We start from the raw sequence: 55,557 nt of genomic DNA on the forward strand, positions 1-55,557 counted from the left end.
CGCTTCGCGCGGGCTCGTGGAGATCAGCCTGCGCTACGGCACGACGGGCCGCCCTGAGCACCGCTTCCGCCTGGCGGATGCCGCGGGCTAAGGTGACACCACGCCACGACGGCCGTGTCGGGCAGGAACCGATCGGGGGAACGGACTCCACCATGAAGAACACCAGCAGGATCACACTCGCGACCGCTCTGATGGTCGCATCGGGTCTCGCACTGACCATCGGAGCCGCGGCACTCGCGACCTACCTGCTGACGGCGGACGGCACCTTCGCCGAGCTCGTCGTGGTCGCCGGCGCCGCCGGCACCGCCATCGTCACCGGCATCGTCGGAGTCTGGCTGCACCGGTTGCGCACCGTCGTCTCCGCCTTCGCGACGGTGGGATACCTGGTCGTGGGGGCGACGATTTTCCTCGGCGCCGTGACGACCCTCCAGGATGCTGCGGCGGGAGGTTTCGCGAACATCGGAGCGGGACTGCTCCTGCTCGTCGGCTCGGTCCTCGCCGTGCCGGCAACCGCTCTCGCCGTGACGCTCGCCGTCTTCTACCTGCGGTCCCGCCGGTACGCCGTGGCCTGACAACGCGGGCTCAGGCGTAGCGGCGGCACCATTCGTACATGACGACCGCCGCGGCGGCCGAGGCGTTGATCGACCGGGTCGACCCGTACTGGGTGATCTCGACGACGCCGGATGCCGCGGCCAGCGCCTCGGGCGACAGCCCGGGACCTTCCTGCCCGAAAAGCAGGACGCACCGCTCGGGCACGTCCGCCCGATCCACGGGCACCGATCCGTCGACGTTGTCGATCGCGAGGACGGGGAGGCCAGCGGCATCCGCCCACGCGGTGAAGGCCGCGACGTCCTCGTGGTGGCGGACGTGCTGGTAGCGATCGGTGACCATCGCGCCGCGGCGGTTCCAGCGGCGCTTGCCGATGATGTGCACCTCGGCCGCGCCGAACGCGTTGGCGCTGCGCACGATCGAGCCGATGTTCATGTCGTGCTGCCAGTTCTCGATCGCGACGTGGAACGGATGCCGCTTCTCGTCGAGGTCCGCCACGATCGCCGTCATCGTCCAGTAGCGGTACCGGTCGACGACGTTGCGGCGATCACCGTTCTCCAGGAGCTCACGGTCGTAGCGCGGATCGTCCGGCCAGGCGTCCGGGCCGCCGGGCCACGGGCCGACGCCGACGGGGAGCTGCGGCTCGGCGTCGCCGGCGGCGGGATCGGTCGGGTCTGGCACCGGTCCAGGTTAGTCGGGTGACCCCGGCAGGAAGACGGTGAAGCGGGAGCCGGCACCCACCTCGCTCGTGACCTCGACCGAGCCGCCGAGCGCCTGGCTGAGCCCTTGCACGATCGACAGCCCGAGTCCGGAGCTCTCGCCCGACCGCGTGCGCGCCGGGTCTCCCCGCCACAGCCGGTCGAACACGAACGGCACGTCGTCGGCGGCGATGCCCTCGCCGTCGTCGATCACCTCGAAGCGGACGGTTCCGCCCGTCGCACCCGCGCCGACCCGCACTGACCCGCCCGCGGCGGTGTGGCGGAGAGCATTGCCCACCAGGTTGCTCAGGATCTGCCCGAGACGCGCGGCATCGGTGCGCATCAGCAGAGGGCCATCGACCTCCGCGACCAGCGCGACGTCGGCGGCCGCAGCCCGAGCGAGGTGGGCCGCAACGACGCTCCGGACGACCTCGGCGGCATCCACCGGTGCGAGGTCGACGGCGAGGTCGCCCGTCTCGGCGAGCGCGAGCAACTGCAGGTCGCGCGTGATGGTCTCCATGCGTCCCGCTTCGGTGAGCACAAGGCTCCGCAATTCGGCATCGCTCATTCCGAGCCCGTCGTCAGCGGCCTCGACCCAGCCGCGGATGTTGGTCAGGGGGCTCCGCAGTTCGTGTGCCACGTCACCGAGAAGACGGCGGCGGGCGGTCTCGTGACTGGCGATCTCCGCCGACATCCGGTCGAACGCCGCACCCACGTGGGCGAGGTCGTCCGTCGCACCGACTCCGCTCCGACCCGCACGCTCTCCGGCGGCGAAGCGGTCGGCGGCGGCTTCGAGCTTGCGCGCGCTCCGAAGGGTCGGCGCGAGGATGATGGCGGCTGCGGCCGCGAGAAGAGCCAGGAGCACGACCACGACGATCGCGAGTCGTGCGATCGTCCCCGGGCTCGCGTCGAAGGGCCCGCGGACGTTCCCCCGGAGGTTCGTGAGGACGATCTGGACGGTCGGCGCCGTGACGGCGGAGGCCTGCTCGACCTGTGCGCTGAGGAGGCATCCCGCGGTGATCTCCGACCCGGGGGGATCGGTGCGGAACGCGAGTTCCGTTCTCGTCGCCGCGGCCGAGAGGTCGAGGTCGACCCGGTCGATCGGAGGAGCACTGGCGTCGAGCAGGCACCGGTTCGTGAGTTCGCGCAGTTCGTCGAGAGCGTCCTGTTCGGACGGCAGCGGGGTGTCGAGTCGGGTCCGCCCGCAATCCGGGGCGTTGTCCGTGGCCCACACCACCGGGCGTCCCGTCGTCCAGACGGTCGAGCCGATGACCGCCGTTCCCAGGCAGGCCCGGACGTCAGCAGCGCGCGCGGTCAGCGCCGTCCGCTGATCCTCGCTGAGACCAAAGGGTCCGACGATCCCCCGGTGCAGGCGCAGCTGGAGGGTTCCGGGCTCGGCGTACTCCTCGAGCGGATCGAACGTCATCGTCGACTCCTCGGGTCGCGGCAGAGTCGGCGCACTGTCGGCGATCAGCTCTCCGTCCCCCCCGACGAGCGCGATCCGCCGGCCGGTGTCGTGCGCGAGTTCGAGGAGCTCGGGTCCGACTCCGTCCCAGGTCGGATGCCGGCCGGCCCACAGACTCAGTTCGTCGAGGATCTGCTCGTTCCGGGCGAGGGCGGCATCCGATGACTGCTGGTCGAAGCGGTACTCCGCGGTCTGCGCGAGCCACAGCGTGCTGCCGACCGACGCGACGACCAGGAGGAGGCCTGCGGCGAGGTACCGCAGCAGCAGGCGCGGCGTCCGTCGCCGTGTCTGCTGCTCGTCCGATCGCACGCTCATCCCGTCGGCAATGCTCTCACCCGCCGCCCCCGCATCCGCTGCGCCACTCATCCCGCGGCGAGCGCAGCGGTCGGCGACTGCCGCGCCGCATGGATGGACGGTGCGAGTCCGGCGAGCGCCCCCGTGACGAGGGATGCCGTCACGCCGAGGACGATCGTCGCCACGGGGATGACCACCGGCCACCCCTGCGTGGCACTCCACAGCACCGTGCCGAGCAGCCCGAGCGATACCCCCAGGAGCCCGCCCATCGAGCAGAGGACCACTGCTTCGACGAGGAACTGCGACCGGATCTGCCCCCGATGCGCACCGAGCGCCCGGCGCAGCCCGATCTCACTCCGGCGCTCGAGCACCGAGACGAACATCGTGTTCGCGATACCGATCCCGCCGATGAGGAGGGCGATCCCGGCCAGGGTGAGGAACAGTCCGTCGAAGTTCGCCTGGGCGGCATCCTTCGCGGCGAGCACGGCCGACGGGCGACTGACCTGCACCATGCCGGCGGCCCCCGGCGAGAGCGTCGCGGCGACGACGGGCCGGAGCGCCTCGATCTGCGACTCGGCGCCGGTGAGATAGGCGACGGTGGGGGCACCGTCGAAGCCGAGCCAGTGCCGGGCGGCCGCGTCGCTGACGAGCACGGCCGACTGCAGGTCGGGCGCGAGAGGGGTGTCCTTCAGAATGCCGACGACCTGGAAGGGGATGCCGCCGAGGTCGATCGACACGGCGTGGTCGGGGAGCCGTGAGAGTCCGAGCCGGTCTGCGGCATCCGAACCGAGCACGACGACCGGCATCGGGTCGTCGCCGAGCCACCGCCCCTCTGCCAGCTCGCCGCGGAGCACGCCGAGGAGGTCGCCCGTCACGGCGAGGGTCGTGATACCGCTCTCGACGTAGTCGCGGAGTGCGTTGCTCCGTACTCCCGCATGCGCGTTTCCGACCGTGGCGGCGTCCGAGACCGGACCGATCCGCTGCAGCATGCCGCGCGACTCGGGAGGGAGCGGGATCGGCTCACCGTCGACGCCCACCCTCGGATCGGCGCGCAGCAGGTTCGCGCCGAGCTTCGTGAGTTCCTGATCGAGCGCGGCCTGCGACGACGCGGGCAGAGCGGTGACCGTCACCAGGGTGGCGATCCCGATGGCGACTCCGAGCGAGGCCAGTACGGCGCGCAGCGGGCGGGTGAACAGCCCCACGGTGCCGAGGGCGAGAAGGTCCCGGATGCCGAGGCGAGGCCGGCGGTCAGACATGAGCGACCTCCTCGTCGGCGGGGGCGGCCGTGTCCGCCACGATCCCGCCGTCGCGGAGTTCGATGCGACGCGGCATCCGTTCGGCCAAGCCGGCGTCGTGGGTGATGACCACGACGGTGGTGCCCTCCCGGTTGAGCCGCTCGAGGAGGTCGACGATGCGTTCGCCGTTGGCGCTGTCGAGCGCGCCGGTCGGCTCGTCGGCCAGGACCACGAGCGGCTCGGTGACGATCGCGCGGGCGATGGCGACGCGCTGGCGCTCCCCGCCGGAGAGGTCGCGAGCGCGGTGCGAGAGGCGGTGAGCCAACCCGACCCGCTCGAGCGCCGCTCGGGCGCGATCGCGTCGGAGTCGCCGCGGCACGCCGCTGTAGAGGAGCGCCGTCGCGACGTTGTCTTCGGCGCTCACGCCGTCGGTCAGGTGGAAGCTCTGGAAGACGAAGCCGATCGTCCGTCCCCGCAGGGTCGAGAGCGCTCGATCGTCGAGGTCGTCCGTATCTATCCCACCGACCCGGACAGTTCCGCTCGTGGGCCGGTCGAGGGTACCGAGGACGTTCAGGAGCGTCGACTTGCCGGCGCCGGACCTTCCGACGATCGCGACGATCTCGCCCGCGTCGATCCGGAGCGACACGTCCCGCAGTGCTGCGACGCCGCCCGGATGGACGCGGCCCACGCGATCGAGCTCGAGGGCGGGGGTGGTCATCGTGCGGTCACCACCGTCATGTCGGCGGTGATGCCGTCGCCGGCCACTTCGACGCGGCCGTCTGCGATGAGCCCGATCGTGACGGCGTGCAGCCGCCCGGACTCGTCCTGCAGCGCGTACCCGCCCTCGGCGAGCGCGATGAGTGCAGGTACGGGGGCGATGAGCACGTCGGTGACGGTCTTCGTCACGACGCGGACGACGACGGCCCCGGCATCCACCTCGGCGACAGCCTTCTGGTCGGCGATGTCGACCGTGGCGCGCACCTGGGACTGCGCGCCCTCCCCCGCCGTGCCGACGTCGCGGATCGTGCCCTTCAGCACCCGGCCGTCGGGCAGCTCGACCTCCGCCGCAGCCCCGGCACCCACGAGTCCCGCGTCGCCGGCAGGCACGGCCGCCTCGACGATCCTCGTGGTCGTCGACGCGGTGAACGGCGTCCCGGCCGCGGCGTCGCCGAGCCGGGCCGTCACCTTCGCGACGCGGCTGTCGGCGGCGAGGACGACGACGTCCGTCGGAGCGATGTCTCCCGTCCGCTCGAGGCCGAGCGAGGTCTGCCAGGCACGGACAGCGGTGCGGAACGCACTGTTCGTCCGCGCGTCCTTCGGGTCGGCCCGCTGCAGGTAACCGAGCTCCATGAGGTTCTCCGCGACCATGCTGACGTCGGCACCGGTCATGCCCCACGAGGTCAGGGGGCGGTAGAGCGCCGTCTTCCCGATGAGCACCGGGATGGGGAGGTCGTCGACGCGGAGCGCCGTCGCCCCTCGACCGAGGTCGGCGCCGGGCGCCGGCAACCAGGTGATCGTGCCCTTGGCCTTGACCGACACGGGCTCGGCGCCGACGAACCCGATCGATCCGTCCAGGGTCGCGGTCAACGACAGGTCGCCCCGCTCGATCACGGCTGTCGCTCGCTCCGTCTGCGGCGACGGCGCGGCCTTCGGGGACTGCTCGCTCGCGCTCGTCACAGCGGCCACCCCGCCCGCGCCGAGGAGAAGAGTCGCCCCGACAGCGGCTGCCGCGACGGCGAGGGTGCGACGGCGCCGATCGCGGCTCATCGGGCGCCGCCCGACACGTCGGCGACGCACCCGTCGACCTTCGCCATGCCGAGCGAGATCGACGTCGAGTCGTTCTGCTCACCGCCGAAAGCGAAGGCGATCTGTCCGAACTCGTCGGCGGGGGTGATCTCGACGTAACGTACGCCAGCGGCGTGCAGGCAGTCGACCACCTTCTGCGCGAACCGCAGCGCGTCGGGGTTCTGCGCGTCGAGCTCGTGCGGCGGCAACGGGGCGAATTTCATGCAGAACGCCTCCGCCTCCGCGGCGGCGCCGGGGTCGTCGTTCGTCGCGACGCCCACACCACTGTCCTGGCCGCCCGTGATCGTCGCCTTCGGCATCCGATCGGCGAGGCATCGCTCGCGAGGCTGCCACGCCGCCTCGCTCTCCTCATCGGTCATGTCGAGGCGCAGCCGTACCGGCTCGCCGTACTCGGCGATCAGCGGGTCCTCCGTCGCCGTCTTCTCGGGCGCCGCCGTCTCGAGGCTCGCGATCTGATCGTCCGGAACGGGGGCGGCATCCTGGCCCTGCGGCGCAGCGCCGGCTGCACAGCCGGTCGCGAACAGCACGGTCAGCGCGATGCCGACGAGGGCACCCAGGGGGCGGGTCGAATGGCGGAACATGGTTCTCCGATCTCTGTCGTCGCCTCCACAGTGATCGCCGGTTGTGAGGGGATTGTGAGGATGCGGTGCCGAGACCGTCGGCGTTCCGGTCGCCCGCCTACAGTCGATGACGTGGCCCGCATCGTGATCGTCGAGGACGACGAACTGCAGTCCGAGCTCATCCGCCGCTACCTGGAGCGCGAACGTCACGATGTGCATGTCATCGGCGACGGAGCGGCTGCGCTGGCCGCGATCCGTGCGTCCTCACCCGACCTGCTGATCGTGGATGTGATGTTGCCGGGACTCGATGGACTCACCCTCTGCCGCACGCTCCGCGAGGAGATGTACGACCTACCGATCCTGATCCTCACGGCGCGATCGACCGAGAACGATCTGCTCCTCGGCCTCGAGCTCGGCGCCGACGACTACGTCACGAAGCCCTACAGCCCGCGCGAGCTCGTCGGCCGTGTCCGCGCGCTGCTGCGGCGGGCGCTGCCGACCACGACGACCCGACCCGACGTGGTTGTGGGGGACCTCGTCGTGGACCCCGAACGCCGGACGGTGACCGTCGACGCTCGGCCCGTGGAACTGACGCGCGCCGAATTCGATCTGCTGCTCGTTTTCGCCACCCAGGCGGGGATCGTCCTCAGCCGGTCGCAACTCCTCGACCACCTGCACGGCTCCGACCGGTGGATCGGGCCGCGCACCATCGACACCCACGTGAAGAACCTGCGACTGAAGATCGAGAACGACCCGCAGCGGCCCGCGAGGATCGTCACCGTGCACGGCGTGGGGTACAAGCTCGAGTCCGCCTCGGCCTGAGCGTCGCCGCGAGCGCAGACGTTGCTTCCCGGCATCCTTCGGTCCTGTTAGATTTTTCGGTATGCCGAAAAATGTGCTCGTGGAGTCGCCCCGGGTGCGCGGCCCCCGCGCGGCCTGGCTGCTCGGACCGGCGCTCGTCGCGGGAGTGGCGTACCTCGATCCGGGCAACGTCGCGAGCAACATGACCGCCGGCGCCCGATACGGCTACCTGCTGGTCTGGGTGGTGGTCCTCGGCAACGTCATGGCCTGGCTCATCCAGTACCTCTCGGCGAAGATCGGCATCGTGACGCGCCGGAGCCTGCCCGAGATCCTCGGCGCCCGCATCCGCAACCACACCGCACGCCGCGCCTACTGGCTGCAGGCCGAGCTCGTCGCGATGGCCACCGACGTCGCCGAGATCATCGGCGGCGCCGTCGCGCTGTGGCTGCTGTTCGGGGTGCCGCTCGTCTGGGGCGGGCTGATCACCGGCGCCGTGTCGATCGTCCTGCTGCTCATCCAGTCGCGCGGCGGTGCGCGCCCGTTCGAGTTCGTGATCATCGGGCTGATGGCGATCATCGTCCTCGGCTTCACCTACGGCGTCTTCATCGGACCGCCCGACGCCAGCGGCGTCGTCGAGGGTCTCCTCCCCCGTTTCGACGGCACCGACTCGGTGCTGCTGGCGGCCTCCATCCTCGGCGCGACGATCATGCCGCACGCGATCTACGCCCACAGCTCGCTCGCCCGCGACCGGTTCCGGCCGGCCACCGGCCGGACGACGACGGATGCCGCCGCCGCCGACGCCGCCATCGACACCTGCCGCGTGCTCCGCGCCACCCGTTGGGATGTGACGATCGCTCTGGCGATCGCCGGAAGCGTGAACCTCTGCATCCTGCTGCTCGCCGCGGCGAACCTCGACGGGGTGCCCGGCACCGACAGCCTCGAGGGCGCGTACGCCGCGCTGCAGTCCGGGATCGGGCCGGTCGTCGCCACCCTCTTCGCGGTCGGCCTGCTCGCGAGCGGCCTGGCGAGCAGCGCCGTCGGCGCCTATGCGGGGGCGGAGATCATGCAGGGACTGCTGCGCGTCCGCATCCCGCTCCTCGTCCGGCGCCTGGTGACGCTCGTCCCGGCGCTCGTGATCCTCGCGGTCGGCGTCGACCCGACGTTCGCGCTGATCCTCAGCCAGGTGATCCTGAGCTTCGGCATCCCGTTCGCGCTCATTCCCCTCGTGGCGCTCACGGCGAAGGCGGACCTGCTGGGCGGGTACCGCAACCGCGCGTGGACGACGGCGGCCGGCATCCTCGCGTCGATCTTCCTCGTCGCGCTCAACGGGCTGCTGCTCTGGCTCACCCTGTTCGGCGGATAATCTGGGGTCCGTGCCCGCGTCCACGGTCGACGACTACCTGAAGACGATCTACCACTACACCGAGTGGCAGAGCGATCCCGTCACCCCGTCGGTGCTGGCCGGCGAACTCGGACTCGCGCCCTCGTCGGTGACCGAGATGGTCAAGAAGCTCGCGGCGCAGGGCCTCGTGTCGCACCGACCGTACGGCCCGATCTCGCTGACGGATGCCGGGACCCGCCGCGCGACCGCGGTCATCCGCCGGCATCGCCTCATCGAGACGTGGCTCGTCCGCGAGTTCGACTACGCGTGGGACGAGGTGCACGACGAGGCCGAGGTGCTCGAGCACACGATCAGCGATCGCCTCCTCGCGGGGATCGACGCGCGCCTCGATCACCCCCGGTTCGACCCGCACGGCGACGCGATCCCCGGCCCCGACGGATCCGTCGAGCGGGAGCCGTTCGTCCTCCTCGCCGAGGCGACGATCGGCCACACCGGTCGGGTGCTGCGGGTCTCGGACCGCGACCCCGCGCTCCTCCGCACGCTCGAGGAGCGCGGTCTCGACGTCGGCCACACCGTCACCGCGACGGGCCGCGACGCCGTCCAGGTCGATGGCGGCCCGACGATCGATCTGCCGCCCGCTGCCGCGCAGGCGGTCTGGCTCACCGCCTGAGGGTCAGGCCGCGCTCTTGCCGGGTCGGCGAAGCGCTGCCCGCACCCAGAACTCCAGCCGCGAGTGCTCGGGGTCGAGGGCGACCCGCAACCAGCTGAGCCCCATCGACCGTTCGCCCATGTGCGAGCGCTCCGCGTCGGGCTCGGCGAGCAGGGCAGCATCCTCGTCGTCCCGGACCCGGACGAGCAGGGACTCGCTCTTGAAGACGGCGACCGCCATCGAGTCGTCGACCATGAGCGCGATGGCGCCGAACATCGAGATCTCCCGGACCGCCCGGTCGCCGATGATCGTCCGCGCCTCGTCGAGGATCTCGCGCACCTCAGGCGCCACCGTCACCCGATCCGCCATGTCGCCTCCCGCGTCCTGGGTTCATCCCTAGTGGCTCCGATGCCTCGGGGCAAGGGGCCGCCTCGCGTCACGGCGAACCATCCGCACGACCGACCCCCGGCATCCCGTCACACCCGCCCCACCAGGTCACTCCCACCCCACCGATCGTGCATCCGTCAGACGCAGACGACCACGGCGGCGCTGGAGGGGTCGCACATCCGTCGCCGCGCCGCAGCCGCCAGCGCAGCGGCCCGTCCCGTCTCACGGCCCACCATCCGCACGACCGACTCGTGGCATCCCGCCACATCCGCCCCACCGGATCACTCCCGCCCCACCGATCGTGCATCCGTCACACGCAGGCGACCACAACAGCACGTCAGCGCACGCAGCCGCCACCGCGCGTCAGCGCAAGCGCAGCCGCCGGCCCTTGAGGTACGGCCATTCCGCGCGGGTCGCGTGCTCGGCGTAGTGCCACATGCGGGCGCCGACATCGGGGTCGATCGTGATGCGCGGCGCCTTCGCGAGGGCCGGGAGGCCCGTGTACATGCGGGACGGACCCCAGTACTGCCCGCCCTCGGCCTCCGGGTCGGTGAGGGCGCGCACCGGAGCCCACGCCCCGCTCTCTTTGGACTGCGAGACAACGGCCTGCAACCCGCCGATCAGGCGCTTGCGGCGCGTGGGTGCGCTGACTCCCGCGATGCGCCGGGTGCGGCCGCCGAGCGAGTATCCGGGGTGCGCGACGAGGCTGGCCACGGGGACGGATGCCGCCCGCAGCCGCCGGTCGGCTTCGAAACCGATCGCCGACGTCGCGACCTTGGACTGCACGTACGCCCGCCACGGGGTGTAGTCGTCGACGAGTTCGGGGTCGATCGGATCCCACGGGAAGAGCTTCGTCGCGACCGAACCGAGCCACACCATCCGGCCGCGCGCTGCGGCGAGGGCGGGCAGGAGGGCACCTGCGAGCGCGTAGTGCCCGAGCGCGTTCGTGGCGATCACGAGCTCGTTCCCGTCGCGGGTGACCTCCCGCGTCTTCGGCGGGTGGACGATGCCGGCGTTGAACAGCGCACCGTGCAGCCCGACGCGTCCGCGGACCGTCGCCGCGGCGGCGCGCACCGAGCCGAGGTTGCTCGTGTCGAGCGCGAGAGTCTCGAGGTCGGCATCCGGCACCTGGGCGAGGATCGCGGCCCGCGCGCGGGACAGTTTCGACGGGTTCCGCGCCGTCATGATGACGTGCGCGCCGGCACCGGCGAGCTGCAGGCAGGAAAAGAATCCGAGTCCGGTGTTCGACCCGGTGACGAGGTATCGACGGCCGCTCAGATCGGGCAGATCGTCGGGGTCCCAGTCATCTCGCGCCACACCCTCGACCCTACGCTCGGGCGCCACCTCGCGGCATCCCCCTCGTGGGAGAGTTGAGGCATGAACGGACTCGAGCAGAACCTGCTGTTCGCCGTCGTCGGGCTCTCGCTGGTCACGTCGCTGGTGCTCGTCGTCGTGCGGATGGTGCGCGGACGCGGCCACGACGATGACGACCGCAAGCCGTGGGACGACCTCGAGCCGAAGTAGGGATTACTGGGGCTTCAGGCCCAGGTCGTCGAGGTCGATCGCGGCCAGCCACGTGAGGCCTTCGGCTTCGACGGCGGCCTGCGCGCCGGTCTTGCGGTCGACGATGACGGCGACGGCGACGGGCTCGGCACCCGCGCGGCGGAGCGCCTCGACGGCCTTCAGCGCGGACTGACCGGTGGTCGAGGTGTCTTCGACGACGATGACGCGCTTGCCGACGACATCCGCTCCTTCGACCTGACGGCCGCGGCCGTGGTCCTTGGGCTCCTTGCGGACGACGAACGCGTCGAGCGGAGCATCGGTGCGCGCCGACTCGTGCATGACGGCGTTGGCGATGGGGTCGGCGCCGAGCGTGAGACCGCCGACCGCGACGATGCCGTCGACGTCGCGGATGAGGTCGAGCATGATCCGGCCGATGGCGGGAGCCGCGCGGTGGTCGAGCGTGAGCTTGCGCATGTCGACGTAGTACGTCGCCTTCTTGCCGCTCGACAGGGTGAAGTCGCCGTGGAACACGGCCTCCTCCTGGATAAGCGAGATGAGGCTCTGGCGGTCGGCTTCGAGTGCGGGCGTAGAGGCGACGGTCACGGGGACGAGTCTACGACCGGCGGCGTCGGACGCCCGATCTAGGCTGGGAACCATGCGGCTTGCCACCTGGAACGTCAACTCCATCCGCGCGCGCATCGTGCGCACCGTCGAATTCGCCGTGCGCGAGGGCATCGACGTGCTGGCGATGCAGGAGATCAAGTGCAAGCCCGAGCAGTTCCCCTACGAGGCGTTCGAAGAGGCCGGGTACCACGTCGAGGCGCACGGCCTGAATCAGTGGAACGGCGTCGCCATCGCGAGCCGCCAGCCGATCACCGACGTCGAGTACGCCTTCCCCGATATGCCCGGGTTCCTGAAGGGGCACGAGGGTCCGGATGCCCCGCAGGAGGCACGTGCCCTCGGAGCGACGATCGACGGGGTCAAGGTCTGGAGCCTCTACGTCCCCAACGGACGCGGACTGGACGACCCCCACTTCACGTACAAGCTGCACTGGCTCGAGGCTCTCCGCGCCTATACGCAGTCGACCCTCGCGGCTCGCCCTGACCTGCCGCTCGCCCTCGTGGGCGACTTCAACATCGCCCCGACGGATGCCGACAACGGCGACCCGACGATCGTCCAAGGCGTGTCGACCCACGTCTCCCCCGAGGAGCGCGCCTCGTTCCAGGCGCTCCTCGACGCCGGCCTCGTCGACACGGTCCGCCCGCTGGTGCCGACCGGCTACACGTACTGGGACTACAAGCAACTGCGCTTCCCCCGCAATGAGGGCCTGCGGATCGACTTCATCCTCGGCTCCCCGGCCTTCGCCGACGCCGTCGTCGCGGCATCCATCCACCGCGACGAGCGCAAGGGTGAGATTCCGAGCGACCATGTTCCCGTCGTCGTCGACCTGGATCTCGACGGCGAGGACGACGACGACCGTCCGATGATCTTCTGACGCGAGCCGCACGCCGCGGGACGATAGCGGCGGCACCCGGCAAACCCAATACCCGTCCCTTTTGAAGGCTGGCATCCAAGCTCGCGCCACCGGATGGGTCCACTTTGCCAACCGCTAGTGCAACACCACCCTCGGCCGCTGGGCTCAACAGGACACCCCCGGCAGCCCGCTCGACCCCAACCACGCCAACCGATACGCGCATGCCGGCGCCGATCCCGTGAACAACATCGACCCCACAGACCGAGCTATTTCAGCGTGGCGCCACATCGGCGATCACTGGGCTCCCACCCTTTGCCACCCACGTCGCTCGATTCGCCCTAGCCCTTTCACAGCAGGCTCCTCGATACCAAGCGCGGCGAGGGTGATCAGTACGAAATCCGCCATTGGCGACGCGACGTTTGCGGCCGTTGGGGTCTACTACCTCGCGTCTGATGGGAACTGTTGATGCCTCAGTTTCGAACGCCGGAGAAGCGGTCAGCCGCGGCGTGCACAGAGAGCAGTCACCGCGACGGGCCTGATCGTCGATCTCGCCAGTTCATCCGCAGGATTCATCCTGATCGCGAATGACTGGGCCTGGGGTGGGCAATCGCGGTCTCGGCGCCAATCGCAGCAGCGGCAGGTGCCTTCCTGTTGCCGATGGAGCGTAGACGCGATCAGTAGGCCCGGTCGGCGACTACGTGGTCTATGCAGGGCGGGTCATCTGCGACTGGCTTCAGCGAGAGAATTTCGCGCGGCCGCCTAGGTTTTCATCTTTCGCCATAAAGAGGGATCGCTACGGTTCCAGCAACCGCGGACAGTGTTGCCGCGGGGCCGAGGACGAAAGATTGGGGCCAGGATGCGTGAGTCGAAACTTATGATAGCGACACGAAGCGAGTAGCCGTCGGTGGTGCCGTCCTTGCCTTGATCAGGGCAACATGACCCGATCACACGTGCAAGCTGTCATCACGGCAATCACGGGCATCAGCGCAGTAGTTGCCGCTCAGGAGGACGTGATCCGTCTACCCCTGAGACCTGCGCAGGTGCGCCCCTCGACGTTGATGCTTGGCCACAACTCACTCACACCGATAGGGTCAACGGGACGGCTCACGGCCGCCACTTCAAACAAACCGGGGGGAACGAATTGAAGACGTATAAATACGATGCAGGACGAGGTCGTTTGGGCCGGCGGATCGCCGGCCTTATCGCTGTCGGCGCTGCTGCGGTCTCAATGCTGGGATTTGCTGGCACTGCCGCGGCGCTCGCGAACACCACGCCGGCCGAGGAAAAGGCGACAGCGTTCCTTGAAGAGAACATGGCTCGATTTGAAGTCCCTCAGGAACTTCGCGCCAGCCTCCTTGCCAAGGCGCTGAGCGGAGCAACCCTGGACGCACAGCTGCCGGGTGCGGTTCCGACTTCCACTGACGACGTCACCAACGAACTGGGCACGTTCCCAGTGAAGCGTTACCCCGATGGTTCCTTCGACAGCCTCGGGGTCAGCACGGAGGTGACTGATGCGGACGGCGGAACCTCGCTGCGCGCGATCAAGAACTGCAAAATGTCAGGCGGAGCCGGTGGAAGTGCTTATAGGGGGTGCCAGGTCTATCACTGGACCGCGTGGCATAACATGCACTTCGATGCCAACTACTCTCGCGCGTCCAATGCAGGCTCGATCACGTACATCGGTGGCCGGGGCTGGGATTCGGGTAACAGCTGCACCACCGAAGAGTTCAAGATCAGTAAGAAAGTCGGCAACAACGGCAACCCGGCGAAGGCCGACTGGCTAATGGCTTGCACTGACATCTCCGGGGCTTCCTCGTCCAAGTATCTCGGGCTCCGAGTGAGTGGCACCTCCGCACACAGCGTCCAGGACTACTGAGTGCCTCACGGTGTCCTGGACTAGCAACCTGGGAAGGGACACCGTGGTTCCACCCACGTGCAGACGGCAATCGCACTTCCGCTTCGCACAACGACAACTGGTGGCCGATCTTCGAAGCGGCGCCGATGGTCGGGTTTTAGATCCGCATTGCCGCCGTCCGGTCGATTCGCCACTGGAGTATCCGCGGCGGCGTAAAGCCGCCGGGGGCCGGAGCCGGGAATCGCGGGAGAGATACGCAACTGCTTGGGTCCAGTGCGGTCGCTGCATACAGCCGGAAGCGCCAGACCTCGGGCAGATCACGCCAAGTCCGCCGAGCGTGACGCGCCGGTCAGCAGCGTCTGGTATGCGCCATGGAATAGCACGGTAGACGCGGCCAGCTAGCTAGCCGCCTAACTCCACGATCCAGATCGTGGAGTTAGGCGGTCTCGAGGTCGACGCGGGCGGGGTTTGCCTAACGGAGAAGACTTCGACGTGAGCGCCATCGTCTCGAATCTTCTGACGCGAGCCGCGCGCCGCGGGTTCCCCCGCACGACGGATGCCGGACCCCGCCGCCCCCTCTAGCGTGGGGAGCATGCCCGACTCGATGCTCCGCCGCGCCGCCACCGCGGACGAACGACGCCACGACGCCTGGTTGGCTGCCGGATTGCTGATCGCCGCCATGCTCAGCACGGCCCTGGGCAGCGTCTCGGGTGTCTACCGCGGCGCTCACCCGGACCTGGTCTGGGGGCTGCTGTACTCCGCCGCGATCTCGGCTCCGCTGGCCCTCCGTCGGCGCTACCCCATGTCGGTCCTGATCGTCGTCTCGACCGCCTTCTTCATCGGCGTCTCGATACGGATCCCCGAGCTCTACGTCGGCAACGTCTCGCTGTTCATCGGGATGTACACGGTCGGCTCGTGGGTGGCCGACCGGCGCCGCGCGGCGCTCGTGCGAGCCCTCCTCATCGTCGCGATGTTCGTGTGGCTGATGATCTCGATCTTCCAGTCGGCGGCATCCGACGACGGTCTCTCGCGTGAGGGCCCCTTCTCCCCCTTCGCGGCATTCGCGATGATCCAGTTCTTGGTGAACGTGGCGTTCTTCGGCGGGGCGTACCTCTTCGGCGAGCGCGCGTACACGAGCGCCATGGAGCGGGCCGCGCTCGAGGAGCGCACCCGCGAGCTCGAGCTCGAGCGCGAGCGCTCGGCTGCGCAGGCCGTTGCCCTCGACCGGGTGCGCATCGCCCGCGAGCTGCACGACGTGGTCGCGCACCACGTCTCGGCGATGGGGGTGCAGGCGGGTGCCGCACGCACGGTGCTGGAGCGCGATTCGGATGCCGCGCGCACCGCGCTGACCGGCGTCGAGACATCGGCACGGCAGGCGCTGAGCGAGCTGCGGCAATTGCTCGAGACGCTCCGCACCCCCGAGACCGACGCTCCCGGCGGATCGACGCTGCGGCTCGATGGGCTCGTCGAGCTGGTCGCGCACGCGAACGACAACGGCCTGCCGACAACGCTGTCCGTCGTGGGCGAGGCGACGCCGACGCCCGAGCTCGTGCAGGTGAACCTGTACCGCATCGCGCAGGAGGCACTCACGAACGCCCGCCGCCACGGCGGTCCCGGCGCGACGGCCGACGTGCGGCTGCGGTACGGGACGAGCGACGTCGAACTCGAGGTCGCGAACACCGGCCGCCCGCCCATCTCGGGCCGCGCAGGGCTCGGCCTCGTCGGCATGCGCGAGCGCGCGGCCGCCTCGGGCGGTTCGCTCGAGGCACGGGCTCGGCCTCGGGGCGGCTTTCTCGTGCGCGTGCACGTGCCGGTCTCCCCGGCGGTGCCGGCATGATCCGCGTCCTGCTGGTCGACGACCACGCGATCATGCGCGCCGGGTTCCGCATGATCCTCGAGGCGGCCGGTGACATCGAGGTCGTCGGCGAGGCCGGCGACGGCCGCGCCGCGGTCGCGTCGGCGCGTGAGCTCCAGCCCGACGTCATCTGCATGGACGTCCAGATGCCCGACATGGACGGTCTCGAGGCGACGCGTCGGATCGTGGCGGATGCGGGGGTCGCGGCATCCGTCGTCATCGTGACGACTTTCGACCGCGACGACTACCTGTTCCAGGCGCTGTCGGCGGGGGCGAGCGGATTCCTCCTGAAGAACGCCGGCCCGGAAGAGCTCACGAACGCCGTGCGCGTCGCCGCCTCGGGCGACGCCCTGCTCTCGCCGACGGTCACCCGCCGCGTGATCGCGCGGTTCGCCGCGACCGAGGCGGAGCCGGCGGCATCCCTCCCCCGTGCAGCGGATGCCGCGCCCGGCCTCCCGGTGGAGCTCACGGACCGCGAGGCCGAGGTGCTGCGGCTGCTCGCGCAGGCGATGAGCAACGGCGAGATCGCCCGGGAGCTCTACATCGGCGAGGCGACGGTGAAGACGCACGTGTCGAACGTGCTGCAGAAGCTCGGTGCCCGCGACCGCGTCGCCGCCGTCGTCTGGGCCCACCGCCACGGCCTCGCCTGAGCCACGCGCCGCGGGTACCCGGCGCCCCGCGTGCCGGGCGCCACGCCCGTCACCCCGCCCCGCCCGAGCACCCCGCGTGCGCCGGCGCCCCGCGTGCCGGGCGCCCCGCCCGGCACCCCGCGTGTGTCCCGGCGCCCCGCGTGTGCCCGTCGCCCCGCGTGTGCCCGTCGCCCCGCGTGCACCCCGGCCCCCGCGCCGACAAACGCAATCCGGGGCGAAAAACGCGTCCCCTCATGGTGTCTCGCCCCGGATGCCGTTTCTCGGCGCTCCCCCCGGGCGCAGGCCGCCCGCCCCAGCCGCGATCCCCGGCCCGAGCCCGCGCCTCCGTCGCCCCCCCGCGTGCACCCCGGCCCCTGCGCCGACAAACGCGATCCGGGACAAGACACGCGTCCCCGCATGGTGTTTCGCACCGGATGCCGTTTCTCAACGCTCACACCCGGCGCTCACACCCGGCGCTCACACTCGGCGCGCACCCCGGCGCTCCCACCGGCCGCACGGCGCACGCCCCCACGCGCGAACCCTCCCGCAGACGCGAAACGGCCCCGCCCGAGTCGGGGCGGGGCCGTCGTCGCGACGCGGGTCAGACGCCCGCGGGGACCTTCGCGTAGCGGTCGACGAGGTCGTTGAACGCCTCGAGGTAGCCGGTCAGGAAGCCGGCGGTCGCGTCGTTCGTGACCTCGCCGTCCTCGGCGAACAGGCCGGGCGTGGTCTGCACGAAGCCCTCGGGCTGGCCGAGCGTCGGCGCGTTGAAGTGGCTGAGGATCGCCTTGAGGTGCTGCTGGGCGACGGCGGTCGCCACACCGCTGCCCGACGTGCCGATGACGGCCGTGGGCTTGTTGTGGAACGCGTTCTGGCCGTACGGGCGGGCAGCCCAGTCGAGCGCGTTCTTGAGGACGCCCGGGATCGAGCGGCTGTACTCGGGGGTCACGATGATGACGCCATCGACGTCCGCGATCGCCTGCTTGAAGTCGACGGCCACCTGCGGGAAGTTCCCGTCGTGGTCGACCGAGTAGAACGGCAGGTCCTTGATCGGGATCTCGACCAGCGTGGTGCCCTCGGGGGCGAGGCGCTCGAGCGCCTTGGCGAGGGTCCGGTTGATCGACGTCGACGAGATGCTGCCGACGATGTAGCCGATGGTGCGATTCGTCATGGGTCCTCCAAAGAGAGTGGATAGGGATGCCGGTGGGCACCGCAGAACCCAACGACACCCCCCGCATCCCTATTCCCATGAATGCACCGGGAACGCCCCTCCCCCTCGCGGCGGGGATGGGTTTCACCCGCCGGGGGGAGGCCCCCGGCATCCCGTCTCCCTAGCGTGGAACACGTGCCGCCGCCGGTGGCGCACAGACCACAGGAGGAACGGATGCTGCAGCTACGCGGGATCACCAAGAGCTACGGCTCGCGGCGGGTGCTCGACGACGTCGCGTTCGACGTCGCGCCCGGCCGCCTGACGGGCTTCGTCGGCGGAAACGGCGCCGGCAAGACGACGACGATGCGGATCATGCTGGGCGTCCTCGGCCGCGACGCGGGCGAAGTCACCCTGAACGGCGCCCCCGTCACCGCCGCCGACCGTCGGCGCTTCGGCTACATGCCCGAAGAGCGCGGCCTCTACCCGAAGATGAAGGTGCTCGAGCACATCGTCTATCTCGCGCGCCTGCACGGCTTCTCGAAGACGGATGCCACGACCCGCGCGACGGCGCTCCTCGAAGAGCTGGGGCTCGGCGAACGTCTGGAGGACAACGTCGAGACGCTGTCGCTCGGCAACCAGCAGCGCGCGCAGATCGCGGCCGCCCTCGTGCACGACCCCGAGGTGCTGATCCTCGACGAGCCGTTCTCGGGTCTCGACCCGCTCGCGGTCGACGTCGTGGCGAACGTCCTCCAGGGCCGCGCCGCGCAGGGGACGTCGGTGCTCTTCTCGTCGCACCAGCTCGACGTCGTCGAGCGCCTGTGCGATGACCTCGTCATCATCGCCGCCGGCACGATCCGCGCCGCCGGCACCCGCGACGGCCTGCGCGCCGAGCACGCGACCCGTCGCTTCGAACTCGTCTCCGGGGCGGATGCCGGCTGGCTCCGCGACGAACCGGGCGTCGAGGTCGTCGACTTCGACGGCGGCTACGCCCTCTTCGAGGCCGACTCCGACGAGACCGTGCAGCGCGTCCTGCAGCGCGCGGTCGCCGCGGGCGACGTGACCACGTTCGCCCCGCGCCGCCCCTCCCTCGCCCAGATCTTCACGGAGGTCATCCAGTGAACACGTCCGTCTCCCCCTCGTTCGGCCAGAGCGTCTGGCTCGTCACGGAGCGCGAGCTCGGCTCGAAGCTGCGCTCGAAGTCGTTCATCATCTCGACCATCGTCATGTTCGTGATCGTGCTCGGCGCGGTCCTCTGGGCGGGCTTCACCGCGCAGAGCGACAGTCGCACGCCCATCGCGGTCACGTCCGGAACCGAGTCCGCCATCACCACCCCCGATGCGTTCGACGTGACGGATGCCGCAACCGCCGACGAGGCGAGGAAGCTCGTCCGCGACGGCGACGTCGACGCGGCGATCATCCCCGGCGGCGACGAGCCGCTCGGCTACACGGTCGTGTTCGACCAGTCGGTCTCGAACACCCTGCTGCAGCAGCTGAGCATCGCACCGAAGGTCGAGATCCTCGACAAGTCGGCGACCGACGGGTTCCTCCGTTACATCATCGCGATCGCCTTCGGCGGCGCCTTCTTCGCGGCCGCGCTGACCTTCGGCACGACGATCGCGACGAGCGTCGTCGAAGAGAAGCAGACCCGCGTGGTCGAGCTGCTGATCTCGGCGATCCCCACGCGCGCGCTGTTGGCGGGCAAGGTGCTCGGCAACACGATCCTCGCGATGGGGCAGATCGTCGGCATCGCCGCGGTCGCCCTCATCGGGTTGACGGTGACGGGGCAGGACTTCCTCATCGCCGGTCTCGGCGGGCCGATCGCCTGGTTCGCGGTGTTCTTCCTCTTCGGGTTCGTGCTGCTCGCGGCGCTCTTCGCTGCCGCGGGAGCACTCGTCTCGCGCCAGGAGGACATCGGCCCCACGATCACGCCGCTCACCTACATCGTGATGGCGCCGTACTTCCTCGTCATCTTCTTCAACGACAACCCCGTCGTGCTGACGATCATGTCGTACGTCCCGTTCTCGGCTCCGGTCGGGATGCCGGTGCGCATCTTCGTCGGCGAGGCGCAGTGGTGGGAGCCGCTGCTGGCGCTGGCCGTCATGCTCGCCGCCTGCGTCGGGGCGATCCTGGTCGGCGCGAAGATCTACGAGAACTCGATCCTCCGGATGGGGGCCCGCGTCAAGCTGCGCGAGGCATTGTCGCGCTGAGCCGCGGCATCCCGAACCGGAACCGCCCCGCCCGCATCTGCGACGGGGCGGTTCCGTCGTTCCCGGGGCATCACCGGTCAGGGCTTGTCGGGTGTGTCCTTCGGGCCCTTCTCGGCGTCGCGCTCGGCACGCTTGGCGTCTTGCTCGGCCTGCTTCTCGGCCTCTTTCGCCGCCTTCTCCGCATCCTTCTCCGCATCCTTCGCCGCTTTGTCGTCCGGGGCGTCGTCGGTGGTGACGGTGCTCGGGGTCGGTGCGGGCTCGATCGACGGGGCCGGCGTCGGGTCGGTCACGGTGTCCTGCACCGGCTCCGTCGAGCGCGGCTCGGTCTGGGCGGGGTCGGACGACGTCGGCTCCGGGGATCCCGCGAGGGACGCCGTCCAGATGCTCGCCGCGGCGACCAGCGCGACGGCGCCGACGGCGAGCGCGACCACGACCGGACGACGCGATCGCCGCTTCTCCGGGACGTCGGTCGCGGCAGCCGGGTCGAGCGCGACGGTCGCAGCGGTGGGGTAGCGGCGAGTGGCGGGCTCCGCGGGCACGGCAGCGGCGACGGGGATGCCTGCGGCCACCGCCGCACGGACGGGCGGCAGCGGCGGGGCGCCGTCGACGGGCGCGGTCCGCAGCCGCTCGGCCGCCTCGACGACCTCGAGCGCGGTCGGCCGATCGTCCGGGCCGGTGGCGGTCATCCGCGTGAGGAGCGCACCCCAGCCCGGTCCGAGTTCGTCGGGGATCGTCGGGGGCGTCGTCAAGCGAGCGAGGGCGGCGCCGATGCCGTCGGTGTTCGGATACGCGCGTTCGCCGGTGAGGGCTTCGAGCAGGACGAGGCCGAGGGCGTAGACATCGGATGCGGGGGCGGGATCGCGGCCCTGCACCTGCTCGGGGGCGAGGTAGGCGGCGGTGCCGATCACGGTGCCGGGGGTCGTCACGCGAGCGCTGTCGAGCAGGAGCGCGATGCCGAAGTCGGCGAGCTTCGCGCGCGGCCGCCCGCCCGGCAGGTGCGGCGATGCGAGCAGCACGTTCGAGGGCTTGACGTCGCGGTGGACGACGCCCGACCCGTGCACGACGTGGAGCGCCTCGCCCAGTTCGGCGGCGAGCGCGGCGACCTCCGCCGGCGGCAGGGGTCCCTCGGCGATGCGCGCGCTCAGCGTGGGACCGTCGACGAACTCCATCACGAGGTAGTCGGGCGAGCCGGTGAGGTGGGCGTCGAAGAGGGTGACGAGCGACGGGTGGTTGAGCGAGGCGAGCAGCGTGACCTCGCTCCGCGCACGCTCGGGTGCGCTCATGGCGCCTTCGACCTCGGGGCGGAGCACCTTGACGGCGACCGTCCGGCCGAGGGCGGTGTCGTCGGCGCGGAAGACGCGCGCCATCCCGCCCTGTCCGACCTGGGCGACGAGGCGGTAACGGTCCGCCAGCACGTCGCCGACGAGCGGTTCGGGTGCATCCGTCATGGCGTCGTCCTCCTCTGTCGCCGATGACGTTACCCGTCGGCGTCAGCGCTCCGCACGGTCTTGACGAACGGGTCAGGTGCGATGGGCGGCGCGGCCGACGTGACCGGCCAGCGCATCGGCCGCCCCCACGAGCGCGAGGTGGCTGAGGGCCTGCGGGGTGTTGCCGATGTGGCGACCGGTCGCCGGGTCGTACTCCTCCGACAGCAGCCCCACGTCGTTCGCGACGGCGCACAGGCGGTCCATGAGGCGGGTCGCGTCGTCGATGCGGCCCGTCGCCGCGTACTGCTCGACGAGCCAGAACGAGCAGGCGAGGAAGGGATGCTCGTCGCCGGGCAACCCGTCGGTTCCCGCCGCGGTGCGGTAGCGCATGACGAACCCGTCCCGCAGCAGGTCGCGTTCGATGCGCTCGACCATCGCGAGCATCCGCGGGTCGTCGGCGGCGCAGAAGCCGACGACGGGCAGGAGCAGCAGCGAGGCGTCGACCTCGTCGGTGGTGTCGTGCTGCGTGAAGTGGCCACCCGCGGCATCCACCCCTGTCGCATCGATCTCGGCGCGCACCTGCTCGCGGAGCCGCTCCCACGTGTCGGCGTCGCCGGGCAGGCCGTGCTCGCGCACCGCGCGGACGCCGCGGTCGAGCGCGGCCCACACCATGGCGCGGGAGTGCGTGAAGTGGTGCAGGTCGCCCCGCATCTCCCAGATGCCGTGGTCGGGGCGGTCGACCCACGCGACGACCTGCGCCAGCAGCGCGCGCTGCAGCGACCACGACGAGGGGGTCTCGGTCACCCCGGCGAGGCGGGCGGCCTCGAGGGCGACGAGGACCTCGCCGATGACGTCGCCCTGGTACTGGTCGACGGCGCCGTTGCCGATGCGGACGGGCGCGGATCCCTCGTAGCCCGGCAGGCTCGTCAGCTCGCGTTCGGGGAGGTCCCGTTCGCCGCCGAGGCCGTACATGATCTGCACGTCGGCCGGGTCGCCGGCGATCGCACGCAGCAGCCAGTCGCGCCAGCGCTCCGGTGCCCGGGTGTAGCCGTGGGCGAGGTAGGCCTCGAGGGTGAGGGCGGCATCGCGCAACCAGACGAACCGGTAGTCCCAGTTGCGCGAGCCACCGGGGTCCTCGGGGAGCGAGGTCGTCGCGGCGGCGACGATCCCGCCGGTCTCGGTGTGGGTGAGGGCGCGGAGCACGAGCATCGAGCGAACCACGTGGGCTCCCCAGGGTCCGCCGTCCTCGACACCCGCTGCGAAGTCGCCCCACCACCTGCGGGTGTGCGCGATCGCGGCGTCGACGTCGATCCCGACGGGATGCCGGTGGTACGACCGGTCCCACGTGAGCACCGAGTCGACGGTCTCGCCCGCCGCCACCGTGAACACGGCGCGGTGCATCGTGCCGTCCGGGTGCAGTCGGGGGCCGCGCACGGCGACGGCGTCGGGACCGGCGATCGCGAGCAACACCGGCGCGTCCGCATGTCCGATCTGCCGCACCCAGGGGAGGGCCCGGGCATAGTCGAAACGCAGGCGCAGCTCGCTCGCGAAGGCGACGGTGCCCTCAATGCCGACGACGCGTCGGACCACGGCATCCGTGTCGTCGTGCATCGGCATGAACTCGATCACCTCGGCGCTGCCCGTCGGCGTCTGCCAGCGCGTGACGAGCACGAAGGTGTCGCCGTCGTAACGGCGAGTGGACGTGGCGGCGGAATCGGCGGGGCGGAGGCTCCACCGACCGTGTTCGTCGTCGCCGAGGAGTGCGCCGAAGATCGACGCGTCGTCGTAGCGGGGAAGGCACAGCCAGTCGAGGCTCCCGGCATCCGACACGAGGGCTCCCGTCCGGCAGTTGCTGAGCAGGGCATAGGACTCGATCGGGGCAGGCATCGTCGTCATTGTCGTTCGCGAAGAGCGGCGGGGCAAGAGACGAGGCACGACCGGCGTGGTCATCGGGAGCGGGGCTAGGGTGACGCCCATGACGGCCGACACGACCCTGCTCATCCTCGGCGCCTCGGGGGATCTCACCTCGCGGCTGCTGCTCCCCGCGCTCGGGCAGCTGCTCGCACGCGAGCCCGAACGCCGCGTGCGGTTGGCGGGGGCGGGTGTCGAGGAGTGGAGCGATGACGCCTGGCGCGAGACCGTGCAGAAGGCATTCGCCACGACCGACTCGGAGTCCGCCTTCGACCCCCTGTCGGGCACGACCTACACGCAGGCCGACATCACCGACCCCGATCAACTGCAGAAGCTGTTGGATGCCGCCGAGGGCCGGCCCGCGCTCTACTTCGCCGTCCCTCCCGCCGTCGCCGCGAAGGCGTGCGACGCGCTCCGCTCGGTTACGATCCCCGAGGGGACGATCCTCGCGCTCGAGAAGCCGTTCGGATCGGATGCCGCATCCGCGGAGCACCTCAACGCGACGCTCGCCGAGCTGGTTCCCGAGTCGCAGGTGTTCCGCGTCGACCACTTCCTCGGCCGCTCCACCGTCCTGAACCTGCTCGGGGCGCGCTTCGCGAACCGGCTCATCGAGCCGGCCTGGTCGGCCGATCACATCGCCTCGATGCTCGTGCAGTTCGACGAGCCGCTGGGACTCGAAGGCCGCGCGGGCTACTACGACAAGGCCGGCGCGCTCACCGACATGATCCAGAGTCACCTGCTGCAGGTCATGGCGTTCGCCACGATGGAGCCCCCGGCATCCCTCGATCAGCGCGACCTCCGCGACGCGACGGGCGCCGCGCTCCGAGCCACCGCCGTGTGGGGCGACGACCCGGTCGCCTCGTCGCGCCGGGCGCGGTACACGGCCGGCACCGTCGAGGGGCGGGACTTCCCGTCGTACGTCGACGAGCCGGGGGTCGATCCGAGCCGCGAGACCGAGACGCTTGCCGAGATGACGGTCGAGGTGCGCAACGCGCGGTGGCAGGGCGTTCCCATCACGCTCCGCTCGGGCAAGGCCCTCGGGAACGCCGAGGCGAAGGTCGAGGTGCGGTTCCACCCCGTCCGGCACCTCCCCCGCGGGTTCACGGGCGACCCGGGTCCGACCGTGCTGCGCTTCTCGCTCGGGCCCGACTCGATCGCGCTCGATCTGAACGTCAACGGCGAGGCCGACCCGCTCGAACTCGAGAAGGTGACGCTCGAGGCGGAACTCGGTGCGGGAGCGCTGAAGGCCTACGCCGAGGTGCTGTCGGGCATCCTCGACGGCGACGCGATGCTGTCGGTCCGCGGCGACGCCGCCGTCGACTGCTGGCACATCGTCCAGCCCGTCATCGACGCGTGGCGCGACGGTCGCGTGCCGCTCGACGAGTACGTCGCCGGAACCTCGGGACCCGAGAGCTGGCCAACTTCCTGAGAGCACGGTGACGCCGACCCCTCTCGCACGGTGGTGGAATAGACGGATGCCGAACCGCACCGCATCCACCGACGCCCCCATCCTCGATGTCTTGACCGAGCGCTGGAGCACCCGCGTGTTCGACGGGTCCGCGCCGATCGACGAGCAGGCGTTGCGGTCCGCGCTCGAGGCCGCGCGCTGGTCGCCGTCCGCGTCGAACACGCAGCCGTGGCGGTTCATCGTCGCGCGGCGGGGCACGGCATCCCACGCCGCGGTGGTCGAGAGCCTGCTGGGCTTCAACCGGGCATGGGCCGCGGATGCTGCGGCCCTCGTCGTCTTCGTCGCGACGACCGAGCTGGACGGCAAGGAGCTCCGCTGGGCGACCTACGACGTCGGTCAGGCCGCCGCGCACTTCACGGTGCAGGCCCACGCGAGCGGACTGAACACGCACCAGATGGGCGGGTTCCGCGCCGCCGACATCGCGTCGGCGTTCGACCTCGCCGACGACCAGCGGGCCGTCACCGTGATGGCCGTGGGCACACTCGGCGACCTCGACACCGTCTCCGACGACCTGCGCGCTCGCGAAGAGGCTCCCCGCGAGCGGCGTTCCGTGGCGGAGTCGATCCTCGTCGACGACTGACCCGACGCGGCGGCCGCCTCACCCGCCGTCCCGTGGTGTTTAGTGGACCCGATGGACGACGACGACGCCGCCGAGCTCGCCCGCCTGCGCGAACGCGCGTACGGGCGCACTGCTGACATCGCAGAGGATGCCGCGGCTCTGCAGCGCCTGCGCGAGCTCGAAGCGCAGGCTGCACACGCGGCGAGCGATGCGTCGACCATCGACGTCGCGGCTGAGGCAGCGACGAGCCCCGAGCCGGAGCCGGCTCCTCCCCCCGACGACGCCGACGACGAACGGCCGTACGGCGCGCCGCGACGGTGGCCGAGATGGGCGGCGGGCGCTGCCCTCACCGGCAGTGCCGCGGCTCTCGTCGCGGGGACGGTCGCGATCACCCTTGCGATCCCGCGCGATGAGCCGCGCTACGCGGAAGCGGTTCAGGTGACGACGCTGACGTCCCTCGTCCCGTGGCCGCCGGAGAACGACTCGGACAGCCGGCGATACGCCGATTTCCGCGGGTTCTCGGTCTTCGCCAACACGGTCGGCACGCCCGCCGATCCGAACCCCGTGCGGTGCCTCAGTATCGTCAGCCCCGAGGAAGCGGCCGAACCGACGATCGGCGAGACGCTGTCGGCGTGCGGCGCAGGCCCCTTCCCCGTGTCGGTGACGGCCGTCATCAGCACCCTCAGCCCTCCGGCCGCCCAGGAGGCGTACGACCTGGGGACGGCCGTCAACTTCACACTCGGTGAGGCGGGCGTCGAGGTGTGGGTCGCCCGGCGGTGACCGCGAGAACGTCCGGAATGCAGTACGTTGCCGGTACGAGACCGGTGCGGTCGGAGGGGGACGAGGCGACGGTGCCACTGTTCGAAATGGAAGCCACCCCGGCCGGCCGATTCCGCGTCTTCCTGCGCGCGCAGCTCCCCTTCGTGCTCGGCACCCTCGCCATCGCCATCGTCACGCTCATCGCCCGCCCCGACCGCCTGCTGACGCCCACCACCGTGACGGCGTTCGCGATCACCGTCGCCGCCTCCGTCGCGGCGCTCCTCGTGCCGTGGGAGCGACTGACGCGCGCTGCGATGATCGTGATCGCGGCCGCCGACATCGTCGCGGTGGCTCTGCTCCGCGCAGAGCTGATGCCCTTCGTGCCCGCGGTCACGGTCCTGGCACTGTTCCCCGTCCTCTGGCTCGCCTACGGGTTCCCCTGGTACGGGATGGTGGTCGCCGTCGTCGGGTCGGTGTTCATCATCGGATACCGGTTCGTGTACATCGGGGCGTGGCCGGCGACCGCCGCCGAATGGGCGAACATCTTCGCGTTCCCCGCGTTGATCGTCGGGATCGCCGTCATCGTGTTCATCGCTGCCCGCCACCTCCGGCGCAACGGCCTCCGGCTCGCGGAGGCGTCCCGCGCACAGGCGGAGGCGCTCCGCGAGGCGAAGGATGCCGAGGCGATCGCCGTCGGCATCCTGAACACCGTCAACGCCGGCGTCGCGTTCTACGACAACGAGGGGCGTCTCGACGTCGCGAACACGCTCGCGCACCGCATGGTCGAGGCGGTCGGATTCCGCCTCGATGAGCCGCCCTACGCGGGCGACAACGTGCTGGCTGCAGACCGGCAGAGCCGGATCCCGTACGACCAGCAGATCATTCCGCGCGCGCTCCGCGGCGAGATCATCGACAACCACGTCGAATGGCTCGGTCCTCCCGACGCTCAGGTGGCGATCCTCGCCTCTTCGGGGCAGGTCCACAGCGACGACGGACGCCTTCTCGGCACCGTCGTCGTCGCCTACGACGTCACCGAGCTCGCCGACGCGGTCGAAGTCCGGGAGCAGTTCCTCCGCACCGTCTCGCACGAGCTGCGGACCCCGATCACGAGCATCACCGGCTTCCTCGACCTCCTCGCCGATGCGGCCGACCCCGACGACGAGAAACTGCAGCGCTACATCGAGATCGTGTCGCGCAAGACGGACGACCTCTTCCACCGCGTCGGCGATCTGCTGCACGCGACGGAGACCGTCAAAGACCTCACGATCGCCCCCCTCGACATCGGCGAGATCGTGCGGAGCGCGGTCGACCGCGTGCGGGGTGCCGCATCGGCCCGTGGGATGCGCATCGAGATCGTCGGGCCGGGCGCGGTCGCGGCAGAGGCGGACGCCCACCAGCTGTTCATCGCTGTGACCGAACTGCTGACGAACGCGATCAAGTTCGGAGAGCCCGACAGCATGATCACCGCGGCGTACCGGACGGACGGCGAGTCCGTGGAGATCGCCGTCTCGAATCCGGGAGTGGGCCTCAGCCACGCGGAACAACGGCGGGTGTTCGATCGCTTCTACCGCACGGCAGACGCCCGGGCACGGCAGATCCAGGGTTTCGGCCTCGGCCTCACCAACCTCCGGACGATCGCGCTGGCGCATTCCGGCGCCGTTCGGGTCGACAGTGCCCCCGGCGCAGGGGCGCAGTTCACGATGAGCCTGCCGCTCCACCCGCCCACATAGACCCGCCACGGTCAACCCGCGGCCCCATGCGGCCTGCCGCCGGTTACGGTGAGGCAATGACCACCCGGATCCTGTCGATCGGCACGGCCGTGCCTCGCGCCCGCCTGCGACAGGACCAGGTGCGCGACCTGTTCGCCGGCCAGCCCGGCGCCGACCGGTTGACGCAACGGCTCATCGGCGCGGCGTTCAACGCCTCGGCGATCGAGACCCGCCACACGGTGCTCGACGACCTGGCCGCCGCAGCCGCCGCGACCGCCCTCCCGACCGTCGATGCCGCGGGTGGCGAGCGGATGCCGACGGTCACCGACACCGGCGACCTGCTGTCACCCTCGACCGGTGCCCGGAACGACGCGTACATCCGACTCGCGCCGCCCCTGTTCGCCGAGGCCGCGCGAAAGGCACTGGCCGCGGCATCCGTCGATGCGGCCGACGTGACGCACGTCGTGACCGTCTCGTGCACGGGGATGTTCGCGCCCGGACCGGACTACCGGCTCGTCCGCGACCTGGGCCTTCCGACGACCGTCGCCCGCGCGCACCTCGGCTTCATGGGGTGCGCGGCGGCGGTGCCGGCGCTCCGGACGGCGTTCCAGATCTGCGCGGCCCACCCCGACGCGGTCGTCCTCGTCGTCTGCGGGGAGCTGTGCTCCTTGCACGTGCGAACCCCGGCGGACCACGACGAGATCGTCTCGGCATCCGTCTTCGCCGACGGCGCTGCCGCGGCCGTCGTCAGTGCGGACCCGTCGCGCGTGACCGGTCCGTCGTTCGAGCTGGATCGCTTCGCGACGGTGCTGACCGACGAGGGCGAGAAGGACATGGCCTGGACGATCGGCGACACCGGGTTCGAGATGATCCTGTCGGCAGAGGTGCCGCGCATCATCGGGCGGGAGATCCGCGGCGCCGTCGAGTCGTTCCTGGGCGACGACGGCGTCGACACGTGGGCCGTGCACCCCGGTGGGCGGAGTGTGCTCGACCGTGTCGAGACCGGTCTCGGTCTGCCCGCCGATGCGCTGACGGTGTCGCGCGACATCCTCCGCGACTACGGCAACATGTCGAGCGCGACGATCCTGTTCATCCTCGGCGCACTGCTCGCCGGCGACCTCGACGACGGCGATCGGGTGGCGACGCTCGCGTTCGGGCCGGGTCTCACGCTCGAGGCCGCGCGGCTGACGTTCCGGCGGGAGCTCGCGTGAACCTCGCCGAACGCGACGCGGACCTGCGCGAGCTGATGGACGATCCGGACTGCGATCCCGTAGCGCTGGCGGCGACTCTGGAGCGATTCGATCTGGTGAACCGCGCGATCGGCGGGTGGGGCCGGGTGTGGCGGCGCGGCATCCGTCCTCGGCTGCGGAGGCTCGGCCGTCCGGCGCGCGTGCTCGACGTCGGCAGCGGCGGGGGCGACGTGGTCGCCCGGCTCGCGACCTGGGCGGAGCGGGACGGGCTCGACGTGCAGTGGCTCGGGATCGACCCCGACCCGCGCGCGCTCGACGTCGCGCGGACGCGGGAGAGCGAGCGCGTGTCGTTCGCCGCGACGGATGCCGCCGGTCTCCGCGCCGCCGGCGAGACGTTCGATCTGGTCCTGTCCAACCACGTACTGCACCATCTGGAAGCGGCAGAGCTCGGGGAGTTCGCCGCCGACACCCGCGCGCTTGCGACGGGCACCGTGATGCACGCCGACATCGAGCGGGGTCGGCTGGCGTATGCGCTCTACGGCATAGGCATCACCGCGCTCGAGCGCGGCACGTTCCTGCGCACCGACGGGCTCCGGTCGATCCGTCGGAGTTACCGCGCGGACGAGCTCGAGTCGGCCCTGGGTTCGCCGTGGCGGGTGGCGTCGCCGGCGCCGTTCCGACTCCTGGCGGTGGCGGATGCCTGAGGTTCTGATCGTCGGAGCCGGCCCGGTGGGCACGCTGCTCGCGGCGGAGCTGACCCGGTTCGGCGTCGAGGTAGAGCTGCTGGAGCGTCGGCCCGGCGCCGGCGGCGGGTCGCGCGCGATCGGGCTGCACGCTCCGACGCTGGCGGCGCTCGAAGCGGGGGGCGCGACCGAGCGCATCCTGACCCGCGCCGTCCGGGTGCGGAGGGGCGAGGCGCGCAGCGACGGGCGAGCACTCGGCGTGGTTGACTTCGGGCGTCTGGATGTGCGGCATCCGTACGTCGCGACCCTGCCGCAGGCGGAGACCGAGGTCGCGCTGCGCGGTTCAGGCCCCGAGGCCGAGCGGGGCGTGACTGTGACGCGCGTCGCGCCTGACGGTGCCCGGGTGCGGGTCGAGACCGACCGCGGCGAGCGGGTCGCACCGATCGTGGTGGTGGCCGGCGGTGTGGGCGTGCGCGATCTCGTGTATCGTCCGGGCGCGCTGCGGCGGACTGCATACCCCGATCGGTATTTGATGACGGATGCCGCCGTGCCCCCGCGTGAGGATGCGGAGACCGCGCTCGTGCACCTGGCGCCCGGAGGCGTGCTGGAGTCGTTTCCGCTGCCGGACGAGCAGCGCCGGTTCGTCGCGTGGGACAGGGGCGGGTCGCTGGAGCCGCACGCGCTCGCGGGCCGCCTGCGCGATGCGATGCGCGAGCGCGGCGAAGGCGAGGCGGCCGACGTCGTGACGGCGGCGACGGCCTTCGCGGTGCGACGCGTGCTGGCGCCTGCGATGAGGCGTGATCGGCTGTTCGTGATCGGTGACGCGGCGCACGAGATCAGTCCGATCGGCGGGCAGGGGCTCAACCTCGGCCTGCTGGATGCCGCGACGCTGGCCCCGCTGCTTGCCGCGTGGGTGCGACTCGGGGCCGCGCCGGAGCCCGACCTCGCCGACTGGGAGCGGGACCGGCTGCGGTCCGCAAGCACCGCCGGGCGGATGGCCGCCGTGAACATGCGCCTCGGGCGGCCGGTGTCGGCCGGCGCGCACGCGGTGCGGTCGAGGGTGCTGGGATCGGTGTTGGCCGCGACGGGTTCGCTCGTGCCGCACGCTTACGCGATGGGACTCGACGCCGCCGGGCGGTGATGCGCGGCGGGCGGCGGTGCCAGCGCGCGGTCGATCGCGGCTGAGACGTCGGAAGGCCTCATCACCTCACGGTCGATGAGGAGGGATTCGAGTCCTGCGGCGCGGGCACCGGCGGCATCCGTCGTCGGATCGTCGCCGACGAACAGGCACTCGCCGGGGGGAACGCCGAGACCTGACACAAGCGCCGCGAAAGCCCCGCGTTCGGGTTTGTGGTGCCCGATCTGTTCCGAGATCAGGGTGACGTCGAACACGTCGGTCAGCCCGATGCGGTCCAGCTTTTCGGACTGTTGGACCGCGGACCCGTTGGTGAGCAGCCCGAGCCGGTATCCGCGCCGTCGAAGGCCATCAAGGAGATCCCTGGTGCCGGGGAAGACGGCCCACGCAGCACGATAAGCGCTGAGGTAGTCGTCGAAAATCGCGTCGAGCCCTGCGTCATCCCCCGGGAGTTCCAGGCCGAGGCCGGGCAGCACATCCCGGAGACGCTCGCGCCGTTGCTCGGCGAAATCGATGAGACCGCGCCGCCACCGCTCGAAATGCTCCGATTCCGACTCGAACCAGGCGTTGACCACGACGTCAGTCACCGTCACGCCGCGCGCCGTGAAGAAGTCAGCGACACCGCGTCGAGCCGCGCCTCGGTGGTCGAACAGAGTCCCGTCGAGGTCGAACCCGATCGCGCGGATCACGCTGCCCCCGACGCCACCACCAGCTGCAGGGCGAGCACGAGAGCGGCGGTCATCACGAGGCGGAACCCGGTGCGGTCCGGGCCGCGCCGCCGCATCCGCATCAGCACTGCAGCGGCGATCGCCGTCACGACGACGGCGAAGGGGATCATCGCGAACGGCGACGCGCCCTCGATGAGGCTGCCGACGAGGACCGCGACGGCGGCGATGACGATGCCGGCGACGGCGAGAAGGACGGATGCCGCGGGCCCGATCCGATGCGGCAAGCCCCGGACGCCGGTGCGTCGGTCGTCGTCGAGATCGGGCAGGACGTTGGTCAGGTGCACGGCTGCTCCGAGCATGGCGCCCGCGAACGCCGCCCAGAGTGCGGCTGGCTCGGGGTCCGCCGCCGAGAGCGTGGCGAGCGACGGGAAGATGCCGAAGCTGACGAGGAAGGGAAGGAGCGACGCCAGTGTCGATTTGAGCCCCGCGTTGTAGCTCCAGGCCGACGCGAGGGCGATGACATGGGCGATGAGCATGCCCCAGCCGAGCACTGCCGAGAGGATGACGGCGGCACCGAGCGTGACGAAGGCGGCGATCCATGCGGTGCGCACGCGGGTGTCTCCCCGCACGAGCGGCTTGTCCGGTCGGCCGACGGTCGCGTCGCGGAACAGGTCGATCGAATCGTTCGAGAGGCCGACCGACACCTGTCCGAGGAAGACCGCCGCGACCAGGACGACGATCCGCCACAGCTCCAGCCCCGCCGCCACGCCCAGGGCGAGGGACAGGACGGTGACGACCAGCGAAGGGCCCGGGTGAGTGGCACCCCAGAGGGCCCGCGCGGTTCGCATGCTTGATCCTTTCACGCTGGCGGAAGGCGTTTGCTGGGGTCGCGGCGCCGGACGAGGCGCGGGGCGGCGAAGCTGAGAGGTTTCTCATTTTCGGATGTGGTCATAAGGGGTGTTCTCGGCGTTCCCGGGCGACGGAATGTCGGTGGTCGATGCGAGAGTGGAGGCATGACGGAAGCGATGGAAATCCCCGGTGGCGAGGACTATCTCGCCACTCTGGCGGGTCTCGTCACGGACGTCGGGACCGTCGCCGTCGAGATGGCGCGGGTGCAGATTCGGGAGTTGCGAATCCTGGCCGCAGCCGGCCGACTCGCAGAAGAACAAGCTGTCTCGAAGAACGCCAAGGTCAGGCTTCACGACATGGCCCTTCGATCGATCGCGGCAGAGTTCGGCGGCGTGCTGCGCACGACCGACCGCACCGTGCAACGCCGGATCGGCGGAGCTCGCACGATCATCGAGGGGTTCCCCGCCGCGGTGGCGGCGTGGGAGTCGGGCCGGATCGTCCGGGAACATGTGCGGGCGATCGTCGACGCGGGAACGACGCTGCCCGCCGAGATGTGGGGCGAGTTCGAAGCCGTCGCCATCGAACGGTGCGAGCAGGACACCCCGAACCGGGTGCGGGGCGAGCTCGAGATCCTCGCGCACCGGATGCACCCGCGATCCTTCGCGGAACGACACGAACAAGCCGCAGCAGGACGGTGCGTGCGGCTGGTTCCCGGACGAGACGGGATGTCGGATCTCATCGCGACCCTGCCGACCGTCATCGCCGAAGGGATCCACGACCGGCTGACGCAGCAGGCACGGGCGATCGTCGACACACGCGAGGAGCGTGCAACCGGCGACGACACCAACGTCGTCGCGACCGACGCTCGCACGACCGACCAGGTGCGAGCCGACGTGTTCGCCGACCTCCTGCTCGCCGGAACCCCAGCGCTCGACGACACCCGCGACACCACCGCGGGGCCGCTGGGCGCGATCCGTGCACGGGTGCAGGTGCTCGTCCCTGCAGCGACGCTGACCGGTGCAGAGGATAGGCCGTGCGACCTCGGTGGCCGCTCCCCCATCGACCCGGCATCGGCACGGACACTCGCGGGAGACACCGGCGTCTGGGAGCGCCTGTTCCACGACCCGACCACCGGCGTCACCATCGCAACCGACTCGTACCGCGTTCCTTCCGGGATGCGGCGGTTCCTACAAGCACGTGACCAGCACTGCCGATTCCCCGGATGCCGCGTCGCCGCCATCCGCTGCGAAGTCGACCACACCCACGATCACGCCCTCGGCGGCGCCACCGAACTCTCGAACCTCGCGCATCTGTGCCAACGGCACCACTCGATGAAGCAATTCACGAGGTGGAGAGTCCGACAACTCCAGGGTGGCGTTCTTGAATGGACTTCACCCCTCGGCAGGACCTATCGCGAGGACGCCCCCACCCCGGCCGTCGCGTTCACCCCTGCCGCACCACCATTGCGCGGAGAATCCGCACCTTTCTGATCACTCCGCGGTCGTTCTCTCGCGCACGTCACTCCTCCAAGATCCGCTGGAACAGCAGATGGTCCTGCCACCGCCCCGCGATCCGCAGATACCGCGGCGCCACCCCGATCTCCGTGAACCCGCAGCGCCGCAGCACGGCCTGCGATGGCGCGTTGTGCAGCAGCGTCGCCGCTTGAATGCGATGCAGCCCGAGCTGATCCCGAGCGATGTGGGCCGCGGCATCCACCGCTGCGGTCATCACCCCCCGACCACCGAGCTCCTCATCGATCCAGTAGCCGAGGTTCGCGTTCTTGAACGCGCCGCGAACGATCCCCGACAGGTTCAGTCGGCCGACGATCCGCGCACCCGCCGCGAGCACGAAGGGAGCAGCGAGCCGCGCATCGCACTCCCGCAAGACCGCGTCGACATCCGCGGCCTGACCGGCCTCGGTGAAGAACGACGGAACGCGCACCGGTTCCCACGGCGCCAGCCGCTCGCGGTTGCGGCTGTACGCCTCGGCGAGCGCCGCGGCATCCGTCGCCGCGAGCTCCCGCATCACCACGCCGTGGCCGAGCGCGACCTCCGGCATCAGTCGAGCAACTCCGCCTCGATGACGTCATCGCCCGACGAATCCGGCGGCGTCTGCCCACTACTCGTCAACACGAGCTGCGATCCGTCGACCGACACATCCACTCGCACCAGGTCGCCGTCATGCACCCCACCCGACAGCAGCGCCATCGCGAGCCGGTCCTGGATCTCCGACTGGATCAGCCGGCGCAGCGGCCGCGCACCGAACAGCGGATCGAACCCTCGCTCGGCCAGCCACGCCCGCGCATCCGGCGTCACTGCCAACGTCAACCGCCGCGAACGCAACCGCACCTGCAGCGCGTCCACCGCCAATTCGACGATCTGCGCCAGATCCGACTCGGTCAACGGCGAGAACATCACGACGTCGTCGAGACGGTTCAGGAACTCCGGCCGGAACGCCTGACGAACCATCGCCATGACCTGTTCCCGCTTCTTCTCGTCCGTCAGCGTCGGGTCGATCAGCACCGGCGATCCGATATTGCTCGTCAGGATCAGGATCGTGTTCGTGAAGTCGACCGTCCGCCCCTGACCATCGGTCAATCGGCCGTCGTCGAGCACCTGCAGCAGCACGTCGAACACCTCGGGATGCGCCTTCTCGACCTCATCCAGCAGCACCACCGAGTACGGCCGGCGCCGCACGGCCTCGGTCAACTGACCGCCCTGCTCGTACCCGACGTACCCCGGAGGCGCACCGACCAACCGCGCCACCGCGTGCTTCTCGCCGTACTCGCTCATGTCGATCCGCACCATCGCGCGCTCGTCATCGAACAGGAACTCCGCCAGCGCCTTCGCGAGCTCGGTCTTACCCACACCCGTCGGACCGAGGAACAGGAACGACCCCGTCGGCCGGTTCGGATCGCTGATCCCGGCACGTGAGCGACGCACGGCATCCGACACCGTCTTCACGGCCGCCTTCTGCCCGATCAGGCGCTTCCCCAGCTCCGATTCGAGGTGCACCAGTCGTGCGCTCTCGCTCTGCAACAGCTTGCCGACCGGGATGCCGGTCCACGCCGCAATGACCTCCGCGATGTCCTCCTCGGTCACCCGGTCGCCCACCATCCGCTCGGCGCCGTCGCCGATCGCACCCTCGGCCATTTCCGCCTCGGCCAGCTTGCGTTCGAGCGCAGGGATCTCGGCGTAGAGCAGCCGGGACGCGCGCTCCAGGTCGCCCTCGCGCTGCGCCCGCTCCGCCTCGACACGCAAGGCATCCAGCCGCGTCTTGTAGTCGCCGACGGCGTTCAGCGACGCGCGCTCCCGCTCCCATCGCGCCTGCAGATCGTCGAGCTCCTGCTGCGCCTTCGCGAGCTGGTCGCGCAGCGCCGCGAGGCGCTCCTTCGAGGCGTCGTCCTTCTCCTTCTTCAACGCGAGCTCTTCGAGCTTCAGCCGGTCGGCGTGCCGTCGCAACTCGTCGATCTCGAGCGGCGCCGAATCGATCTCCATGCGCAGCCGCGACGCTGCCTCGTCGATGAGGTCGATCGCCTTGTCGGGCAGTTGCCTCGACGGGATGTACCGGTTCGACAGCGCCGCCGCAGCCACGAGCGCGCCATCCGAGATAGCGACCTTGTGGTGCGCCTCGTACCGCTCCTTCAGCCCGCGGAGGATCGCGATCGAATCCTCGACGCTCGGCTCGCCGACGTACACCTGCTGAAAGCGCCGCTCCAACGCGGCATCCTTCTCGATGAACTCGCGGTACTCGTCGAGCGTCGTCGCGCCGATCAGCCGAAGTTCACCGCGCGCAAGCATGGGCTTGAGCATGTTGGATGCCGCGACCGACCCTTCGCCACCGCCGGCCCCCATCAGGGTGTGGAGCTCGTCGATGAAGGTGATCACGCGCCCTTCGGATTCGGTGATCTCCTTGAGGACGCTCTTCAGCCGCTCCTCGAACTGCCCGCGGTACATCGCGCCGGCCACGAGCGCCGAGATGTCGAGGGCGATGAGCTCCTTGCCCTTGAGCGACTCGGCGACGTCGCCGGCGACGATCCGCTGCGCGAGCCCTTCGACGACGGCGGTCTTACCGACGCCGGGCTCGCCGATGAGCACCGGGTTGTTCTTCGTGCGCCGCGTGAGTACCTGGCTCACGCGGCGGATCTCGCTGTCGCGACCGATGACGGGGTCGAGCTTGCCCTGACGCGCACGGTCGGTGAGGTTGATGCCGTACTGCTCGAGGGCGCTGCCCTGCTCCCCCTGACCGGATGCCGGTTGTGCGTTCATCGTCCACTCCTGAAGGGTCGATCAAAACTTGAGTCCGTCAGGCTCAACTTTATCACGAGGCCATCTCCGCGGACCCGGCGAACTCGGGCAGGCAGGCGAACCGGGACCGGTATGCCGTCGGCGTCGTACCCAGCACCCGCGAGAAGTTCTGCCGCAGTACCGCCGCCGACCCGAACCCGCATTCGTACGCGATCGCGTCGAGCCCGAGGTCGGTCTGCTCGAGCAGCCGCTGCGCGTGCAGGATCCGCTGCCGCGCGAGCCACGCCGCCGGCGTCGTGCCGTAGTCGGCCTTGAACCGACGGGCGAACGTGCGCGGCGACATGTGCGCCTTCCCCGCCAACTGGTCGACCGAGAGATCGAGCCGGAGGTTCTCCAGCATCCACTCGGTCACGGGCGTCAGCGAGAGCGACGTCGACACCGGCAGCGGTGAGGCGATGAACTGCGCCTGCCCGCCGTCGCGCTGCGGCGGCACGACCATCCGGCGGGCGATCGTGTTCGCGGCTTCGGCCCCCAGCTCCAGTCGCAGCAGGTGCAGGCAGGCGTCGAGCCCGGCCGCGGTCCCCGCGCTCGTGATGATCCGGTCCGACTGCACATAGAGCACGTTCGGGTCGACCTCGATGTCGGGGTACATGCTCGCCATCGTCTCGGCGTACCGCCAGTGCGTCGTCGCGCGACGACCCGACAGGACGCCGGATGCCGCCACCGCGAACGATCCGCTGCAGACCGTCAGCACCCACGCGCCTCGGTCGACCGCCCGCCGGATCACGTCCTGCACCCGCTCGTCGACGTTGTCCCACGCCTCGCGCGGGATCGGCGTCACGATGACCAGGTCCGCCTCGTCGGCGAAAGTCAGATCCGCCTCGACGTTGATCGAGAACGACATGTTGCTCGGCACCGCGCCCGGGTCGGGGGTCACGATGCGGAAGTCGAAGTTCCGGATGCCGTCGTCGCTGCGATCGAGCCCGAACGCCTCGCAGGCGAGGCCGAACTCGAAGGGCGCGAAGCCAGGCTGCACGAGACACGCGACGGTGGTGAGCATGAGACCCCCAAAGAGGTGAAACCGAGTTGGCAGAATTCCTGCGGGCAGTGTCTCAGCGGCCACTAGTGGCAGGATGAGGGCAAGCATAGCGTTTCTGCCATGACCGCCGCACTGCTTCTTCTCCTCCTGGTCGTCGTGATCGTCAGCGCCACCTTCGCTGTCGTCCGAGTTATCGCCCTCGACGGCTATCGCCGCCAGCCGACCCGGACGCGCGGGTCCCGCTTCCCGTGACCCGCCTTCCGCCCCTGGGCGGCCCGCCCCTAGACTCGGGATCCCGCGAGAGGAACCCTGATGAGCGAATCCATCCCGCCCTACCCGCCGCAGCAGCAGCCCGGCTACCCCTACGGCACGCCGCCCGCACCGGCCGGCGCAGGTCGTGGCCTCGCGATCACCGCCGTGATCATCGCCGCCGTCCCGGTCCTGCTGGGCGGCATCTGGCCGATGATCACGATCCAGCTCTACCGCATGGCCTCCGACCCCGCCCTGCTGGGCATCGCCAATGGCTTCTCCGCGGTCTTCACCTGCGCGCTCGCCCTGGTCGCCCTCATCCTCGGCCTCGTCGCCGTGAAGCGGGATGCCGCTGTCCGCCTCCTCGGCGGCATCGCGATCGGTCTCGCCGCAGCCACGGTCGTCGGCACGGTGCTGGGATTCCTGTCCTCCACGATCGCCAGCGGACTCTTCTGACAGGTGCGCCCGCGAGCCGGATCCGGCTAGGTTGAGGACATGGAATACGGTTTCGCAGCTGTCGTCGTCGGGATCATCGCCGCGAGCCTGTTCATCGCGAACCGTCGCGCGCGTCGCGACCGATCGGTCACCGACGAGGAAGGTCGCGGCGCGGCTGCCCGTCGCGCGATCGATTCCGAGGCACGCATGGCCAAGGCCACCGCGACGTACGTCGACAACCGGAGCAACGCCGGCGGCGCCGGCGGGATCTGACCCCGCTCAGCTCCGGCTGAGGTCCTTCGCCGCCGCCAGCAGTATCTGCGCGGAGCGCGCCCAGTCGAACGAGCGGATGTGCGCCGTCCCCGCCTCGACGAGACGCTCGCGCACCCCCGGATCATCCAGCGAGCGCACCGCGCGCGCCACATCCTGCGGATCGAGCGGATCGACGTACAGGGCACCGTCACCCGCGACCTCGCGGAAGATCTCCATGTCGGTCACGACCGCCGGCACACCCAGTTCGAGCGCCTCAGCCACGGGGAGCCCGTAGCCCTCGTCGAGACTCGTCGTCACGAGCGCGGCGCCGTCGGCGAGGAGCGCCGCGTAGGCGGCATCCGTCACACCGTCGTGGAAGACGACCGACCCGCCGCCCGCACGCGCGGTGAGTTCCGCGCGACGCTCGGGCGTGATGCGCGACAGCAGGTGCAGCGTGTGCTCGGGGAGCTCCCGCATCGCCGTCACGAGCGTCTCGACGTTCTTGTACGGCATGAACGAGCCCATGTAGACGAGGTTCCGCACGGGACCCGCACCGACGGCGGTGCCCTCCGGCAGCAACTCCGCGAGACGTTGCGGCGCATTCGGAATCACCACGACCGGGCGCTTCGTCAGCCGCACCCGCGCGAACTGGCGCGCGCTCGTCTCGCTCACCGTCGCGACGAGGTCGGCAGCGTTCAGGGTCCACCGCTGCGGCCAGTACGACAGGTGGAAGACCCGCCACCCGAGCCGCACGTACCAGGGCAGCGCACGCGGCGGGGTGCGGTGCCGGTAGTAGATCGTGTCGTGCAGCGTCAGGATGAGGCGGAACCGTCGGCCGCCCGATCCGATGGTCTGCATCGGCGAGAACAGCACGTCGGGTCGGTGCCGGTTCAGCAGCAGCGACGAGAACGGTTCCTTCGCCGACGTCGGCGAATGGATCGTCAGCGTGATCGCTCCGTCGGGCAGGAACGCCCGCTGCCGCTCGTCGTGGATCAGGTAGGTGACCTCGGTCTGATGGGCGGATGCGGCATCCGCCACCGCCTGCGCGAGCTCGGCCGAGTAGCGACTGATGCCGTCGTGGAAGTCGGTGCGGATGTAGCGCGCGTCGAAGAACAGACGCATGTCAGCCGTCGAGCGGTTCGCCGCGATACAGCTTCTCGAACGTGTCGAGAGTGCGCTCGATGTCGTGGATGTCGACGCCGTCCAGCGAGGCCTGCTGCATCCGCGAGTACTCGGCCTGGTCGGCGGTGAGCACGGTGCGGAGCTTCTCGGCGAGCTCGTCGGAGTCACCGGGCTCGAAGAGGTAGCCGTTCTCGCCGTCGTGCACGAGATGCGGCAACGCCACGGCGTTGGCGGCGATGACGGGCAGACCGGATGCCATGGCCTCCATCGTCGCGATCGATTGCAGCTCGGCGACGGAGGCGATGACGAAGACGTCCGCACGCGTGTACGCCGCGCGGAGTTCCTCCTCCGACACCCGTCCGAGGAAGGTGACGCGGTCCTCGAGGCCGAGACGCTGGGTCACCTGCCCGAGACTCTTCCGCTGGTCGCCGCCGCCGACGATCTCGAACTGCAGGTCGAGGTCGGGGAGCTTCGCGATGGCCTCGAGAGTGACCTCGACGTGCTTCTCGGTCGTGAGGCGGCCGACGAACAGCACCCGGCGGCGCTTCTCGCGCGGCTCGAGGTTGGGCGTGTAGTTGCTCTTGCGGATGCCGCAGCTGATCGGCACGACACCGGAGATGTCGATCGTGTTCTCGAGGAACTCCGCGGCCCGCCGGGTCGGGGTCGTGACCGCGCGCGACATCTTGAACGTCCGCTCCGCGTCGTCCCATGCGAGCTTGAGGAAGATGTCGTACAGGAACTTCGGCAGGAGCGTGAAGTCGAGGATGTTGTCGGCCATGATGTGGTTCGTCGCGACCACGGGGATGCCGCGCTGATTCGCGATGCGAGTCAGGGCGCGTCCGATGACGATGTGCGACTGGCTGTGCACGACGTCGACGTCGACCTCGTCGAGCAGCTTCCGCGAGTAGTGCTTGGCCCGCCACGGCGCCACGAACCGCAGCCAGTCGTGCGGACGGTAGCGCCAGCCCGGAAGGCGGTGAACCGTCAGCGGCTGCCCCTCGATGACCTCGGTGAAGACGCCGTGGTTGCGGTGGGTGACGCTCGGCGTGACGACGTGCACGTCGTGGCCGCGCGCCGCGAGGCCCGCGGAGAGTCGCTCGGTGAACCGGGCGCCGCCGTTCACGTCGGGGGCGAAGGTATCGGCGGCCACCATGATCGTGAGGGGCCGGCGTTCGGGGGCGGGATCGTCCGGGGGCGTCATGGTCACGGGCTACGGGCCAATCTGTGCGTCGGTGGGGCGCAAGGATGTGCGGGGCGCCGGGGCTCGATTCTAGCCCGGGACCGGGACCTCCCCCGCTGGGAGACCGGCGCGCCTCAGCGCAGGGCGACGCGCACGGCGAGGGGGTGGTGGTCGGAACCGAGCGGCCCGATCCATTTGCCGCCCGCCGTCTTGCCGGCGTTCTTCCAGGAGTGCACGACCGAACGCGACGGCCGCACGAGCACCTTGTCGATGTGATCGCCCCACGTCACGCTGGTGAACGGGGTGAGCGACATGGTCGGGTTCGCCGTGTTGTAGTGCTGCAGGCTGAGGGTGCGCGCCTGGTCGTAGGCGTCGTGCCACCCCCGCTTCTCGAGCACGGTCATCGTGCCGTCGCCTTGGCGCGATTTGTGGGTGTTGAAGTCCCCCAGGATCATCACCGGGGCCTTGGTCCAGTCGGTGAGAGAGCGGTGCGTCTTGTTCAGCTTCGTGAGCGTGGCCGTGACCGAGTCGGCGAGCTTGCCCGCTTCGTACTCGCGCTGACGGACGGCGGATGCCGACGTCCCGACCACGAGGTGGGTGTCGACGATCAGGAGGTAGGCGCCCGACGAATGCCGGACGGCGGCCCACGACATCCCCTTGCCCGCCCCTGCGTAGGCCGACGGGAACAACACCGCACCCGAGGTGGCGCCGCCCGACTTCGCGGCGACGCGCGTGAACCGGCCGTTGCGGATGAGGATGTCGTTCTGCCCGTTGTACGCGAAGGTGTAGCCGCTGGGCGGCGTCGTGTACTTCGACGCCTCCTGCAGGGCGACGATGTCGGGAGCGAGTTCGGTGATGCGCTTGTTGACGACGTTCTTGCGCATCGAGAAACCGGAGCAGACGTTCGAGCACACGTTCCAGCTGACCGCGAGATAGCTCGGTGAGCCCGCGGGGAGCGTCGCCTGCGCCGTGATCGTCTCGTGGGCCACGGGCGATGACCGGGGCCCCATGCCCGCGGCCGAGACGCCGCGCACCTGGATGAAGTAGGCGACCCCCGGCTTCAGCCCGGCGACGGTCGCCTTCGAGGAGGTGACCTTCTGGTTGATCGGTTGCTCGGGCCGAGTGACCAGGTTGTGGCTGGTGTTCGCATAGACGTAGTAGCTCGTCGCGCCGGGGATGTCGGCCCAGTCGACGGTCAGCGAGGTGAGCGAGGCGCCGACGTAGTTCACGAGTCCCGGCTTGGCAGGTACGGCGGCCGCGGCGGACGCCGGCGAGACAGGGAGGGCGAGACTGAGCGCGATCGCAACGATCACAGCGACGACGCTACGAGCGAGGGGGACGCGCAGCATAGGCGGATCCTAGCAACCTACGCTTGTCGACATGACGCGACTCTCTGCCCAGGCGGACCCCGCGCAGTGGGTCCCGATCACCGGCTCGTTCGGGTTTCGCGGACGCCGCGCCCGCAAGAAGGCGATCGGGATGCTGCTGGCCCAGGCGAACGCCGCCTTCGGGCGCGAGCAGCCCGGAAGCAAGGTGGCCGCGTGGGCGATGAGCCAGGCGATCCCCGCCCTGATGCGCCGCGCCGACGGTCGCCTGCTGGCGTGGGTGTGGAAGGGCGACCCCGAACTGCTCGTCACGATGGCTCAAGTGCAGGAGCTCACTCCCCAGCTCCGCACGATGCGCGCGAGCATGCCGATCGAGTACGACGACACCGTCACGTTCACCGGCTCGCCGCTGGGCGTCGGCGAGAAGCTCGAGATGCCGTTACCCCCGAACCCCCGCCAGACCCCGTTCGCGTCGTACACGTGGGACACCGGCACCCACCTCGTCACACTGACCGCCGTGATCTCCGACCGCGAGCGCTTCGGTACCGTCATCCCCGCCGTCGACGCCCTCGCCCGCTCGCTGCGCCTCGTCGACGACCTGACCGTCGGCGAAGGCCCCGGCACCCTCCGCATCGACCCCGCCTGACCCGGCTCGACCCCCGGCATCCGCTCGGTTCGTCGACCCGACGCAATCTGCACTGATCGACAACGGATAGGCGCAGTTCGCGTCGGCTCGAGCGTCAGGTGCGGTAGCCGCGTTCGAGGAGCGAGCGATGCACGCGGTCGAGGATGCGGCGGCGCTCGTCGCCGCGGTGCGAGCGGTTCACACGGATGACGCGCCACCCGGCTACCGCCAGCGCGTCGAGGCGCTCGACGTCGCGGGAGTACTGACGGTCATCGAGGCGGTGCTGTTGCCCGTCGTACTCGAGCAGCACCTTCGTCGGCGCATGCACCAGGTCGCCGTAGGCGAGGAACCGACCGCCTGCGTCGCGGATGACCTCGTTGACGGCGAACTCGGGCAGGCCGGCGGCCGCCGCATCCAGCCGAAGGAGCGTCTCAGCCACGGAATCGGTCCGCGCACGTGAGCGCGTGAGCGCACGTCGCAGCCTGCCGATGTGACGCGTTCGGTCGCGCTCGGCGACGGCGCGGCCTAGATCGTCGATCGTCAGAACGGGCTGCTGCCTCCGCATGAGTGAGTCCGCCGCGACGACGAGTTCACGGTCATCGAGAAGGGATGCCGCCTGGCACCACGCAGCGGCCGGTTCCACGCACGGCAACCCGCCGACCACGTGACGCACAGGCGCGGTCGCTTCGTGGCCTCGGACCCCCGCGCCGCGCGCACGCCCCGTCGGGCGTACGGCGGACACGTCCACGTCCGCCTGCAGGCGGTCGGGGATCCACCCGCCGGCGAGTGCGATCGCCGTTGCGTGCGAGAAGTGCTCCCCCGGCCGCAGCTTGGGCAGGTACGCGACCGCGCGGGCGACGGCGCCGGTCGACTCGTGCCGCGCGCGGACTCCGCGATACGGCCGCGACAGGTCCCTCCCCCGCAAGCGCGCGTAAGTCACCCCGGCATCCTGCGCATCAGCGAGGGCGAACGCGGGTGGAAGGTGTGCAGGCAACGGCGTCGGCGGTCTCACCCCCAGAGGCTCGCTCGCCGGCCGCCTCGAGACCCCGGGCATCCGCCCCTCTGTGGACGACTCCGCGCGCTCACCACCCGGGCAGAAGGCTCGACCCGACGCGAACTGTCGTCATCCGTCGGTCGTGAGTGCAGTTCGCGTCGGCTCGGCGCCGGGACCGTCAGTCGGACGGGGGATGTGGGCGCCAGAGCACCACGTCGGTCGCGCGGCGCACACGCGTGCCCTGCCGGAGCGTCACGACCGAGCCGGTCGCGCCGGCGGCGAACACGCGGGCGCCGCGGCGCGCGGCGACCTCGTCGCGCAGGCGCCCTTGCAGTCCAGAGACCTCGCGGCGCAGCATCCGCACCTGGTTCTCGAGCTCGATGATGCGCGAGATGGCCGGCAGGCTCACGCCGTCGGCCGACATCTGCGCGACTTCCCGCAGCTGCGCGACGTGGCGGAGGGAGTACCGGCGCGACCCGCCACGGGTGCGCGCCGGTACCACGAGTCCCAGCCGGTCGTACTGACGCAGCGTCTGCGGGTGCATGCCGGCGAGCTCGGCCGCGACCGCGATCGCGAGGATCGGGGCTTCTTCGTCGACCTGCTCGTTCGCCATGCTTCTCACCTCACTCGCGCGCCTTGGACATCAGATCGGCACGGGGGTTCTCCTTGGGCTCCAGCTCGTGGAACCGTTCCAGGGCTTCGCGCGCCGCACCGTCGAGGTGGGTCGGAACGGCGACCTGTACCTCGGCGAGCAGATCGCCGGTGCCCTTCGCGGTCTGGACCCCGCGACCCTTGACGCGCAGCACGCGACCCGACGGGGTCCCCGGCGCGACGCGCAGCTTGACGCTGTCGCCGCCCAGGGTCGGCACCTCGATGGTGGCGCCCAGCGCCGCCTCGGTGAACGTGACCGGCACGTGGATGCGGAGGTTCAGCCCTTCCCGCGTGAAGACGGGATGCGGGCGGACGCCCACCGTGAGGACGATGTCGCCGGACTCCCCGCCGTCGGGCGAGGGCCGCCCCCGACCGCGCAGCTTGATCTTCTGGCCGTCCGAGACCCCCGCGGGGATCTTGACCTTGATCGGCTTGCCATCATCGCCCTGGAGCGTGATCGTCTCGCCGCGGACGGCCGTGGTGAAGTCCAGCGTCGTGCGCGCGGTGACGTCGGCTCCGCGCTGCGGGCCGCCGAAGCCGCGGAATCCGCCGCTCGGCTGCCCGAAGCGACCGGAGCCGAATCGGCCACCGCTCTGCTGCCCGAACATCGCGAACAGGTCGTCGAAGTCGGCCTGCTGTCCACCGGCACCGGGCTGGAACCTGTTGAACACGTCCTCGAACCCGCCGCTCGCCCCGGGCTGGAAGCGTGCGCCCCCCGAGCCCATGGCGCGCAGCTGGTCGTACTCGGCGCGCTGCTCCTTGTCGCTGAGCACCGAGTACGCCTCGCTGACCTCTTTGAACTTCGCCTCGGCGGTGGCGTCTCCCGCGTTCGAGTCGGGGTGATAGGTGCGCGCCAGCTTGCGGTACGTCTTCTTCAAGTCGGCGTCGGACACGTCCTTGGACACCCCGAGCACCTTGTAGAAGTCCTTGTCGAACCAATCCTGACTGGCCATGGATGCGCTTCCTTACTCAGCCGGAACGGCGACCACGACCTTCGCCGGACGCAGCTCCAGATCCCCGAGGCGGTAACCGACCTCGACGACTTCGAGAATCGTCGGCTCGGTCGTGCCGGGGGTGGGCGCCTGGAAGATCGCCTCGTGCTGCTGCGGGTCGAACGCGTCGCCCGCAGCGCCGTAGCGCTCCACTCCCAGCCGAGCCACGACAGCGCGCGTCTTGTCGGCGATCGCCGCCAGCACGCTGCCCTCTTCGAGGTCGCCGTGCTTCTCGGCGCGATCGAGATCGTCGAGCACGGGCAGCATCCCCTTGGCGACCGCGCCCTTGGCACGCGCGATCTCCACCTCGCGCTGCTCCTCGGTCCGGCGTCGGTAGTTCGCGTACTCCGCCTGCACACGCTTCAGGTCGAGGAGCAGGTCGTGCTCCTCTTCCGGAGCGTCCGCGACGGCGGCCTCGTCGGACTGAGCCGCGCCGAGGATGTCGTCGACCGTGAGCGCGTCCGGCTCCGTGTCGGCATCCCCGGCGTGCTCGGTCGACTCGTCGGCCGGCGTCGCGGCGACGTCGTCGCCGTCTTCCGGCTTATCGAAGTCCTTGTCCGCCATGGTTACTTCTTCTCGTCCTCGTCGTCCACGACCTCGGCGTCGACGACATCCTCATCGGAGGATGCCGGCTGCTCGCCGGCCGGAGCGTCGGTCGGGGCCTGTGCGGCGTCCGACTGGCTCGCGGCGTAGATCGCTTCGCCGATCTTGCCCTGCGACGCGTTCAGCTTGTCGAAGGCGTCCTTGACGGTGTCGTCGTTGTCGCCCGCGAGTGCCGTCTTGAGAGCGTCGACGTCGGCCTGGACCTCGGTCTTGACGTCCTCGGGCAGCTTGTCGGCGTTCTCGCTGAGCAGCTTCTCGATCGAGTACGAGAGCGTCTCGGCCTGGTTGCGGATCTCGGCGGCCTCGCGGCGCTTCTTGTCCTCAGCCGCGTGCTCCTCGGCCTCGCGAACCATGCGCTCGATGTCGTCCTTCGGCAGCGACGAGCCGCCGGTGATCGTCATCGACTGCTCCTTGCCCGTGCCCTTGTCCTTCGCGGACACGTGCACGATGCCGTTGGCGTCGATGTCGAAGGTGACCTCGATCTGCGGGATGCCGCGGGGTGCCGGCGCGATGCCGGTGAGCTCGAACGTGCCGAGCGGCTTGTTGTCGCGGGTGAAGTCGCGCTCACCCTGGAAGACCTGGATGGCGACCGACGGCTGGTTGTCGTCGGCGGTCGTGAAGGTCTCGCTGCGCTTGGTCGGGATGGCCGTGTTGCGCTCGATGAGCTTCGTCATGATGCCGCCCTTGGTCTCGATACCGAGGCTCAGCGGGGTGACGTCGATGAGGAGAACGTCCTTGCGCTCACCCTTGAGGACACCGGCCTGCAGGGCGGCGCCGACGGCGACGACCTCGTCCGGGTTGACGCCCTTGTTGGGCTCCTTGCCGGCTTCCTTCTTCACGAGCTCGCTCACGGCGGGCATACGCGTCGACCCACCGACGAGCACGACGTGGTCGATGTCGGCGACCTTGATGCCGGCTTCGCGGATGACGTCCTCGAAGGGCTTCTTGGTGCGGTCGAGAAGGTCCTTGGTCAGGTCCTCGAACTTCGCGCGGCTCAGCGTCTCGGACAGCGAGACGGGGCCGGAGTCGGTCAGCGACAGGTAGGGCAGGTTGATCGAGGCCGACTGCGAGCTTGAGAGCTCCTTCTTGGCCTGCTCGGCTGCTTCCTTGAGGCGCTGCAGAGCGATCTTGTCGCCGGAGACGTCGACACCGGTCGTGTCCTTGAACTGCTTGATCAGGTACTCGACGATCCGCTGGTCCCAGTCGTCGCCACCGAGGCGGTTGTCGCCCGCGGTCGAGCGGACCTGGATGGTCGAGAAGTCGTCGTCCTTGCCCACCTCGAGGAGGGAGACGTCGAAGGTACCGCCACCGAGGTCGAAGACGAGGATGAGCTCGTCCTCCTTGCCCTTGTCGAGGCCGTAGGCGAGCGCGGCAGCGGTGGGCTCGTTGATGATGCGGAGCACGTTGAGGCCGGAGATCTCGCCGGCTTCCTTCGTGGCCTGACGCTCGGCGTCGTTGAAGTAGGCGGGGACGGTGATGACGGCATCCGTCACCGTGTCACCGAGGTACTGCTCGGCGTCGCGCTTGAGCTTCTGGAGGATGCGGGCCGAGATCTCCTGCGGCGTGTAGTTCTTGCCGTCGATCGCCTGGGTCTTCCAGTCGGTGCCCATGTGGCGCTTGACGGAGGTCAGGGTGCGGTCGACGTTCGTGACGGCCTGGCGCTTGGCGGTCTCACCGACGAGCACCTCACCGTCCTTCGTGAACGCGACGACCGACGGGGTCGTGCGAAGACCCTCGGCGTTGGCGATGACCTTGGGCTCGCCACCTTCGAGGACGGCGACGACCGAGTTGGTCGTTCCGAGGTCGATTCCCACTGCACGTGCCATGTGATGCTCCTTCGTGTGACATTCGCGTAGATCTGAAGTCTTTCCGCGGCGTCGGTTGGAACCTGAGCCGCGATGACTCAACGTTACTCCGACCGGTGTCGAGCGTCAAACCAACTTGAGCCCACACATATCAAGTTTGCAGGTTGGCGCCGGTGACGTCGCGACACCGGGAAGTACCGTGGCGGGGGTAGGGTGCGGCTCATGACGCGTTCCAGCGGCGGGACGCCCGAGATCCCCGCCACCGCCGACAGCGGCGCCCTTCCCGTGATGTTCCAGGACCTCGAAGAGCGCCCCGTCGCGCGCAAGAACGTCGTGTCCTGGGCGATGTGGGACTGGGCGACCCAACCGTTCAACTCGGTCATCCTGACCTTCGTCTTCGTGTCGCTGTACCTCGTGTCCGACACGTTCCTGCCGGCGAACATCGCCGCCCTCGCCGATGACGACCCGCTGAAGGAGTCGGCGCTGGCCGACCTGTCGAGCGGCTACGGGCTCGTGTCGACGTTCGCAGGACTCGCGATCCTGCTGCTCGCCCCGATCCTCGGCCAGGTCGCCGACCGGAAGGGCCGCAAGAAACGCTGGCTGCTCATCGCGACGGCGATCCTCGCCTTCCTGCAGTTCAGCCTCTTCTTCGTCTTCGCCGACCCGTCGTACTTCTGGCTCGGGGCGATCCTCGTCTCCCTCGGCGCCGTCGCCTCGGAGATCGCGGGCGTCAACTACAACGCGCTCCTCGTCAGCGTCTCGACGCCGCGGACGGTCGGCAAGGTGTCGGGTCTCGGCTGGGGACTGGGCTACATCGGCGGCATCCTGGCACTCGTCGTCGTCGTCGCGCTGAACGCCGTCGAATGGTTCGGCCTCGACCTCTCCGACGGTCTGGCGTACCGCCTCATCGCCGCCGGGTGCGCGGTCTGGACGATCGTCTTCGCGATCCCGCTGTTCCGGAACGTCCCGGAGCCCTCGGCCCCCGCGGGCGACACGCCGCTCGGGTTCACCGCGTGGTTCCGCGAGTTCTTCCGCTCGATCCGCGACCTGTTCCGCTCGCACCGCCCGACGGCCTGGTTCCTGCTCGCGAGCGCCGTCTACCGCGACGGGCTCGGCGGCGTCTTCGCGTTCGGCGGCGTGCTCGCCGCGGTCGCCTTCGGGTTCTCGCCGAACGAGGTCATCCTCTTCGGCATCGCCGCGAACCTCGTCGCCGGAATCTCGACCGTGATCGCCGGTCGCCTCGACGACCGCTTCGGCGCGCGGGCGATCATCCTCACGTCGCTCAGCGGCCTCGTCGCCGCATCGCTCGGGGTCTTCCTGCTGCACGACGCCGGCAAGCTGCCGTTCTGGATCCTCGGCCTCACGCTGTGCGCCTTCGTCGGCCCGGCCCAGGCATCGACCCGGTCGCTCCTGGCCCGCGTCACGCCGGAGCACATGCAGGGCGAGGTGTTCGGGCTCTACGCGACGACGGGTCGCGTCGTCAGCTTCCTCGCGCCCGCCATGTGGACGCTGTTCATCACCGCGTTCGGGGCGACCTATTGGGGCATCCTGGGCATCGCGATCGTGCTGGTCATCGGCCTCGTCCTCATGCTCTTCGTGAAGCTGCCGCGGCCCGCGCACTTGCGCTGACCGCGGCAGCTCCCCGAGGGGACTGATCCGAGCGGATGCCGGGGCTCAGCGCTCGGCGCGGGCCAGGTTCGCGCGCAGCTCGTCGGCGGTCTGCCGGATCACGTACGCGGGCTGGTCGCGCTCGACGCGCCAGCTCTCATCCAGCGGACCGACGTTGACGGTGTCGAAGCCGAAGTCGTCGTAGAGCTTCGTGATGAAGACGATCGCGTCGTCGGAGTCGCTCGAGGTCGCCAGCGCGCGGCGGCCCGGAGCGCCGGCCGGGGCGCCGTCGGTGGTGATGTCGGCGGCCGGGATGTGGTTGAAGCCCTTGACGACGGTCGACTGCGGCAGGCGGTCCTGCAGCATCCGCGAGGTCGTCGTCTTCTTCTCGTCGAGCTCGGCGATGTGGCCGTCGCGCTCCCAGTAGTAGTTGTTGGTGTCGACGACGATCTTGCCGGCGAGCTGCTCCACGGGCAGGGCATCGATCGCGTGCAGCGGCACGGTGACGACGACCCACTCGCCGAAGGCGGCGGCATCCGCTGCCGTCACGGCGTGGGCGTTCTCACCGAGTTCGGCGACGAGATCCGCCAGCGTCTCGGGACCGCGCGAGTTGCTGATCGCGACCTGGTGCCCCTGGGCGACGAGCCCTCGTGCGACTGCCGAACCGATGTGACCTGCTCCGATGATTCCTACGTGTGTCATACCTCGGGGCAACGCATCGGCCGCGGGTCCATTCCCGGCGGAGCCTGTGCGAACCCGATCACTCGGCGATGAGCGTGCTCCACGCATCGTCGAGGGTCGCGTCGATCTCCCGGTCACCGGCCCGGAACGCGTGAGCGCCGTGCGCCGTGGCGACGCGCGCCCGCGCGCGGGCCGAGGTCACCGTGCCGGCGTCGTCCCACGCGAGGTCGAGCTCGATACCGGGACGGGCGACGAGGCCGCGCACCGATCCCGCCCCGAGCGCCGTCGGCCAGGCCGGCAGGAGGACGACGACGTCTCCGTGCGAGTGCACGAGGCACTCCGCGATGCCCGCGGTGTAGCCGAGGTTGCCGTCGATCTGGAACGGCGGGTGAGCGGCCAGCAGGTTGTCGTAGAGACCGCCCGACTGGTCGCCGCGGTCGACCGACATGTCGCGGAACACGAGCGAGAGCAGGTCGGCCACGCGGCCGGATTCGCCGAGGCGCGCGCGGAGGGCGATCTTCCAGGCGAGCGACCACCCGGTCGATTCGTCCTCGCGGAGATCGAGGAAGCGGGATGCCGCCGCCGCGAGCTCCGGGGTGAGGGACTCGGTGCCGGGGTAGGCGAACACGAGCGGCGACAGGTGCCGGTGATGCGGGTCGATGGCTTCGCGACCGGCGGACCACTCGGCGATCGAGCCGTCGTCATCGAGCGGGATCTCCGGCATGTGCGCGCGTGCCTCCGCCGCCTCCGCCACCAGCGGGTCGTCGTCGTGGCCGAGCAGGTCGGCCAGGCGGAGGAACTCATCGAGGTGGGCGCGCAGCAGCACGAGGTCGAGCGTCGCGGACTCCGAGACGGCCGCCGACCCGCCGCTCTGCGTACGGAACACGTTCTCGGGAGAGGTCGACAGGGCGGTTCCCCACTCCCCAGACTCCCCGCGGCCGGCCCAGGCCAGGGCGAACGCAGTGGCGCCGCGGAGCAGGCGGAAGGCGCGACGACGCTCCGCGTTGTCCGCGACTCCGAACGCGTCGCGGTCGGCGAAGTGCCGGCAGAGCCAGAGACCCGCCATCGGCCAGAACGCCCACTCCGCGTCGTGCACGCCGTCGCCGACGGGCTGCGTGTAGCCCCAGGCATCCGTGTTGTGATGCGCGACCCAGCCCGGGGCGTCGTACAGCCGGCGTGCGGTCTCGGCCCCGCTGTCGGCGAGCGCCTCGATGAGGCCCAGCAGGGGCTCCTCGGTCTCGCTGAGGTTGGTGGTGTGGGCTGCCCAGTAGTTCATCTCGACGTTGATGTTCGTCGTGTAGTTCGAGCTCCACTCGGGGCGGAGGTCCTGGTTCCAGATGCCCTGGAGCGTCGCGGGCAGACCGCCGGGACGCGACGAGCACATGAGCAGGTAACGGCCGTAGTGGAAGAGGAGTGCGGCGAGGCCCGGGTCGCGACGCACGTCGACGCCGCCGCCCGCCGCGAGATCGCGGATGCGCTCGGCAGTGTCGCGGTCGGGGTCGGGCGCCGTGGTGAGCGAGAGCTCGGCGCGGTCGTACAGCGCGGCGTGGCCCCGCACCTGCGCGGCGCGGACGTCCTCGAGACCCGCCGCGATCACGGCGTCGACGAGCCCGGCTGCGCGGCGCGAGGCGGCACGCTCGGTGCCCGCCGGCATCCGTCCCATCCCGGTGAAGGTCGTCGCGGTGGCGAGCACGACGGTGACCCGGGTCGCCCGGAGCACCCGTCCGCCGCGCACCGGAGTGCCGTCGGTGAGGATGCGGGCGTGCAGCGCGCCGCGGACGGAGGCTGCCCCCTCCTCGTAGACGACGGGCTCGTCGACCTCGTCGTGGGGCGGCGTCACGTCGGACGGCGCCTGCATGAGCAGGGTGGTGGCGGTGTCGTTCTCGACGCGGCCGAGCTCGCGCAGCTGCGTCTCGAGCTCGACGCGGACGTCGATCGGCTCGTCGCTCTCGAGCTCGTGCACCAGCACGCCGTGCGGAGCGCTGATCCAGGTGCGGTGGCGGAGGCCTCCCCCGGCCCACACGCCCTCGGCGGAATGGGTCGCGGTGCGGAGGTCGAGCTCGCGGCGATAGTCGACGACGTCGTCCGCGTTCGCCCCGTCGATCCGCACCCGCAGGTCGGCGAGGGGGAGGAAGGACTGCGCGTGACGGTGCTGCAGACGGCGCACCTCGCGGTCGGCATCCTCTTCGCGACCCTCGGCGACCGCGGCGCGGGCGGCGGCGAGCGCCTCGCGGGCCTGGTCGGCGGTGACGACCGGCGCGACGAGTTCGCTTGCGGGGCTCCCCGACCACATCGTCTCGTCGTTGAGACGCAGGAGCGCATCGGTCACGCCACCGAAGCACATGGCGCCGAGCGCACCGTTTCCGAGGGGAAGGGCCTCGTTCCAGGTCTCCGCGGGGCGGCGGTACCACAGGACGTGCTCAGTCATCGTTCTCCTTCGGGCGCGAAGGCCTCTGCATCTGGGGGCCGCGCCAGAACTCCACGGTCGGATGCCGGAGGGGAGAGTAAAAGGGCGGCGACTCGACGATAGACGGCTTCGGGCGCGCTCCCCTATTCGTCGGCCTTGCGTGGGCGGCACCCGTCTGGTTTTATCTCAGAGTAAGACGAAAAGGGTCGAGGGGAATTATGAGCGGCGAGCGCGCAGCGGTTGGACGGGGAACGGCGACCAACGCCGACGTCACCCGCATCAACCGCACCGCGATCCTCGACGCCCTCCAGAACGGCGGCGCACTCACGCGCGCCGAGCTGATCGAGGCGACCGGACTCGCCTCCGCGACCGTCCACCGCCTCTGCGCGCGCATGGTCGCCGAGGGCCTCCTCGCCGTCGAACGCGACGCGAGCGGCATCGGTCGCCCCACCCATCGCTATCGTCCCCTCGGCGAAGCGCGGACGGTCGTCGCGATCGACGTCACCGCTGCCGTCGCCCGCGGCGTGCTCATCGATCTGAACGGCGACATCCGCCACGAGGAGCACGAGTCGCTCCGCGACGCCGCCGGCCTACTGTCGGCATCCACTCGTCTCGAAGGGATCGGGCTGCTGGCCGAGCGGCTCATCCGGACGGCGGTCGGGCTCGGAACGCCCGCGCAGGGTGTCGGCCTGTCGGTCCCGGGCGTGGTCGATGCGGACGGCGCCGTCGACGATTCGGTCGAGCTGGGCTGGAACGGCGTCGCCGTCCGCGACCTCATCCAGGCGCGCACGGGGCTTCCCGTCGTCGTCGAGAACGACGCCAACGCGGTCACGATCGGCGAGTGGACCCGCGGCGCAGGGCAGGGCACCGGCGACCTCGCCGCGCTCGTGTTCGGCGTCGGTGTGGGCGCCGGGATCGTCTCGGGCGACCGCCTCCTCCGCGGTGCGGGCGCGGCTGCGGGCGAGATCGGCTACCTCGTCACCGATCCCACCGCGTTCTCGCAGCAGCATCCGACGGGCGGCGATCTCGAGATGCGCGTGCTCTCGCTCGGGGCAGCGGATGCCGACGACTCCTCGACCATGGCCGTCCTCGATGTCGCGGATGCCGACCCCGCGGCGTCCGCCCGCGCCGAGCGACTGCTCGATCACGTCGCGATGTCGGTCGCCGCTCTCGCGGTGATCCTCGACTGCCGGGTGGTGATCCTCGCCGGGCGCCTGCCGCAGCGCACCGATCTGCTCATCGACGGCCTCGCACACCGACTGCAGGGACGCCTTCCCCGCCCACCTGCGCTCGTCGTCGGCGCCCTCGGCGAGAACGCCGCGCTCGTCGGCATCGGCCAGCTCACCATCGACCACGTGAAAGGGGCGGTGTACCTTGCCTGACACCCTCGACCGGTATCCGTCGGAGGCAGCGATCGTCGGCGTCGATGTGGGTGGGACGAAGACCCACCTCCGCGCGATCGTCGACGGCGACATCGTCGACCGCGTCGTGCCGAGCGATCTCTGGCGTGCCGGCGCGATCTTCGACGACGTGCAGAACTTCGACCGCCTCGCGCAGCTCGTCACCGACACGGTCGGCACGTCGCCCGCCGTGACGGTCGTCGGCGCACACGGCATCGACAGCACGCGGCAGCGGCACCAGGCGACGGCGCTGCTCGACGAGCGGATGCCGGGAGTCGTCGCGGTCGTGAACGATGCGGTCCTCCTCGCCCCGGCGATGAGGCTCGAGGCCGCCGTCTGCGTCATCGCGGGCACGGGCTCGGCCGTCGTGGGCTTCGACGTCGACGGGGAGCCGGTCACGGCCGACGGGTACGGCTGGCTGATCGCGGACGACGCGAGCGCCCCCGGGATCTCGCGTCGCGCGGCCGTCGCCCTCCTCCGCGCGGTGGACCGACAGGGCGCTGCGGCGATGACCGACCCGCTGGCCGCCCGCTTCCTCACCGCTTTCGACGCCCTCGACCACGTCGACCTCGCCCTGCGCTTCCAGGCCGACGCGAGCGAAGCATCGTGGGGCGGGTTCGCCCCCGAGGTGTTCGCGGCGGCCGCCGCCGGCTCGACCATCGCCCACGAGGTCGTCGCGGCATCCGCTCTGCACCTCGCCGACGCCGTCCGCGCCGTCCGCGGCCGCGGGGCCCGAGGCACCGACGTCATCGCGGCCGGCGGTGTCATCACGGCGCAGCCCCTGCTCGCGGATCTCCTCCGGGCCGAGCTGCGGGAGCGCGACGGCGCGCTCCGCTTCCACGTGCTCGACGAACCCCCCGTCGCCGGTGCGCTCGCCCTCGCGCTCGCCCACGCCGACACGCTCGACGCCCCCTCCCCCCGAAAGGTGCTCTCGTGAGGATCCTGCTCTCCCCCGATGCCGCCGGTGCCGGCGAGATCGCCGCCGCGATCGTCGCCGCATCCCTCAGCGACCTTCCCGCTCCCGTCCTGGGCGTCGCGACCGGTTCGAGCCCGCAGCCGCTGTACCGCGCTCTGACGGCCCGGGTGCAGGCGGGCCTCGACCTGTCCCGGACCGCCGCGTTCGCG

At 70.5% G+C, this 55,557-nt stretch carries 55 protein-coding genes (2 of these 55 cut by a window edge); 28 read left to right on the plus strand and 27 right to left on the minus strand.

Annotated elements, in window-relative coordinates; genetic code table 11:
- Together ABQ271_RS13695 and ABQ271_RS13700 are read left to right on the plus strand one after the other, a co-directional pair.
- Window positions 1–91: the end of a response regulator gene (locus tag ABQ271_RS13695; protein WP_349309286.1), read on the plus strand. 569 nt of this gene lie to the left of the window's left edge; the window shows 91 of its 660 coding nt (coding positions 570–660); the start codon falls outside the window, past its left edge; its stop codon occupies window positions 89–91.
- A gap of 61 nt (window positions 92–152) precedes the next feature.
- Window positions 153–572 (plus strand): hypothetical protein, encoded by a 420-nt coding sequence (locus ABQ271_RS13700; protein WP_349309287.1) that lies wholly within the window; start codon window positions 153–155, stop codon window positions 570–572.
- 10 nt (window positions 573–582) lie between these two features.
- Here the strand turns inward: ABQ271_RS13700 and ABQ271_RS13705 are convergent, their stop codons facing one another.
- From ABQ271_RS13705 to ABQ271_RS13730, 6 genes are read right to left on the minus strand one after another with little or no spacing between them, the layout of a single operon-like run.
- The gene (locus ABQ271_RS13705; RefSeq protein WP_349309288.1) at window positions 583–1,230 is read right to left on the minus strand and encodes an RNA methyltransferase; all 648 of its coding nucleotides are present in this window, start codon (window positions 1,228–1,230) and stop codon (window positions 583–585) included.
- Window positions 1,231–1,239: 9 nt separating this feature from the next.
- The gene (locus ABQ271_RS13710; protein WP_349309289.1) at window positions 1,240–3,027 is read right to left on the minus strand and encodes a HAMP domain-containing sensor histidine kinase; all 1,788 of its coding nucleotides are present in this window, start codon (window positions 3,025–3,027) and stop codon (window positions 1,240–1,242) included.
- Between the two features lie 47 nt (window positions 3,028–3,074).
- Window positions 3,075–4,262: an ABC transporter permease gene (locus ABQ271_RS13715; RefSeq protein WP_349309290.1), complete on the minus strand. Its 1,188-nt coding sequence runs from the start codon at window positions 4,260–4,262 to the stop codon at window positions 3,075–3,077.
- Complete coding sequence (locus tag ABQ271_RS13720; RefSeq protein ID WP_060915904.1) at window positions 4,255–4,959, minus strand: ABC transporter ATP-binding protein; 705 nt, start codon at window positions 4,957–4,959, stop codon at window positions 4,255–4,257. The genes ABQ271_RS13715 and ABQ271_RS13720 overlap by 8 nt, the downstream gene beginning before the upstream one ends.
- Complete coding sequence (locus ABQ271_RS13725; RefSeq protein ID WP_349309291.1) at window positions 4,956–6,008, minus strand: peptidoglycan-binding protein; 1,053 nt, start codon at window positions 6,006–6,008, stop codon at window positions 4,956–4,958. Before ABQ271_RS13725 ends, ABQ271_RS13720 begins: the two co-directional genes overlap by 4 nt.
- Window positions 6,005–6,628 (minus strand): hypothetical protein, encoded by a 624-nt coding sequence (locus ABQ271_RS13730; protein WP_349309292.1) that lies wholly within the window; start codon window positions 6,626–6,628, stop codon window positions 6,005–6,007. Before ABQ271_RS13730 ends, ABQ271_RS13725 begins: the two co-directional genes overlap by 4 nt.
- Before the next feature lie 111 nt (window positions 6,629–6,739).
- On the opposite strand from ABQ271_RS13730, the gene ABQ271_RS13735 reads away from it, so the two are divergent.
- The 3 genes from ABQ271_RS13735 to ABQ271_RS13745 all read left to right on the plus strand — a co-directional run bounded on the left by ABQ271_RS13735 (window position 6,740) and on the right by ABQ271_RS13745 (window position 9,420).
- Entirely contained in the window at window positions 6,740–7,429 is a 690-nt protein-coding gene (locus ABQ271_RS13735; protein WP_036309554.1) for a response regulator transcription factor, read from the plus strand.
- 61 nt (window positions 7,430–7,490) lie between these two features.
- A complete protein-coding gene (locus ABQ271_RS13740) occupies window positions 7,491–8,771 on the plus strand; it encodes an Nramp family divalent metal transporter (protein ID WP_349309293.1) in 1,281 nt (426 codons plus the stop codon).
- Between the two features lie 10 nt (window positions 8,772–8,781).
- A complete protein-coding gene (locus ABQ271_RS13745) occupies window positions 8,782–9,420 on the plus strand; it encodes a metal-dependent transcriptional regulator (protein WP_060915908.1) in 639 nt (212 codons plus the stop codon).
- Window positions 9,421–9,423: 3 nt separating this feature from the next.
- Here the strand turns inward: ABQ271_RS13745 and ABQ271_RS13750 are convergent, their stop codons facing one another.
- Together ABQ271_RS13750 and ABQ271_RS13755 are read right to left on the minus strand one after the other, a co-directional pair.
- The gene (locus ABQ271_RS13750) at window positions 9,424–9,768 is read right to left on the minus strand and encodes a TfoX/Sxy family protein (protein ID WP_349309294.1); all 345 of its coding nucleotides are present in this window, start codon (window positions 9,766–9,768) and stop codon (window positions 9,424–9,426) included.
- Between the two features lie 381 nt (window positions 9,769–10,149).
- On the minus strand, window positions 10,150–11,103 hold the full coding sequence (locus ABQ271_RS13755) for an SDR family NAD(P)-dependent oxidoreductase (RefSeq protein WP_349309295.1): 954 nt from the start codon (window positions 11,101–11,103) through the stop codon (window positions 10,150–10,152).
- A gap of 60 nt (window positions 11,104–11,163) precedes the next feature.
- On the opposite strand from ABQ271_RS13755, the gene ABQ271_RS13760 reads away from it, so the two are divergent.
- Window positions 11,164–11,310 (plus strand): hypothetical protein, encoded by a 147-nt coding sequence (locus ABQ271_RS13760; protein WP_349309296.1) that lies wholly within the window; start codon window positions 11,164–11,166, stop codon window positions 11,308–11,310.
- Window positions 11,311–11,313: 3 nt separating this feature from the next.
- On the opposite strand, the gene pyrE is transcribed toward ABQ271_RS13760, so the two are convergent.
- Complete coding sequence (gene pyrE, locus ABQ271_RS13765) at window positions 11,314–11,892, minus strand: orotate phosphoribosyltransferase (protein WP_349309297.1); 579 nt, start codon at window positions 11,890–11,892, stop codon at window positions 11,314–11,316.
- 52 nt (window positions 11,893–11,944) lie between these two features.
- Between pyrE and ABQ271_RS13770 the strand changes: the two genes are divergently transcribed.
- The 4 genes from ABQ271_RS13770 to ABQ271_RS13785 all read left to right on the plus strand — a co-directional run bounded on the left by ABQ271_RS13770 (window position 11,945) and on the right by ABQ271_RS13785 (window position 17,123).
- Complete coding sequence (locus ABQ271_RS13770; protein ID WP_349309298.1) at window positions 11,945–12,784, plus strand: exodeoxyribonuclease III; 840 nt, start codon at window positions 11,945–11,947, stop codon at window positions 12,782–12,784.
- Between the two features lie 1,156 nt (window positions 12,785–13,940).
- Window positions 13,941–14,639 (plus strand): hypothetical protein, encoded by a 699-nt coding sequence (locus ABQ271_RS13775; protein ID WP_349309299.1) that lies wholly within the window; start codon window positions 13,941–13,943, stop codon window positions 14,637–14,639.
- 571 nt (window positions 14,640–15,210) lie between these two features.
- Window positions 15,211–16,455, plus strand: coding sequence for a sensor histidine kinase (locus ABQ271_RS13780; RefSeq protein ID WP_349309300.1), 1,245 nt, complete (start codon window positions 15,211–15,213; stop codon window positions 16,453–16,455).
- Entirely contained in the window at window positions 16,452–17,123 is a 672-nt protein-coding gene (locus tag ABQ271_RS13785) for a response regulator transcription factor (protein WP_349309301.1), read from the plus strand. Before ABQ271_RS13780 ends, ABQ271_RS13785 begins: the two co-directional genes overlap by 4 nt.
- Window positions 17,124–17,703: 580 nt before the next feature.
- Here ABQ271_RS13785 and ABQ271_RS13790 read toward each other — a convergent pair.
- On the minus strand, window positions 17,704–18,273 hold the full coding sequence (locus ABQ271_RS13790) for an NADPH-dependent FMN reductase (RefSeq protein ID WP_349309302.1): 570 nt from the start codon (window positions 18,271–18,273) through the stop codon (window positions 17,704–17,706).
- Window positions 18,274–18,486: 213 nt separating this feature from the next.
- Between ABQ271_RS13790 and ABQ271_RS13795 the strand changes: the two genes are divergently transcribed.
- Together ABQ271_RS13795 and ABQ271_RS13800 are read left to right on the plus strand one after the other, a co-directional pair.
- Entirely contained in the window at window positions 18,487–19,371 is an 885-nt protein-coding gene (locus ABQ271_RS13795; RefSeq protein ID WP_349309303.1) for an ATP-binding cassette domain-containing protein, read from the plus strand.
- A complete protein-coding gene (locus ABQ271_RS13800) occupies window positions 19,368–20,459 on the plus strand; it encodes an ABC transporter permease (RefSeq protein WP_349309304.1) in 1,092 nt (363 codons plus the stop codon). Before ABQ271_RS13795 ends, ABQ271_RS13800 begins: the two co-directional genes overlap by 4 nt.
- Window positions 20,460–20,536: 77 nt before the next feature.
- Here ABQ271_RS13800 and ABQ271_RS13805 read toward each other — a convergent pair whose 3' ends face one another.
- The gene (locus ABQ271_RS13805; RefSeq protein WP_349309305.1) at window positions 20,537–21,907 is read right to left on the minus strand and encodes a protein kinase domain-containing protein; all 1,371 of its coding nucleotides are present in this window, start codon (window positions 21,905–21,907) and stop codon (window positions 20,537–20,539) included.
- A 72-nt stretch (window positions 21,908–21,979) separates the two neighbouring features.
- Window positions 21,980–23,782 (minus strand): glycoside hydrolase family 15 protein, encoded by a 1,803-nt coding sequence (locus tag ABQ271_RS13810; RefSeq protein ID WP_349309306.1) that lies wholly within the window; start codon window positions 23,780–23,782, stop codon window positions 21,980–21,982.
- A gap of 79 nt (window positions 23,783–23,861) precedes the next feature.
- On the opposite strand from ABQ271_RS13810, the gene ABQ271_RS13815 reads away from it, so the two are divergent.
- The 7 genes from ABQ271_RS13815 to ABQ271_RS13845 all read left to right on the plus strand — a co-directional run bounded on the left by ABQ271_RS13815 (window position 23,862) and on the right by ABQ271_RS13845 (window position 31,306).
- Window positions 23,862–25,226, plus strand: coding sequence for a glucose-6-phosphate dehydrogenase (locus ABQ271_RS13815; protein WP_349309307.1), 1,365 nt, complete (start codon window positions 23,862–23,864; stop codon window positions 25,224–25,226).
- Between the two features lie 46 nt (window positions 25,227–25,272).
- Window positions 25,273–25,845, plus strand: a complete 573-nt coding sequence (locus tag ABQ271_RS13820; RefSeq protein ID WP_349309308.1) for a nitroreductase family protein — start codon at window positions 25,273–25,275, stop codon at window positions 25,843–25,845.
- A gap of 51 nt (window positions 25,846–25,896) precedes the next feature.
- Window positions 25,897–26,604: a hypothetical protein gene (locus tag ABQ271_RS13825; protein WP_349309309.1), complete on the plus strand. Its 708-nt coding sequence runs from the start codon at window positions 25,897–25,899 to the stop codon at window positions 26,602–26,604.
- Window positions 26,605–26,675: 71 nt separating this feature from the next.
- The gene (locus ABQ271_RS13830) at window positions 26,676–28,313 is read left to right on the plus strand and encodes an ATP-binding protein (protein ID WP_349309310.1); all 1,638 of its coding nucleotides are present in this window, start codon (window positions 26,676–26,678) and stop codon (window positions 28,311–28,313) included.
- A gap of 56 nt (window positions 28,314–28,369) precedes the next feature.
- Entirely contained in the window at window positions 28,370–29,503 is a 1,134-nt protein-coding gene (locus ABQ271_RS13835; RefSeq protein ID WP_349309311.1) for a type III polyketide synthase, read from the plus strand.
- The gene (locus ABQ271_RS13840; RefSeq protein WP_349309312.1) at window positions 29,500–30,186 is read left to right on the plus strand and encodes a methyltransferase domain-containing protein; all 687 of its coding nucleotides are present in this window, start codon (window positions 29,500–29,502) and stop codon (window positions 30,184–30,186) included. The genes ABQ271_RS13835 and ABQ271_RS13840 overlap by 4 nt, the downstream gene beginning before the upstream one ends.
- Window positions 30,179–31,306, plus strand: a complete 1,128-nt coding sequence (locus ABQ271_RS13845) for an FAD-dependent monooxygenase (protein WP_349309313.1) — start codon at window positions 30,179–30,181, stop codon at window positions 31,304–31,306. The genes ABQ271_RS13840 and ABQ271_RS13845 overlap by 8 nt, the downstream gene beginning before the upstream one ends.
- Here the strand turns inward: ABQ271_RS13845 and ABQ271_RS13850 are convergent.
- Both ABQ271_RS13850 and ABQ271_RS13855 read right to left on the minus strand, forming a co-directional pair.
- Window positions 31,273–31,989 carry an HAD family hydrolase gene (locus tag ABQ271_RS13850; RefSeq protein ID WP_349309314.1) on the minus strand — a complete coding sequence of 239 codons (717 nt, stop codon included), beginning with the start codon at window positions 31,987–31,989 and terminating at the stop codon, window positions 31,273–31,275. The two genes, ABQ271_RS13845 and ABQ271_RS13850, sit on opposite strands and share 34 nt — an antisense overlap.
- Entirely contained in the window at window positions 31,986–32,816 is an 831-nt protein-coding gene (locus tag ABQ271_RS13855) for a UbiA family prenyltransferase (protein WP_349309315.1), read from the minus strand. Before ABQ271_RS13855 ends, ABQ271_RS13850 begins: the two co-directional genes overlap by 4 nt.
- Before the next feature lie 165 nt (window positions 32,817–32,981).
- Here ABQ271_RS13855 and ABQ271_RS13860 point away from each other — a divergent pair, with 165 nt between their 5' ends.
- On the plus strand, window positions 32,982–34,307 hold the full coding sequence (locus ABQ271_RS13860; protein ID WP_349309316.1) for a DUF222 domain-containing protein: 1,326 nt from the start codon (window positions 32,982–32,984) through the stop codon (window positions 34,305–34,307).
- Window positions 34,308–34,335: 28 nt separating this feature from the next.
- Here the strand turns inward: ABQ271_RS13860 and ABQ271_RS13865 are convergent, their stop codons facing one another.
- The 3 genes from ABQ271_RS13865 to ABQ271_RS13875 are packed head-to-tail and all read right to left on the minus strand — an operon-like array spanning window position 34,336 to window position 38,124.
- Complete coding sequence (locus ABQ271_RS13865) at window positions 34,336–34,875, minus strand: GNAT family N-acetyltransferase (protein WP_349309317.1); 540 nt, start codon at window positions 34,873–34,875, stop codon at window positions 34,336–34,338.
- Entirely contained in the window at window positions 34,875–37,085 is a 2,211-nt protein-coding gene (locus tag ABQ271_RS13870; RefSeq protein ID WP_349309318.1) for an AAA family ATPase, read from the minus strand. The genes ABQ271_RS13865 and ABQ271_RS13870 overlap by 1 nt, the downstream gene beginning before the upstream one ends.
- 52 nt (window positions 37,086–37,137) lie before the next feature.
- Window positions 37,138–38,124, minus strand: a complete 987-nt coding sequence (locus tag ABQ271_RS13875) for a helix-turn-helix domain-containing protein (RefSeq protein WP_349309319.1) — start codon at window positions 38,122–38,124, stop codon at window positions 37,138–37,140.
- A 99-nt stretch (window positions 38,125–38,223) separates the two neighbouring features.
- Here ABQ271_RS13875 and ABQ271_RS13880 point away from each other — a divergent pair, with 99 nt between their 5' ends.
- From ABQ271_RS13880 to ABQ271_RS13890, 3 genes are read left to right on the plus strand one after another with little or no spacing between them, the layout of a single operon-like run.
- Window positions 38,224–38,355, plus strand: a complete 132-nt coding sequence (locus ABQ271_RS13880; RefSeq protein WP_349309320.1) for a hypothetical protein — start codon at window positions 38,224–38,226, stop codon at window positions 38,353–38,355.
- Between the two features lie 60 nt (window positions 38,356–38,415).
- On the plus strand, window positions 38,416–38,808 hold the full coding sequence (locus ABQ271_RS13885; protein WP_349309321.1) for a hypothetical protein: 393 nt from the start codon (window positions 38,416–38,418) through the stop codon (window positions 38,806–38,808).
- Between the two features lie 39 nt (window positions 38,809–38,847).
- On the plus strand, window positions 38,848–39,060 hold the full coding sequence (locus tag ABQ271_RS13890) for a hypothetical protein (protein ID WP_036309518.1): 213 nt from the start codon (window positions 38,848–38,850) through the stop codon (window positions 39,058–39,060).
- 6 nt (window positions 39,061–39,066) lie between these two features.
- Here ABQ271_RS13890 and ABQ271_RS13895 read toward each other — a convergent pair whose 3' ends face one another.
- From ABQ271_RS13895 to ABQ271_RS13905, 3 genes are all read right to left on the minus strand, one after another.
- Window positions 39,067–40,161, minus strand: a complete 1,095-nt coding sequence (locus tag ABQ271_RS13895) for a glycosyltransferase family 1 protein (protein WP_349309322.1) — start codon at window positions 40,159–40,161, stop codon at window positions 39,067–39,069.
- A 1-nt stretch (window position 40,162) separates the two neighbouring features.
- On the minus strand, window positions 40,163–41,362 hold the full coding sequence (locus tag ABQ271_RS13900) for a glycosyltransferase (RefSeq protein WP_349309323.1): 1,200 nt from the start codon (window positions 41,360–41,362) through the stop codon (window positions 40,163–40,165).
- Between the two features lie 113 nt (window positions 41,363–41,475).
- Window positions 41,476–42,690 carry a fibronectin type III domain-containing protein gene (locus tag ABQ271_RS13905; protein WP_349309324.1) on the minus strand — a complete coding sequence of 405 codons (1,215 nt, stop codon included), beginning with the start codon at window positions 42,688–42,690 and terminating at the stop codon, window positions 41,476–41,478.
- Window positions 42,691–42,721: 31 nt separating this feature from the next.
- On the opposite strand from ABQ271_RS13905, the gene ABQ271_RS13910 reads away from it, so the two are divergent.
- Window positions 42,722–43,312, plus strand: a complete 591-nt coding sequence (locus ABQ271_RS13910) for a hypothetical protein (RefSeq protein ID WP_349309325.1) — start codon at window positions 42,722–42,724, stop codon at window positions 43,310–43,312.
- Window positions 43,313–43,406: 94 nt separating this feature from the next.
- On the opposite strand, the gene ABQ271_RS13915 is transcribed toward ABQ271_RS13910, so the two are convergent.
- The 5 genes from ABQ271_RS13915 to dnaK all read right to left on the minus strand — a co-directional run bounded on the left by ABQ271_RS13915 (window position 43,407) and on the right by dnaK (window position 48,357).
- Window positions 43,407–44,231, minus strand: coding sequence for a DUF559 domain-containing protein (locus tag ABQ271_RS13915; protein ID WP_349309326.1), 825 nt, complete (start codon window positions 44,229–44,231; stop codon window positions 43,407–43,409).
- Between the two features lie 232 nt (window positions 44,232–44,463).
- The gene (locus tag ABQ271_RS13920) at window positions 44,464–44,898 is read right to left on the minus strand and encodes a heat shock protein transcriptional repressor HspR (RefSeq protein ID WP_349309327.1); all 435 of its coding nucleotides are present in this window, start codon (window positions 44,896–44,898) and stop codon (window positions 44,464–44,466) included.
- A 10-nt stretch (window positions 44,899–44,908) separates the two neighbouring features.
- The gene (locus ABQ271_RS13925; protein ID WP_349309328.1) at window positions 44,909–45,889 is read right to left on the minus strand and encodes a DnaJ C-terminal domain-containing protein; all 981 of its coding nucleotides are present in this window, start codon (window positions 45,887–45,889) and stop codon (window positions 44,909–44,911) included.
- Between the two features lie 12 nt (window positions 45,890–45,901).
- Window positions 45,902–46,492, minus strand: a complete 591-nt coding sequence (locus tag ABQ271_RS13930; RefSeq protein ID WP_349309329.1) for a nucleotide exchange factor GrpE — start codon at window positions 46,490–46,492, stop codon at window positions 45,902–45,904.
- Between the two features lie 2 nt (window positions 46,493–46,494).
- Window positions 46,495–48,357, minus strand: coding sequence for a molecular chaperone DnaK (gene dnaK / locus ABQ271_RS13935; RefSeq protein WP_349309330.1), 1,863 nt, complete (start codon window positions 48,355–48,357; stop codon window positions 46,495–46,497).
- A 201-nt stretch (window positions 48,358–48,558) separates the two neighbouring features.
- Between dnaK and ABQ271_RS13940 the strand changes: the two genes are divergently transcribed.
- A complete protein-coding gene (locus tag ABQ271_RS13940; RefSeq protein WP_349309331.1) occupies window positions 48,559–49,965 on the plus strand; it encodes an MFS transporter in 1,407 nt (468 codons plus the stop codon).
- 45 nt (window positions 49,966–50,010) lie between these two features.
- Here ABQ271_RS13940 and ABQ271_RS13945 read toward each other — a convergent pair whose 3' ends face one another.
- Together ABQ271_RS13945 and ABQ271_RS13950 are read right to left on the minus strand one after the other, a co-directional pair.
- On the minus strand, window positions 50,011–50,646 hold the full coding sequence (locus ABQ271_RS13945; protein WP_349309332.1) for an NAD(P)-binding domain-containing protein: 636 nt from the start codon (window positions 50,644–50,646) through the stop codon (window positions 50,011–50,013).
- Between the two features lie 58 nt (window positions 50,647–50,704).
- On the minus strand, window positions 50,705–53,053 hold the full coding sequence (locus tag ABQ271_RS13950) for a glycosyl hydrolase family 95 catalytic domain-containing protein (protein ID WP_349309333.1): 2,349 nt from the start codon (window positions 53,051–53,053) through the stop codon (window positions 50,705–50,707).
- Between the two features lie 197 nt (window positions 53,054–53,250).
- On the opposite strand from ABQ271_RS13950, the gene ABQ271_RS13955 reads away from it, so the two are divergent.
- The 3 genes in view from ABQ271_RS13955 to ABQ271_RS13965 are tightly spaced (each overlapping or abutting the next) and all read left to right on the plus strand, a layout consistent with a single transcriptional unit that may run on beyond the window.
- A complete protein-coding gene (locus ABQ271_RS13955; protein ID WP_349309334.1) occupies window positions 53,251–54,414 on the plus strand; it encodes an ROK family transcriptional regulator in 1,164 nt (387 codons plus the stop codon).
- Window positions 54,407–55,369 (plus strand): BadF/BadG/BcrA/BcrD ATPase family protein, encoded by a 963-nt coding sequence (locus ABQ271_RS13960; RefSeq protein WP_349309335.1) that lies wholly within the window; start codon window positions 54,407–54,409, stop codon window positions 55,367–55,369. The genes ABQ271_RS13955 and ABQ271_RS13960 overlap by 8 nt, the downstream gene beginning before the upstream one ends.
- Window positions 55,366–55,557, plus strand: the beginning of a protein-coding gene (locus ABQ271_RS13965; RefSeq protein WP_349309336.1) for a glucosamine-6-phosphate deaminase. Its footprint extends 567 nt past the window's final position; the window shows 192 of its 759 coding nt (coding positions 1–192); it begins with the start codon at window positions 55,366–55,368; the stop codon falls past the right edge of the window. Before ABQ271_RS13960 ends, ABQ271_RS13965 begins: the two co-directional genes overlap by 4 nt.

The sequence above is a fragment of the Microbacterium sp. MM2322 genome (assembly GCF_964186585.1).
GTDB lineage: Bacteria > Actinomycetota > Actinomycetes > Actinomycetales > Microbacteriaceae > Microbacterium.

Coding starts and splice junctions, on each gene's coding strand:
- ABQ271_RS13700 (WP_349309287.1), top strand. CDS start 153: ATGAAGAACACCAGCAGGATCACACTCGCGACCGCTCTGATGGTCGCA.
- ABQ271_RS13710 (WP_349309289.1), bottom strand. CDS start 3,027: ATGAGCGTGCGATCGGACGAGCAGCAGACACGGCGACGGACGCCGCGC.
- ABQ271_RS13715 (WP_349309290.1), bottom strand. CDS start 4,262: ATGTCTGACCGCCGGCCTCGCCTCGGCATCCGGGACCTTCTCGCCCTC.
- ABQ271_RS13720 (WP_060915904.1), bottom strand. CDS start 4,959: ATGACCACCCCCGCCCTCGAGCTCGATCGCGTGGGCCGCGTCCATCCG.
- ABQ271_RS13725 (WP_349309291.1), bottom strand. CDS start 6,008: ATGAGCCGCGATCGGCGCCGTCGCACCCTCGCCGTCGCGGCAGCCGCT.
- ABQ271_RS13730 (WP_349309292.1), bottom strand. CDS start 6,628: ATGTTCCGCCATTCGACCCGCCCCCTGGGTGCCCTCGTCGGCATCGCG.
- ABQ271_RS13740 (WP_349309293.1), top strand. CDS start 7,491: ATGCCGAAAAATGTGCTCGTGGAGTCGCCCCGGGTGCGCGGCCCCCGC.
- ABQ271_RS13750 (WP_349309294.1), bottom strand. CDS start 9,768: ATGGCGGATCGGGTGACGGTGGCGCCTGAGGTGCGCGAGATCCTCGAC.
- ABQ271_RS13760 (WP_349309296.1), top strand. CDS start 11,164: ATGAACGGACTCGAGCAGAACCTGCTGTTCGCCGTCGTCGGGCTCTCG.
- ABQ271_RS13770 (WP_349309298.1), top strand. CDS start 11,945: ATGCGGCTTGCCACCTGGAACGTCAACTCCATCCGCGCGCGCATCGTG.
- ABQ271_RS13780 (WP_349309300.1), top strand. CDS start 15,211: ATGCCCGACTCGATGCTCCGCCGCGCCGCCACCGCGGACGAACGACGC.
- ABQ271_RS13785 (WP_349309301.1), top strand. CDS start 16,452: ATGATCCGCGTCCTGCTGGTCGACGACCACGCGATCATGCGCGCCGGG.
- ABQ271_RS13790 (WP_349309302.1), bottom strand. CDS start 18,273: ATGACGAATCGCACCATCGGCTACATCGTCGGCAGCATCTCGTCGACG.
- ABQ271_RS13795 (WP_349309303.1), top strand. CDS start 18,487: ATGCTGCAGCTACGCGGGATCACCAAGAGCTACGGCTCGCGGCGGGTG.
- ABQ271_RS13805 (WP_349309305.1), bottom strand. CDS start 21,907: ATGACGGATGCACCCGAACCGCTCGTCGGCGACGTGCTGGCGGACCGT.
- ABQ271_RS13810 (WP_349309306.1), bottom strand. CDS start 23,782: ATGACGACGATGCCTGCCCCGATCGAGTCCTATGCCCTGCTCAGCAAC.
- ABQ271_RS13815 (WP_349309307.1), top strand. CDS start 23,862: ATGACGGCCGACACGACCCTGCTCATCCTCGGCGCCTCGGGGGATCTC.
- ABQ271_RS13820 (WP_349309308.1), top strand. CDS start 25,273: ATGCCGAACCGCACCGCATCCACCGACGCCCCCATCCTCGATGTCTTG.
- ABQ271_RS13825 (WP_349309309.1), top strand. CDS start 25,897: ATGGACGACGACGACGCCGCCGAGCTCGCCCGCCTGCGCGAACGCGCG.
- ABQ271_RS13835 (WP_349309311.1), top strand. CDS start 28,370: ATGACCACCCGGATCCTGTCGATCGGCACGGCCGTGCCTCGCGCCCGC.
- ABQ271_RS13845 (WP_349309313.1), top strand. CDS start 30,179: ATGCCTGAGGTTCTGATCGTCGGAGCCGGCCCGGTGGGCACGCTGCTC.
- ABQ271_RS13855 (WP_349309315.1), bottom strand. CDS start 32,816: ATGCGAACCGCGCGGGCCCTCTGGGGTGCCACTCACCCGGGCCCTTCG.
- ABQ271_RS13860 (WP_349309316.1), top strand. CDS start 32,982: ATGACGGAAGCGATGGAAATCCCCGGTGGCGAGGACTATCTCGCCACT.
- ABQ271_RS13865 (WP_349309317.1), bottom strand. CDS start 34,875: ATGCCGGAGGTCGCGCTCGGCCACGGCGTGGTGATGCGGGAGCTCGCG.
- ABQ271_RS13870 (WP_349309318.1), bottom strand. CDS start 37,085: ATGAACGCACAACCGGCATCCGGTCAGGGGGAGCAGGGCAGCGCCCTC.
- ABQ271_RS13875 (WP_349309319.1), bottom strand. CDS start 38,124: ATGCTCACCACCGTCGCGTGTCTCGTGCAGCCTGGCTTCGCGCCCTTC.
- ABQ271_RS13880 (WP_349309320.1), top strand. CDS start 38,224: ATGACCGCCGCACTGCTTCTTCTCCTCCTGGTCGTCGTGATCGTCAGC.
- ABQ271_RS13885 (WP_349309321.1), top strand. CDS start 38,416: ATGAGCGAATCCATCCCGCCCTACCCGCCGCAGCAGCAGCCCGGCTAC.
- ABQ271_RS13890 (WP_036309518.1), top strand. CDS start 38,848: ATGGAATACGGTTTCGCAGCTGTCGTCGTCGGGATCATCGCCGCGAGC.
- ABQ271_RS13895 (WP_349309322.1), bottom strand. CDS start 40,161: ATGCGTCTGTTCTTCGACGCGCGCTACATCCGCACCGACTTCCACGAC.
- ABQ271_RS13900 (WP_349309323.1), bottom strand. CDS start 41,362: ATGACGCCCCCGGACGATCCCGCCCCCGAACGCCGGCCCCTCACGATC.
- ABQ271_RS13905 (WP_349309324.1), bottom strand. CDS start 42,690: ATGCTGCGCGTCCCCCTCGCTCGTAGCGTCGTCGCTGTGATCGTTGCG.
- ABQ271_RS13910 (WP_349309325.1), top strand. CDS start 42,722: ATGACGCGACTCTCTGCCCAGGCGGACCCCGCGCAGTGGGTCCCGATC.
- ABQ271_RS13920 (WP_349309327.1), bottom strand. CDS start 44,898: ATGGCGAACGAGCAGGTCGACGAAGAAGCCCCGATCCTCGCGATCGCG.
- ABQ271_RS13925 (WP_349309328.1), bottom strand. CDS start 45,889: ATGGCCAGTCAGGATTGGTTCGACAAGGACTTCTACAAGGTGCTCGGG.
- ABQ271_RS13930 (WP_349309329.1), bottom strand. CDS start 46,492: ATGGCGGACAAGGACTTCGATAAGCCGGAAGACGGCGACGACGTCGCC.
- dnaK (WP_349309330.1), bottom strand. CDS start 48,357: ATGGCACGTGCAGTGGGAATCGACCTCGGAACGACCAACTCGGTCGTC.
- ABQ271_RS13940 (WP_349309331.1), top strand. CDS start 48,559: ATGACGCGTTCCAGCGGCGGGACGCCCGAGATCCCCGCCACCGCCGAC.
- ABQ271_RS13945 (WP_349309332.1), bottom strand. CDS start 50,646: ATGACACACGTAGGAATCATCGGAGCAGGTCACATCGGTTCGGCAGTC.
- ABQ271_RS13950 (WP_349309333.1), bottom strand. CDS start 53,053: ATGACTGAGCACGTCCTGTGGTACCGCCGCCCCGCGGAGACCTGGAAC.
- ABQ271_RS13955 (WP_349309334.1), top strand. CDS start 53,251: ATGAGCGGCGAGCGCGCAGCGGTTGGACGGGGAACGGCGACCAACGCC.